The sequence below is a fragment of the Streptomyces sp. 378 genome (assembly GCF_030124145.1).
Lineage (GTDB): Bacteria > Actinomycetota > Actinomycetes > Streptomycetales > Streptomycetaceae > Streptomyces.
In genome coordinates this window covers 113,304-168,942 of the sequence record NZ_JASKMS010000019.1, presented here as the reverse complement: position 1 = coordinate 168,942, position 55,639 = coordinate 113,304, and the positions used below count along the sequence as shown (strand labels likewise).

The window sequence follows — 55,639 nt, the reverse complement described above, 5'->3', positions numbered from 1 at the left end:
GGTGCGCACGCCGATGCAGTGGACCCCGGACCGCAACGCCGGGTTCTCCTCCTGCGACCCGGGGCGGCTGTTCCTGCCCACGATCATGGATCCGGTCTACGGCTACCAGGTCACGAGCGTCGAGGCGTCCATGGCCTCGCCGTCGTCGCTGCTGCACTGGACCCGCCGCATGATCGAGATCCGCAAGCAGAACCCGGCTTTCGGACTCGGCTCGTACACCGAGCTGCCGTCGACGAACCCGGCGGTGCTGGCGTTCCTGCGGGAGTACGAGGACGACCTGGTGCTGTGCGTGAACAATTTCTCCCGTTTCGCACAGCCCACGGAGCTGGACCTGAGCGCCTTCGAGGGGCGGCACCCGGTGGAGCTGTTCGGCGGGGTCCGTTTCCCCGCGATCGGCGAGCTGCCGTACCTGCTGACGCTCGGGGGCCACGGGTTCTACTGGTTCAGGCTTCGCAAGGAAACCATGTGAAGCCTGAAAAGGGCTGTTGAGGCCTGATGTGCGGGGCGGGCGGCAAACCCCGGCGGCGGGGCGTTTCCTCCGCCCCGCCCGGGGCACGCATCAGTAACACCCCGCCCACCCGCGTGAGCCGGAGGGGCGCCGTCCGGGGCCGGCCGCAGGCGCCGGAGGCGCACCAAACATGGGTGAAAGGACGCGACGCCATGTCGGAAGCCGTCACACGCACCGTCACCACCCCGCCCGGCCTTCTTGCCTCCCTGGATCCGCTGCTGCGGGAATGGCTGCCGCGGCAGCGCTGGTTCGCGGGCAAGGGGCGACCGGTCACCGGGTTCACCCTGGTCGAGGCCACCGAACTCCTCCCGGCCGCGTCCAAGCTGGGCCTGTACCACCTGCTCGTCCGCGCCCACCAGCCCGTGGTGCCGTCCCACGGTGCGCCCGGTCACCCCGGTGACTGCTACCAGCTGCTGATAGGCGTGCGCGAGGCGCTGCCGCCTCGGCTGGCGCCCGCGCTGATCGGACATGTGCCGACGGGACCGCTGGCCGGCCGGACCGTCTACGACGCCCTGCACGACACCAGGCCGGCCGAGCTGCTCCTGGAGGCGCTGCGCACCCGGGCCCGTATCGGCAGGCTCCGCTTCGACCGGGACGCCGGGCAGGACATCCGCTCCGGGCTGGTGCCGCGGGTGGTGACCGCCGAGCAGTCCAACTCGTCGATCGTCTACGGAGATACGTTCATCCTGAAGCTGTTGCGCCGGATCGTGCCCGGGGTCAACCCCGATCTGGAGCTGCCGCTCGCGCTGGCCCGCGAGGGGTGCCCCCGCGTTCCCGCTCCGACGGCCTGGATGGTCGCGGACATTCCCCCCACGGCGGACCCGGTCGTCACGGCGGGCCCGGGCGACTCCGTCGGCCAGCCGTACGTCCTCGGGGTGCTCCAGCCGTTCCTGCAGGGCGCCTCCGACGGCTGGGAGCTGGCCCTGCGCGAGCTGGCCAAAGGCGAGGACTTCGGCGCCGAGGCGCGGGCCCTGGGGCGGGCGACCGCCGAGGTGCACACCGCGCTGGCCCGGGCGCTGCCGACCGTCACACTCGGTCACATGCAGCTGCAGACGATGGTCGACGGCATGATCGAGCGGCTGGACGCGGCCGTCCAGGCGGTGCCCGCGCTGCGGCCGTACGCCGGTGGGCTGCGGTCGGCCTTCACGGCGCTGGGCGATCTCGCCGCCGAGGGCCGCACCTGGACCGCGCAGCGGGTGCACGGCGATCTGCACCTCGGGCAGTGCCTGCGCTCGCCGTCCGGCGAGTGGTGGCTGATCGACTTCGAGGGAGAGCCGGCCCGGCCGCTCGCCGAGCGGCGCATGCCGCAGCCGGCGGTGCGGGACGTCGCCGGCATGCTGCGGTCCTTCGACTACGCGGCCCGCTCGGCCGACCCTCCCCAGCCGGACTGGGCCGAGACCTGCCGTTCCGCGTACTGCTCCGGTTACGCGGAGGCCTCCGGCCTCGACCCGCGCACCGACCCGGTGCTGCTGCGGGCCTACGAGACGGACAAGGCGATCTACGAGGTGGTGTACGAGGCCCGGCACCGCCCCGACTGGCTGCCGGTGCCCCTGGCCGCCATAGACCGGATCGCCTCGTCCGGCCACCTGACCTGACCGACCCCTCGTCCTGGAGGCTCCGCCCGTGACCCCCCGTCCTGAGTCCAGCGGTTCGCATCCCAAGGGCACCGCCGGGGAGAAGATCCCCGAGCAGCCCACGGCCGCGCAGAAGAAGAGCGCCACGAAGAAGACGGCGGTGCCGAAACAGGCAGCGGCGAAGAAGACGGCCGCCGCGAAGAAGGCCGCCGTCAAGAAGACGCCCGCCGCGCAGTCACCTGCGGTGAAGGCCACGGCCAAGAAGGCGGCGCCGACGAAGACGACGGCGAAGACGACGGCGAAGAAAGCGGTGGCCGGGAAGGCGGCTCCCGAGAAGGCGGCGCCGCCCGTGAAAGCGGCGGTGAAGAAGGCGACGCCGGCGAAGACGGCCGCGAAGAAGGCGTCGGCCGAGAAGACGGCGCCCGCCGAGACCGCCGCCAAGAAGGCCGTCACGAAGAAGGCCACCGCGACGAAGGCCACCGCGACGAAGGCCACGGCCACGAAGTCCCCTGCCGCGAAGGCACCGGCCGCCAAGGCGGCCACGCCGAAGGCGACGGCCAAGAAGGGGACCACCAAGAAGACGGCCGTCCAGAAGGCCACCACCGCCAAGGCCCCCGCGAAGAAGGCGCCCGCGGGCAAGGCTCCCATCGGGGCGGCCGCCGCGGAGAAGGCCGCCCCGGCCCAGGTGGTCCCCCCGGAGATGGAGGTCGCCGTCTCGCCCGCCGTCGACGCGGTGGACCGTCAGCGGCTGCTCGACGGTACGCACCACGACCCGCACTCCGTGCTCGGCGCGCACCCGGTGCCCGGCGGTATCGCCTTCCGGGCGTTCCGGCCCTACGCCCTGTCGGTGACCGTCGTCGCCGGGGAGCTCCGCGCCGAACTGCACCCCGACGGCGAGGGGTTCTTCTCCGGCCTGCTGCCGCTGCGCGAGGTCCCCGCGTACCGGCTGGTGGTGGAGTACGAGGGGACGGTGCTGGAGACCGAGGACGCCTACCGCTTCCTGCCCACGCTGGGCGACCTCGATCTGCACCTGATCGGTGAGGGCCGGCACGAGGAGCTGTGGACGGCGCTGGGCGCGCACCCGATGACCCACGAGGGTGTGACCGGCACCCGGTTCGCGGTGTGGGCGCCGAACGCGAGCGGTGTGCGCGTGGCCGGCACGTTCAACTTCTGGGACGGCACCGGCCACGTCATGCGCTCGCTGGGTTCGTCCGGAGTGTGGGAGCTGTTCCTGCCGGACGTCGGCGAGGGCGAGCTGTACAAGTTCGAGATCACCCGGCCCGACGGTTCGAGGACGATGCGCGCCGACCCGATGGCCCGCCACACGGAGGTGCCGCCCGCGACCTCGTCGGTCATCACGTCCTCGCAGTACGAGTGGGGCGACGCCGAGTGGCTGGCCCAGCGCGCCGAGGCCCCTGCGCACGAGGCACCGTTCTCGGTGTACGAGATCCATCTGCCCTCCTGGCGGCCCGGCCTGACGTATCGTCAGCTGGCCGAGCAGCTCCCCGGGTACGTGAAGAACCTGGGCTTCACGCATGTGGAACTGATGCCGGTCGCGGAGCATCCGTTCGGCGGCTCCTGGGGCTACCAGGTGACCGGCTTCTACGCGCCGACGGCCCGGCTGGGCACGCCGGACGACTTCCGGTTCCTGGTCGACAAGCTGCACCAGGCCGGCATCGGCGTCCTCATGGACTGGGTGCCGGCGCACTTCCCGAGGGACGACTGGGCGCTGGCCGAGTTCGACGGCCGACCGCTGTACGAGCACGCGGATCCGCTGCGGGCGGCGCACCCCGACTGGGGCACGCTGGAGTTCGACTTCGGGCGCAACGAGGTGCGCAACTTCCTCGTCGCGAACGCCGTCTACTGGTGCGAGGAGTTCCACATCGACGGCCTGCGGGTGGACGCGGTGGCCTCGATGCTCTACCTGGACTACTCGCGCGAGCCCGGCCAGTGGACGCCCAACGAGCACGGTGGCCGGGAGAACCTGGACGCGGTGGCGTTCCTGCAGGAGATGAACGCGACGGTGTACCGCAGGGTGCCCGGCGTGGTCACGATCGCCGAGGAGTCCACCGCCTGGGACGGCGTCACCCGGGCCACCCACCACCAGGGCCCCAGCGGCTTCGGCGGACTCGGGTTCGGGCTGAAGTGGAACATGGGCTGGATGCACGACTCGCTCCAGTACATGAGCCACGAGCCGGTGTACCGCAAGTACCACCACGGTGAGCTGACCTTCTCGATGGTCTACGCCTACAGCGAGAACTACGTCCTGCCGATCTCCCACGACGAGGTCGTGCACGGCAAGGGCTCCCTGGTGTCGAAGATGCCCGGTGACTGGTGGCAGCAGCGCGCCGGGGTGCGCTCCTACCTGGGCTTCATGTGGGCCCACCCGGGCAAGCAACTGCTGTTCATGGGGCAGGAGTTCGCGCAGGGTGCCGAGTGGTCCGAGGCGCACGGCCCCGACTGGTGGCTGCTGGATCCGGGCTACGGGGCCGAGCCCGACCACCGGGGCGTGCGGGACCTGGTGCGCGACCTGAACACCGTCTACCGGGCGACCCCGGCGCTGTGGCGCCTGGACACGGATCCGGCCGGTTTCGAGTGGATCGTCGGGGACGCCGCCGACGACAATGTCGTCGCGTTCCTGCGGCTGGACCAGGAGGGCGCCCCGGTGCTGGCGGTGTCCAACTTCGCGCCGGTCACCCGCCAGGACTACCGCCTGGGCGTCCCGGAGGACGTCCCCGCCTGGCACGAGGCCGTCAACACCGACGCGGCCCGCTACGGCGGCAGCGACGTCACCAACCCCGACCCGGTCAAACCGGAACCCCAGCCCTGGCACGGCCGCCCGGCCAGCATCCGTCTCACCCTGCCACCGCTGGCGACGGTGTGGCTCCGGCCGGCCTAGGTGGTCCGGGGCTCTTGTGACAGGGCTGTGACCGGAGGTATGGCCTCCGTCACAGCCTGTCCGGTCGGGTGCTGGTGTGGTGTCCGGATGCGTGCCGTCCCGTTCACCTCGCAGATCCCGCCGTGCTGATGGGCTTCGGTGTCTCCGCGGCCTGTGCCGTCGGCGCGCTCGTCGCCGCGGCGGGTGTCGTCGCGATGGCGTTGCCCGGGCGGCCCCAGCCGTGGCCGGTGCATCTGATGCGCCGTGCGGCGGGAGCGGCCGCGTGGGCGGCGGCGGCCGTGTACTCGCTGGGGGCCTCCACCGTGCTGATGTCGGAGCACGCCTTCGGTGACGGCGCGAACTCGATGCCCGCCCCGGCCTGCCGCGACGGCTTCGACCCGGCCACGATGGAGGGCCTGAGCCACCACCGGTCCTCGTTCCTGCCGCTGCGTTTCGACTGCGTCCGCGAGGACGGCTCCGTCTACTCCAGCGATCCGGACTACGTGTGGATGAACGGGGCGAGCGCGTCCCTCGCCCTGTCCGCCGCGCTGTTCGTCATCGGCGCGGGCTACGCGAGCGAGCTGCGGGCCCGCAAGGCGGCCGTGACGTCATGACGCTGCTGCCCCTCTTCGCCGGGCTGGTCGTCGGCTGGGTCGCCTTGCGGGGGCTGCTGACGCATCCGCTGCTGCCGCTGTGGGTGAGGACGTCGGTGTTCTGGGCGGTGCCGCTCACCGCGGTCACCTGGCTGTTCATCATGGCGGCGGACGACCCCTTCCTCTTCCCGGAGACCGCCCCCTGCCCCAGGGAGCCGTACCAGGAGGGGGTCATCGGGGACGGACAGGTATCGGGAGTCTCCACCCCGTTTCCGCCGCGGGCCTACTGCGAGTGGGAGGACGGCACCGTCTACGAGCTCACCCCCGGGGCCGAGTTCCTGTTCTGGGTGTTCTTCGCCCTGACCGTCGTACCGCTCGCCACCGGGCTGTGGCACGCCCTGCGTGATCCGAGGTCGCTGCTGCGGTAGACGGCCCCGCACCCGGCCGGAGGGGGCGGGTACGGGGCCGCTTCGCTACCCGAAGGCCTCCGCCAGGGCCTTCGGCAGTTCCCCGGTGTGCAGCACGCCCAGCCGCTGGGTGGCCCGGGTCAGGGCCACGTACAGATCGCTGGTGCCGTACCGGCCGGGCTCGGCCACGAGGACGGAGTCGAACTCCAGCCCCTTGGCCTGGCGCGGGTCGAGCAGGACGACGGTCCGGGTGAGGTCGGGTTCCGCGCCCGCCGTGACGCCGTCCAGCCGGGCCGCGACGGAGCGGTGCAGGTCGCGCGGCGCGATCACCGCCAGCCGCCCCTCGGCCGGGGTGAGCTCCTCGACCGCCTTGGCGACGGCGCCCGGAAGGTCGTCGGTGGCGCGGGCCCAGGGGCGTACGCCCGTGGAGCGGACGGAGCCGGGCGGTTCGAACCCGGGGTGCTCGGCGCGCACCACGGCCGCCGCGACGTCCATGATCTCGGCCGGGGTGCGGTAGTTGACGCCCAGGCGGGTGTGCTCCCAGCGGTCCTCCACGTACGGGGAGAGGATGTCCGACCAGGAGCCGACCCCGGCCGCCTCCGCGGTCTGCGCCGGGTCGCCGACCAGTGTCATCGAGCGGGTCGGGCTGCGCCGCATCAGCAGCCGCCAGGCCATCGGCGACAGTTCCTGCGCCTCGTCGACGATGATGTGCCCGAACGCCCAGGTGCGGTCGGCGGCGGCCCGCTCGGCGGCGCTGCGGTGGTCGTCCTCCTCGTGCCGTTCGGCGAACCGCTCGGCGTCGATGATGTCGTGCGCGGACAGCACCTCGGAGCTCTCGGGGTCGCCCTCCTCCTTGTCCTCGAACTCGTAGGTACGGGACGCGTACGACACCTCCAGCACGCCCTGCGCATAGGCGATCTGCTGCTCCCGCTCGCGCTGGGCGCGCTCGCGGGCGAGCCGGTCGTCGTCGCCGAGGAGCTCGGCGGCCTCGTCGAGCAGCGGCACGTCCGCCACCGTCCAGCGCCGGGTCACGGGGCGCCGTACCGCGTCGGCGTCCTCGGGGGGCAGGAACTCCTCCGGGGCGGCGAGGAAGTCGGCCACGAGCCGTTGCGGAGTGAGCACCGGCCACAACCGGTCGATGGCGGACCACACTTCGGGGTTCTCGGCGAGGTCGTCGCGGATCTGGGTGATGTCGCTGGGGTCGAGCAGGCTGGACCCGTCGAAGGGGTCGGTGCCGATCCGTTCGGCGTACAGGTCGGTGAGGGCGTTGAGGATGTGCCCCTCGAAGTGCTCCCGGGCGGCGTTGTGCGGCAGCTTCGCAGCGCGGGCGCGGTCGCGCGCGACGCCCACCAGGCCGTCGTCGAGCATGAGGACCTCGCGGTCGTGCTCGATGGCGATCACCGGGTCGGGCAGCGCCTGCCGGCTGCGGACGACCTCGGCGAGCACGTCGGCCATGTCGGCGCGGCCCTTCACGGCGGCCGCCTCGGGCGTGTCGGTGGCGGTCGCCTTCACGCCGGGGTACAGCTCGCCGACGGTCGCGAGGAGCACGCCGGTCTCGCCGAGGGAGGGCAGCACCTCGCCGATGTAGCCGAGGAACGCCGGGTTGGGCCCGACGATCAGCACCGCCCGCTTGGCGAGCAGTTCCCGGTGCTCGTAGAGCAGGTAGGCGGCACGGTGCAGGGCGACGGCCGTCTTGCCGGTGCCCGGGCCGCCCTCCACCACCAGGATGCCGCGATGCGGGGCGCGGATGATGCGGTCCTGGTCGGCCTGGATGGTCTGCACGATGTCGCTCATGCGGCCGGTGCGCGCGGAGTCGAGGGCGGCCAGCAGGACGGCGTCGCCCGTCGGGTCCTCGTGGCCGGTGCGGGTCCGGTCGCCGAGGTCGAGGAGTTCGTCGTGCAGCTGGGTGACCCTGCGGCCGTCGGTGGCGATGTGCCGCCGGCGCCTGAGGCCCATCGGGGTGTGGCCGGTGGCCAGGTAGAAGGGCCGGGCGACGTCGGCGCGCCAGTCGATCAGGACGGGGGTGCGCTCGGCGTCGTCGGTGCGCAGCCCGATCCGGCCGATGTGGTGGGTGACGCCCGAGGTGAGGTCGATCCGGCCGAAGCACAGGGAGCCGTCGACCGCGTTCAGCGCGGCGAGCAGCCCGGAGCGCTCGGCCACCAGGATGTCCCGCTCGAGTCTGGCCTGCATGGGGGTGTTGCCCTGCGCGAGGGCGTCCGTGACGGAGGTCTCGGCGTCGCCGCGCAGCGCGTCCACGCGCGCGTACAACCCGTCGATGAATTCCTGTTCCTGGCGCAATTCATCGTCCGGAAATTCGGTGTTTGACAATTCCACTCCCGCCCGGATATACTGTGCTCACTGAACTTCACCGTGCCTTCGATCAACTTGAAGGCACGAACAAACAAATATACGCAAGGAAATCCCCCGAGCGCAATTTGCTCGGGGGATTTCCTCATGTCGGGCGCATACGGGGCGGTCTTCACAGCACGTCGGCGAGCTCCTCCAGCAGCCGCCGCTTGGGCCGAGCGCCGACCATCGACTTCGCGGGCTCACCGCCGCGGAACACCATGAACGTCGGCATGGACAGCACCTTGTAGGCCTGGGTCGTCTCCGGGTTGGAGTCCACGTCCAGCTGCACGACCTTCAGCCGGTCGCCCTCCTCGCGGGCGAGGGCCTTGAGCACCGGGCCCATCTGCCGGCACGGCGGGCACCAGTCGGCGGTGAACTCCACCAGCACCGGCAGCTCCGCGCCGAGCACCTCCGCCTCGAAGTCCGCGTCCGTCACATCGGTCACCTGAGTCACCATGGGTCCCCTCCCAGCTCGCACACAGGTTCCGGACCGCCCGGAACCTCCGCCTCGGCGGCCAGCTCGGCCCGGGCCAACTGCCGCGCGACCGTCTCCCGCACAGAACTCAGCTGGCCGATGAGCGAGTCGAGCTCATCCAGCTTGCGCCGGTAGACCGCGAGCGACGCCGGACACGAGTCGCCCTCGGGGTGTCCGGCGCGCAGACACTCCACGAAGGGCCGCGTCTCCTCCAGGTCGAACCCGAAGTCCTGCAACGTCCTGATCTGCCGCAGCAGCCGCAGATCGCTCTCGTCGTAGACCCGGTATCCGTTGCCCGTGCGCCGCGCGGGCAGCAGCCCCCGTGACTCGTAGTACCGCAGCGTCCGCGTCGTGGTCCCGGCCCGTGCGGCCAGCTCGCCGATTCGCATGACCCTGAAAGTAATCCTTGACCCCGGCGTCAAGGCAACAGCGGTTTGCGCTCCACCGGGGACGTCAGCACGATCGACGTCGTGGTGCGGCCCAGCGCGGAGACGCCCTCCAGGATCTCCTCCAGGTGGACGGTGTCCCGGACGGCGACCTTGAGGATCCAGCAGTCCTCCCCCACCACGTGGTGCACCTCGGTGATCTCGGAACGCTCGATCAGCTCCAGCGTCCTGGGGTGCTTGAGGGTGTAGCCGCCGTGCGGGTCGACCCGGATGAACGCCTGGATGCCGTAGCCGAGCCGGGCCGGCACGACGTGGGCGCCGTAGCCGCTGATCACACCCGCCGCCTCCAGCCGCCGCACCCGCTCGGTGACGGCCGCGGGGCTGAGCCGGACCCGGCGGCCCAGCTCGCTGAGCTTGATGCGGCCGTCGGTCTGGAGCAGTTGGAGGATCTGCCGGTCCAGCGCGTCGAAGGCCACCGATGTTTCGTCGGCGGCACTGCGCGGATGCCGTGGTTCTTTCGGCGCGGCGGCCTGAACTCCCATGGTTCCCCCTTCAGGGCGTGGATGTACGCCGGGAGAATTATGGCCATGGAAAAGCCCCTGGATGTCCTGGTCATCGGCGGAAACCGTTACGTCGGAAAGCGTCTGATCGCACGACTGCGCGCCGCGGGCCACCGCGTCACCGTGCTGAACCGGGGGTCCTCCCCGTCGCCCGCCGGGGTGGAGCACCTGCTCGCCGACCGCGACGACGAGAAGTCGCTGACCGGCGCGCTCGGCTCCCGGGTCTTCGACGTCGTCGTCGACCAGGTCTGCTACACCCCGCGCCAGGCCGCGATCGCCCGCCGCGTCTTCACCGGCCGTACCCGCCGCTATGTGATGACGTCGACGGTCGAGGTGTACGAGTACGAGGACTCCCCCACCCTCGTGCGCGAGGAGGCCGTCGACCCGGCCAGCGTCGGCGTCGACGCGGACCTGCCCTGGGACGACCCCGCCTTCGCGGAGGCGCACTACGGGGAGGGCAAGCGGCAGGCCGAGGCGGTCCTCGCGGCCGGGCCGGGGTTCGAGTCCACGGTGGTGCGAGTGGCCCATGTGCTGGGCGGGGACGACGACTTCACGGGCAGGCTGGCCCACTACGCCGAGCGGATACGCACCGGCGAACCGATCGCCGTGCCGACGGTGAACCGGCCGGCCACCTATGTGCACGTCGAGGAGATCGCCCGCTTCCTGACCTGGGCGACGGGCGAGGACTTCACCGGGCCGGTGAACGCCGCCTCCTCCGGGACTCTGAGCACCGAGGAGCTGTGCGCGGCGGTGGCCGCTCATGTCCCGGGCGGCCGGGCCGAGTTCCGGCACGTCGAGGTCGGCGAGGTCTCGCCGTTCTCCTTCCGCCGCTCCTACGGCATGGACAACGCCCGGGCGGCCGGGCTGGGCTTCACCTTCACCGATGCCCGGCGGTGGCTGCCGCGTGCCGTCGCCGAGACGCTCGGAAAGGGCGCCTGACGTGCGCTACAGGACTCTCGGCGGGCTGCGGATGAGCGCGGTCGGGCTGGGCGCGATGCCGCTGTCCATCGAGGGACGGCCGGACGAGGAACGCGCCCTGGCCACCGTGCACGCGGCACTGGACGCGGGCGTGACCCTGCTGGACACGGCCGACTCGTACCATCTGCCGGGCGCGGAGCCCGGCCACAACGAACGTCTGGTGGCCCGCGCGCTGGCCGCCTGGGGCGGTGACACCTCCGACGTCCTGGTGGCGACGAAGGGCGGCCGCGGACGCCCGGCGGGCGGCGACTGGACGGTGAACGGCCATCCCCGGCACCTCAAGGCCGCCGCCGAGGCGTCGCGCAAGCGGCTGGGCGTGGAGGCGATCGGCCTCTACCAGCTGCACAAGCCCGACCCTGCCGTGCCCTTCGAGGAGTCGGTCGGTGCGCTGCGCGACCTGCTCGACGCGGGCACGATCCGGCTGGCCGGGGTGTCCAACGCGGACGCGGACCAGATCCGCCGGGCCCGCGCGATCCTGGGCGACCGGCTGGTGTCGGTGCAGAACCGGTACTCGCCCGCCGTCCGGGACAGCGAGCCGGAGCTGCGGCTGTGCGCGGAGCTGGGGCTGGCGTTCCTGCCGTGGAGCCCGCTGGGCGGGCTGGCCCGCAGCTCCCTGGATGGGCCGTCGCGCACGGAGGGGGCCGAGCGCTTCGGCGCGTTCCACGCGGTGGCGGCGGAGCGCGAGGTCAGTCCCCAACAGGTCGCCCTGGCCTGGCTGCTGGCCCGGTCCCCGGCGGTCGTCCCGATCCCGGGGGCGAGCCGGCCGCGGACGATCAGGGACTCGGCGGCCGCCGCGGACCTGCTGCTCACCGAGGAGGAGAGGGCCCGCCTGGACGAGGTGACAGGACCGGGCCGCCCCTAGGGGCCCCCACCGTCACGCCGCCCACCCGAACACCGCCGACCCCGGCCGCGTCCGTTGCCCGCATCCGGCACGCCGGACACCACGGAAGAGCGCCCCGGCACCACCCGACCTTCGCGGAAGAGTCCCCGAACCGCACCGCCACCCAACAGCACACCCAGCCCCCGCCTCAGCACCGCCCGACGCCGCAGAAGAGCACCCCACCACCGCACCGCCCACCCCGCCCCGCGCCCGCCTCCGGCGCCGCCGGACGTCGCCGGATGTCGCCGGGCAGGCGGGACGACGCAGTCGCCCCGGGCCGGGGACGAACGGGACGCCTGGCAGCCCGTCGGCGGTGGCGCCGCACTCGCGACCGGTCCGGGGGGATGGTCGAAGGGTCAAGGGTCCTGTCGGGCCGGTGTCGCCCGGCGTGCTCCCCGCGTCCTAGCGGGCCCCGGCCGACTCCAGTTCCTTGTCCTCCCCGGCGGGTTCGTCCACCGGCTTCGCCCTGCCGGGCAGCAGCAGCGCCACCACCACCGTGCCGGCGCCCAGGATCACCGCCCCGATCAGGCTGGTGTGCGCGACCGCGTCGGAGAACGCGGACCCGACCGCGTCGGCCATCTGCCGCGCGCCCCCGCCCAGTTGGTCGGCCTGCGACCGGAGCCGCTCCGCCTGCTGGGGGTCGCTGGTGTGCGCGGCCCGCTCGGCGAGCTGCCGGGCCTTGTCGCCGATGCCGTGGGCGACGGCGTACCCGGCCCCGACGGAGTCCTGGGCCGTGGCCAGGGAGGAGGCGGGGAGCTTGCTGCCGGCCGTCGCGTCGGAGAGGTGCCCGGAGTACGACGTCGCCAGCAGCGAGCCCAGGATGGCGATGCCCAGCGAACCACCGAGCTCCAGCGACGTGTCGTTCACGGCGCCGCCGACGCCCAGCTCGGACTCCGGGAACGCCCCCATGATCGCGTCCGTGCAGGGCGAGAGCGCGAGCCCGATGGAGAGGCCGAGGACGACGAGGGGCGCGACGAAGTCGCCGTACGACGAACCGGCGTCGACCCGGGTGAGCAGCGCCAGGGCGGCCGTGCCGCCGACCATGCCGGCCGTGACGGTCCACTTCATGCCGACCCGGGGCGTGAGGAAGCCGGTGAGGGCCGCCCCGAGGAACACGGCGCCCGCCAGCGGCAGCATGCGCAGCCCCGTGTCCAGGGCGTCGTAGCCGAGGACGAACTGGAGGTGCTGCGTCAGGTAGTAGAAGGCCCCGAAGACCGCGAGGAAGAACAGGGCGACGGCGAGGTTGGAGCCGGCGAAGCCGCGGTCCGTGAAGCGGCGGACGTCGAGGAGCGGGCGGGGGTGGCGCAGTTCCCACAGGACGAAGGCGACGAGCCCGGCGCCGGCGACGACCGCCGCCGTGACGGCCTTGACGCCCCAGCCGAAGTGCGGACCCTCGATGATCATGTAGACCAGCGCGGCGATCCACACCACCGACAGCAGTCCGCCGCCGTAGTCGATGCGCCCGCGGTCGGCGGCCTGGGACGGCGGTACGAGGACGAGGGCGCCGACGAGGGCCAGAACCGCGACGGGGACGTTGATGAGGAACGTCGAGGACCATCCGTGGTCCTCCAGCAGCGCCCCGGCGACCAGCGGCCCGGCGGCGATGGCGAGCCCGGCCGTGGCGGTCCACAGGGTGATGGCCTTGGCCCGTTCGGCGCGCGGGAAGGTCGCGGCGAGCAGGGACAGCGTGGCGGGCATGATCATCGCGGCGCCGACGCCCATCACGGCCCGTGCGGCGATGACCGTTGTGGAGCTGTCGGCGAGGAAGCCGAAGACGGAGCCGCCCGCGAACACGACCAGCCCGAGCACGAGCGCGCCCCGGCGGCTGTACTTGTCGCCTATCGCGCCGAGCAGCAGCATCAGCGCGGCGTAGGGGACGGTGTAGCCGTCGATCACCCACTGCAGGTCGGCGCTGGACAGCCCGAGGTCCTCGGTCATGGCGGGCGCGGCGACGGTGAGGGCGGTGTTCGCCATCACGATGATCAGCAGGCTGAGGCAGAGCACGAGGAGCGCCCACCAGCGGCGTGCGTAGGGGCGGTCCATCCTCTCGGCCGGTTCGTTCATGACGAGTCGCATGGCAGGGGTTGCCTTCCTCGCTGAATTGCACATGGATGTGCATTTACACAACGCTGTGCAATCTACGCTGTTGCACACCACTGTGCAAATCGATGCGGGAGGGGGCACAATGACGTCCATGACCACGGGTACCAGCCGCGCCGACGCCAACCGCCGCCGTCTTCTCGACGTCGCCCTCGCCGAGCTGCTGCGAGACCCCGACGCGTCCATGGACCAGATCGCACGGGCCGCGGGCGTCGTACGGCGAACGGTGTACGGGCACTTCCCGACCCGCGAGGCGCTCATCAGCACACTCGTCGACGAGGCCGTGGAGGCCCTGTCGGCCGCGCACGCGGCGGGCCGCGCGGACGTGCGGGATCCGGCGGAGGCGGTGGCGCGCTCGGTGCTGGCGGTGTGGGCGATCGCCGACCGCTACCGGCTGCTGGTCGCGCTCGCCCAGCGCACGGTCACCATGCAGGGCATCCGGGAGCGGCTCGCACCGGTCCGGCGGGAGAGCATCAGGCTGCTGCAGCACGGGCTGGACGAGGGTGTCTTCAGCTCACCGCTGCCGGCCCCGGCCCTGGCCTACGTGCACGAGCAGATGCTGTTCGCGGTGATGGAGGCGGTGAACGACGGTCTGCTGGCAGCACAAGAGGCGGGCCGCTGCGCCGCGGTCACTGTGCTGACCGCGGCGGGCGTGCCCGCCTCGAAGGCCACCGGGCTGGTGGCGAAGCTGAACGCTTGATCGTGCTGAAGGATCGTGCTGAAGGACGGACCGGGCGGCTGAGCGACGGGGGGACACCCAGCCGCCCGGAGTCTCGCGGGGGCGGCGCGGCCCTCAGGCCTTCGCCAGCTCCTTCTCGCCGCCCCGGTCGGGCACCTCGGCCTCGACGTGGTCCTCGGCCGGGCCGCCGTGACCGTCGTCCAGCAGCGTCTTCTCGTCGAAGGGCAGTCGACCGGCGAGGACCTGGTTCACGCGGTCCTTGTCGATCTCCTTCGTCCAGGTGCCGATCAGCACGGTGGCCACGGCGTTGCCGGCGAAGTTGGTCAGGGCGCGGGCCTCGCTCATGAAGCGGTCGATGCCGACGATGAGGCCGATGCCGTCCACCAGGGCCGGCTTGTGCGACTGCAGACCGCCGGCCAGCGTCGCGAGGCCGGCGCCGGTGACACCGGCGGCGCCCTTGGAGGCGACCAGCAGGAAGAGCAGCAGCGGGATCTGCTCGCCGATCGACATCGGCGTGCCCATGGCGTCGGCGATGAACAGCGAGGCCATGGTCATGTAGATCATGGTGCCGTCGAGGTTGAAGGAGTAGCCGGTCGGGACGGTGATGCCGACCACCGGCTTGCTGATGCCCAGGTGCTCCATCTTGGCGATGAGCCGCGGCAGCGCGGACTCGGAGGAGGACGTGGACAGGATCAGCAGGAACTCGCGGCCCAGGTACTTGAACAGGGAGAAGATGTTCAGGCCGGAGACGGCCCGCAGCAGGGCGCCGAGCACGATGAAGACGAACAGGAAACAGGTGACGTAGAAGCCGAGCATCAGCACGGCGAGGCTCTTGAGCGCGTCCACGCCGGCGGAGCCGGTGACGGCGGCGATGGCGCCGAAGGCACCGATCGGGGCCGCCCACATCACCATGGCGAGGATGCGGAAGACGAGTCGCTGGATGTGCTCGATGCCGCGCAGGATCGGCTGCCCGGCCGCGCCCATGCTCTGCAGCGCGAAGCCCGCGAGCAGGGCGATCAGCAGGGTCTGCAGGACCGACTCGTTGGTGAAGGCCGACACGATCGTGGTCGGGATGATCCCGAGCAGGAACTCCGTGGTGCCCTTCGCCTCGGTGTCGACCTGCGCGTGACCGACGTCCTTGACCGCGTCGGTCACCGCGAGGCCGGTGCCCGGCTCCACGATGTTGCCGACGACCAGGCCGATGCCCAGCGCGACCAGCGACATCACCATGAAGTAGCTCAGGGCGATACCGCCGACGGCGCCGACCTTGGCGGCCTTCCGCACCGAGCCGATGCCCAGGACGATCGTGCAGAAGATGATCGGCGAGATCATCATCTTGATCAGGGCCACGAACCCCGTACCGATGGGCTTCAGCTCCTGCGCGAAGTCCGGTGCGGCCAGACCCACCGCGATACCGGCGGCGACCGCGATGATCACCGCGATGTAGAGATAGTGCGTACGGTCCCGCTTGGCTTTGGGTGCGGCAGGTGCCGTATCGGCTGCGCTGGTCACGGTGGCCCTCCTTGACGACGTCGTCGGCATCACCGGCGTGCGGCTCACGTCCGGGGGAAAGGGAGCGGGGCTCCCGGGGGATGCGTTATGGGGAATGCCCGTGACTATGTCCTGCTCTGTGAGCGCGGTCACCCTTCCGTTCATTTAGTTCACAATCAGCCACGGTGCAGACTGACGGCATGCGCCTCACCGTCCCCGGTCCCCGCAGTCTGGCGGGCCAGCTCTTCGCCATGCAGGCCGTGCTGATAGCGGTCGTCGTGGCCGGATACGCGCTGTTCACCTATGTCAGCGACCGCAACCAGGCCGAGGAGGCGGCGGCGCGCCAGGCCAGGGCGGTGGCGCGGTCCGTCGCGGACTCCCCGTCCGTGCTGGCGGCGACCCGCACCAGCGATCCGACGGCCGAGCTCCAGCCGTACGCGCTGAAGGTGATGCGGGACACCGAGGTCGACTTCATCACGATCATGGACCCTCGGGCCATCCGCTGGACGCACCCCGACCCCCGGCAGATCGGCCAGACCTTCCAGGGCCACACCGAGCGGGCGCTGAAGGGCCAGACCTTCACCGAGACCTACACCGGCACACTCGGCCCGTCGGTGCGGGCGGTCACCCCGATCTGGGACGGCCGGACGGTGGTCGGCCTGGTCAGTGCGGGGATCCGGGTCGACCAGATCACACAGCGGGTCCAGGACCAGCTGACGGCCCTGCTCGGCGTCGCGGCGGGCGCGCTGGCGCTGGGCGCGGTCGGCACCTACGTCATCAACGCCCGGCTGCGCCGCCACACCCACGGCATGAACGCGACCGAGCTCAGCCGGATGCACGACTACCATCAGGCCGCCCTGCACGCCGTACGCGAGGGCCTGCTGATGCTGGACGGGCAGTACCGTGTGGCGCTGATCAACGACGGAGGCCGGGAGTTGCTCGGCGTGGCCGGGGACGTGGTGGGCAGGTCGGTGGCGGAGCTGGGGCTGCCGGCCCCGCTGACGGGCGCCCTGCTGGCGTCGGAGCCACGGGTGGACGAGGTGCATCTGACGGCGTCCCGGGTCCTGGTCGTCAACACCTCACCGGTGTCGGGCGGCGAGCGGCGCGGTACGGTCGTCACGCTGCGCGATGTCACCGAACTCCAGTCACTGATGGGCGAGTTGGACTCCGAGCGGGGCTTCACACAGGCACTGCGCTCCCAGGCCCACGAGGCCGCGAACCGGCTGCACACGGTCGTCTCGCTGATCGAGCTGGGCCGGGCGGAGGAGGCGGTGGAGTTCGCGACGGCCGAGCTGGAGCTGGCACAGGCACTGACCGACCAGGTCGTGGCGGCGGTGAGCGAGCCGGTGCTCGCGGCGCTGCTGCTGGGCAAGACGGCCCAGGCGAACGAGCGGGGCGTGGAGCTGATGGTGTCGGAGGACAGCAGCCTGGACGACGGCCTGCTGCCGGCGACCCTGCCCGCGCGGGACCTGGTGACCATCCTCGGCAACCTGATCGACAACGCCGTGGACGCGGCGCAGGGCAGCGCGCGGGCCCGGGTGACGGTGGCGGCCTACACCCGCAACGCCGGGGACACCCCGGAGCTGGTGCTGCGGGTCTCCGACACGGGCCCGGGCGTGGATCCCGAGCACGCCGAGGCGGTCTTCCAGCGCGGCTTCACGACGAAGCCGGCGGGCCCGGGCGGCCGAGGCCTCGGGCTGGCGCTCGTACGGCAGGCGGCGCAGCGGCACGAGGGCTCCCTGACGGTGACGGGGGCCGACGGGGGCGGGGCGGAGTTCGAGGTCCGGCTGCCGCTGCGGGAGCCCGGGCCGACGGGCGCGGGCGTGACATCCGGGACCACGGCGGCCAGAGGCGCTGGAGGCGACGCATGACGAACACCGAGCGGGCCATCCGGGTGCTGGTGGTCGAGGACGACCCGGTCGCCGCCGACGCGCACGTGATGTACGTCGGCCGGGTGCCCGGGTTCGTGGCCGTGGGCAAGGCGCACTCGGGTGCGGAGGCCCGCCGGGTCCTGGAGCGCACCCCGGTGGACCTCCTCCTGCTCGATCTGCACCTGCCGGACGTGCACGGGCTGCAACTGGCCCGGTCCCTCAGGACGGCAGGCCACCACGCGGACGTCATAGCGGTGACCTCGGCGCGCGACCTGGCCGTCGTGCGCGAGGGCGTCTCGCTCGGGGTCGTGCAGTACGTGCTGAAGCCGTTCACCTTCGCGACCCTGCGCGACCGCCTGGTGCGCTACGCCGACTTCCACGCGGCGGTCGGCGAGGCCAGCGGTCAGGACGAGGTGGACCGGGCGCTCGCGGCCCTGCGCACGCCGGGCCCGGCCGCCCTGCCCAAGGGGCTGAGCGCCCCGACCCTGGAGCGGGTGACGGGGGCCCTGCGCGACTGCGCGGAGGGCCTCACGGCCGCGGGAGTCGCGGAGACCGTGGGCATCTCCCGGATCACGGCCCGCCGTTACCTGGAGCATCTCGTCGACGCGGGCCGCGCGGCCCGCCGCCCGCAGTACGGCACGGTGGGCAGACCGGAGTTGCGGTACCGCTGGGTCACGGGGCAGTGACGGCCCATCAGCCGCCCATCGAACCGCCGCGCACGACGCATCGACCCGACCGGACCACTCGACTCGGGTTCACGACCCACCCGTCCCGGCCACTTCACCCGCCCCGTCGAGGTGTCGGCCATGACGCACTCCCCTTCGATGTCCGTCCACCTGGGCGACACCTGAGGCGCCCCGCCCCGCCCTCACGGTCGTGAGGTGCCAGAAGTCCGACGCGAGAAGAAGCTCGCGCATATGCCCCTTGAGCTTGCCTTTTACGTGGGTCACCGCCTTCGGGACCGCGATCACCGGGCCCCGGCGCCCTCCTCGCCCCGCTTTCGCCCCGGCCGACCGACGATCTTCGGCCCCGGTCGAACCCGCCGGTAGCCGTAGCTTCCTACAATCCGTGATCCTGGCCGAACAGACCGTAGTCAGGCCCCTCCCGCCGCCCTAGCTTGTGGGCCGTGCGCCGACCTTCAGCCCGACCGAGCCAGCCCCCGCCCCTTCCCCCGCCGCGGACCGCCCCGACGCCCCCGCCCTTCAACGCCCCCGCCGCCCGCCGGCTGCGCGCGGCCCTCGGCATGGCACCCGAGCACGTCGCCCACGGCATGCGCGTGTCGTACGGGCATCCCCACGTCACCCCGGACCACGTGATGGCCTGGGAACGCGGGGCCGCCGCCCCGACCGACGCCGAGCTCACCGCGCTGGCGGGCGTGCTGTGGTGCTCGCCCGCCGAGCTCATCGGCAGACCGCGCACCCTGCGCGAACACCGCATCGCCCGCTGCCTCGCCCCGGAGGACGTGGCCCGGGCCGTGGGGCACGACGTGCACGCGTATCTGCGCATGGAGGAGACCGACACCTGGCGCGGCAGCGACCGCCAGTCCGCCGCCCTGGCCGATCTGCTCGGGCTGGGACTGCCCGCCTTCGTCACCGTCACCGGCAAGGACGCCAAGCTCGGCGACCTGCTGCGCAGCGCCGCCACCACCCGTTGGCAGGCCTATGTCCGCCCGGTGGCCAAAGTCGTGCCCCTGCACCGGCGGTTCCTGGAGGACGCCCTGCGGGCCCTGCACGAGGACTACCAGGGGCACATGGCCGCCACCCTGAGCTGGGGCGGCGGCAGCGGTGACGCGGGCGGCGCCGGACAGGACTTCCTGGACCGGATCGTGGAGCACTTCTGGACGAAGCTCCAGGACGACACCGGTCTGGAGGCCGGCCGGGGGAACGGCGTCTAGAAGACCGACTCGGCCTCGTCCATCCGGTCCTTCGGCACCGTCTTCAGCTCGGTCACGGCCTCCGCGAGCGGGACCATCACGATGTCCGTCCCGCGCAGAGCGGTCATCCGGCCGAACCTCCCCTGGTGCGCCGCCTCCACCGCGTGCCAGCCGAACCGCGTGGCGAGCACCCGGTCGTAGGCGGTCGGCACACCACCGCGCTGGATGTGGCCGAGGATGACCGGCTTGGCCTCCTTGCCGAGGCGCCGCTCCAGCTCGTGCGCGAGGGCGGTGCCGATGCCCTGGAAGCGCTCGTGGCCGAACTTGTCTATGGCGCCCTTGCCGTAGTCCATGGTGCCGTCGGCCGGGTGGGCTCCCTCGGCGACGCAGACCACGGCGAACTTCTTGCCGCGGGCGAAGCGCTCCTCGACCATCTTCACGAGGTCGGCCGGGTCGAACGGGCGCTCCGGCAGGCAGATGCCGTGCGCGCCGGCGGCCATGCCGGACTCCAGCGCGATCCAGCCGGCGTGCCGGCCCATGACCTCCACCACCATCACCCGCTGGTGGGACTCGGCGGTGGTCTTCAGGCGGTCCATCGCCTCGGTGGCGACGCCGACCGCGGTGTCGAAGCCGAAGGTGCGGTCGGTGGAGGAGATGTCGTTGTCGATCGTCTTCGGGACGCCCACGACGGGCAGGCCCGCGTCGCTCAGCATGCGCGCGGCCGTCAGCGTGCCCTCGCCGCCGATCGGGATCAGGGCGTCGATGCCGAACTCGTGGATCATGTCGGAGGCGTTCTCGCACGCCTCGCGGAGGCGGTCGCGCTCCAGCCGGGACGACCCCAGGATCGTGCCGCCACGGGCCAGGATGCCGCTGACCGCGTTCAGGTCGAGCGTGCGGTAGCGGCCGTCCAGCAGGCCCGAGTAACCGTCCTCGAAGCCGATGACCTCGTCGCCGTAGTTGTCGACCGCCCGGTGCACGACCGACCGGATCACGGCGTTCAGGCCGGGGCAGTCGCCGCCTGCGGTGAGAACTCCGATACGCATCGCGCTGTGTCTCCTGCTCGCTGTTGACACCGGTGAGCCAGTGCCGATTGTTTCACGCCCCACAGCCCGGTGCGGCACCCCCGGCCTGCCGGGCGCCTTATCTAGCTGCAGAGGTATTGTCAAGAGGGTTCTGCTCACCTCGGTGGGCGATTTTTGTGCCCCTGGCTGGACAGCAGTGGCGTGAGGCCTCCCCCCACTCGAGACGAAACGGAGAGCGCGCGTGACCCGCAGCGTGTACGTGACCGGCATCGACCGCGGCGACGGACGCCAGGTCGTCGAACTGGGGGTCATGGAGCTCCTCACCCGGCAGGTCGACCGGGTGGGTGTGTTCCGCCCCCTGGTCCACGACGGGCCCGACCGCCTCTTCGAGCTGCTGCGCGCCCGCTACCGGCTCACCCAGGACCCGGCGACGGTCTACGGCATGGACTACCACGAGGCGTCCGCCCTCCAGGCCGAGGCCGGCACCGACGAGCTGGTGTCCACCCTGGTCGACCGCTTCCACCTGGTCGCCCGGGACTACGACGTCGTGCTCGTCCTCGGCACCGACTACGCCGGCACCCAGCTCCCGGACGAGCTGTCGCTCAACGCCCGGCTGGCGAACGAGTTCGGCGCGTCCGTGATCCCGGTCGTCGGCGGCCGCAAGCAGCCTGTGGAGTCGGTGCTCGCCGAGACGCGCAACGCCTACCGCGCCTACGCCACCCTCGGCTGCGACGTCCTGGCCATGGTCGCCAACCGGGTGGCCCGCGAGGACCGTGACGAGATCGCCGGCCAGCTCGACTCCCGGCTGCCCGTGCCCTGCTACGTCCTGCCCGACGAGCCCGCGCTGTCCGCGCCGACCGTCTCGCAGATCGGCCACACCCTCGGCGCCAAGGTGGTGCTCGGCGACGACTCCGGGCTCGCCCGTGACGTGCTCGGTTTCGTCTTCGGCGGCGCGATGCTGCCGACCTTCCTGGGCGCCCTGACCCCGGGCTGCCTCGTCATCACCCCGGGCGACCGGGCCGACCTGGTCGTCGGCGCGCTCGCCGCGCACAGCGCCGGCACCCCGCCGATAGCGGGCGTGCTGCTCACCCTGGACGAGGTGCCCGGTGACCACATCCTCACCCTCGTCGACCGCCTCGCGCCCGGCACCCCGGTGCTGTCGGTGGCCGGCACCAGCTTCCCCACCGCCGAGCAGCTCTTCTCCCTGGAGGGCAAGCTCAACGCCGCCACCCCGCGCAAGGCGGAGCGGGCCCTCGGCCTGTTCGAGCGGTACGCCGACACCGGCGACCTCGCGCGCCGCGTCTCCGCGCCGAGCAGTGACCGCGTCACGCCGATGATGTTCGAGCACAAGCTGCTGGAGCAGGCCCGCTCCGACCTGCGCCGGGTCGTCCTGCCCGAGGGCACCGAGGAGCGGGTGCTGCACGCGGCCGAGGTGCTGCTGCGCCGCGGCGTGTGCGAGCTGACCCTGCTCGGCCCGGTCGACCGGATCCGCAAGAAGGCCGCCGATCTCGGCATCGACCTCGGCGAGTCCCAGCTGATCGACCCGGCCGCCTCCGACCTGCGCGACGCCTTCGCCGAGAAGTACGCGGCCCTGCGCGCGCACCGGGGCGTCACCGTGGAGCTGGCCCACGACGTGGTGTCCGACGTGAACTACTTCGGCACCCTGATGGTCCAGGAGGGCCTCGCCGACGGCATGGTGTCGGGCTCGGTGCACTCCACGGCCGCGACGATCCGGCCGGCCTTCGAGATCATCAAGACGAAGCCGGACGCCGACATCGTCTCGTCGGTGTTCTTCATGTGCCTGGCCGACAAGGTCCTCGTCTACGGCGACTGCGCGGTCAACCCGGACCCGAACGCCGAGCAGCTGGCCGACATCGCCATCCAGTCGGCCACCACGGCCGAGCAGTTCGGCGTGGAGCCGCGGATCGCGATGCTGTCGTACTCCACCGGCACCTCCGGCTCCGGCGCCGACGTCGACAAGGTGCGCGAGGCCACCGAACTCGTCCGCGCGCGCCGGCCCGACCTGAAGATCGAGGGCCCGATCCAGTACGACGCCGCCGTGGAGCCGTCGGTCGCGGCGACCAAGCTGCCCGGCTCCGAGGTCGCCGGGCAGGCGAGCGTGCTGATCTTCCCCGACCTGAACACCGGCAACAACACCTACAAGGCCGTGCAGCGCTCGGCCGGCGCGATCGCCGTCGGCCCGGTGCTGCAGGGTCTGCGCAAGCCGGTCAACGACCTGTCCCGGGGCGCCCTCGTCCAGGACATCGTCAACACCGTCGCCATCACGGCGATCCAGGCCCAGACCCCCGCCCCGTCCCCGAGCGAGAAGGCGACCGCCCCGTGAGCCCCACCCGTGTCCTCGTCCTGAACTCCGGTTCCTCGTCGGTGAAGTACCAGCTGCTCGACATGCGCGACAGCAGCCGGCTGGCGGTGGGTCTGGTCGAGCGCATCGGCGAGCGGTCCTCCCGGCTGAAGCACACCCCGGCCGGCGGTGAGAGCCGGGAGCGCGGCGGTGCGATCGCCGACCACGACGCCGCTCTGAAGGCCGTCGCCGAGGAGCTCGCCAAGGACGGTCTCGGCCTGGACTCGCCCGAACTGGCCGCGATCGGCCACCGGGTGGTGCACGGGGGCAAGACCTTCACCGAGCCGACCGTCGTCGACGACGCGGTGCTCGCCGAGATCGAGCGGCTCATCCCGGTGGCCCCGCTGCACAACCCGGCCAACCTCACCGGCATCCGCACGGCCCGGGCGCTGCGCCCCGACCTGCCGCAGGTCGCCGTCTTCGACACCGCGTTCCACACGACCATGCCGGAGTCGGCCGCCCGCTACGCGATCGACGTGAGGACCGCCGACGAGCACCGCATCCGCCGCTACGGCTTCCACGGCACCTCGCACGCCTACGTCTCGCGGGCCACCGCCGAGCTGCTCGGCAAGGACCCGTCCGAGACGAACGTGATCGTGCTGCACCTGGGCAACGGGGCGTCGGCCTCGGCCGTGCGGGGCGGCCGGTGCGTGGACACCTCCATGGGCCTGACGCCTTTGGAGGGGCTCGTGATGGGTACGCGCTCCGGAGACATGGACCCGGCCGTCATCTTCCATTTGATGCGTGTTGGCGGAATGTCCGCCGACGAGATCGACACTCTTCTCAACAAGAAGAGCGGTCTGATCGGTCTGTGCGGTGACAACGACATGAGGGAGATCCGCCGCCGCGTCGACGCGGGCGACGAGCAGGCGGAGCTGGCGTTCGACATCTACATTCACCGGCTGAAGAAGTACATCGGCGCCTATTACGCCGTGCTCGGGCGGGTGGACGCGGTCGCCTTCACCGCCGGTGTCGGCGAGAACGCGGCTCCCGTACGGGCGGCCGCCCTGGCGGGCCTCGAGGGGCTGGGCCTGGCGGTGGACGGCGAGCGCAACGCCGTGCGCGGTGACGAGGCCCGGCTGATCTCGCCCGAGGGCGCCCGGGTCGCCGTGGCGGTGGTGCCCACCGACGAGGAATTGGAGATCGCGACACAGACCTACGCGCTGGTAATTGGTTCAGGGAATCACACCTGAGCGGCATCCCGCCCTTTTGTATTTTCCGCCAGACGGAATATTCCGTTGCGAAACAAACCGATAGGATCGCCCCCATGCGCCGTTCGAAAATCGTCTGTACTCTCGGCCCCGCGGTCGACTCCCACGATCAGCTTGTCGCGTTGATCGAAGCCGGCATGAACGTGGCCCGCTTCAACTTCAGCCACGGCTCGCACGCCGAGCACCAGGGCCGGTACGACCGGGTCCGTGCCGCCGCCAAGGAGACCGGCCGGGCCATCGGTGTCCTCGCCGACCTCCAGGGCCCGAAGATCCGTCTGGAGACCTTCGCCGAGGGTCCCGTCGAGCTGGTGCGCGGTGACGAGTTCACCATCACCACCGAGGACGTCCCCGGCGACAAGACGATCTGCGGGACGACCTACAAGGGCCTGCCCGGCGATGTCACCAAGGGCGACCAGGTGCTCATCAACGACGGCAACGTCGAGCTGAAGGTCACCGAGGTCGAGGGTCACCGGGTGAAGACGATCGTCATCGAGGGCGGCGTCATCTCCGACCACAAGGGCATCAACCTGCCCGGCGCGGCCGTCAACGTGCCCGCGCTGTCCGAGAAGGACATCGACGACCTCCGCTTCGCGCTGCGCATGGGCTGCGACCTGGTCGCGCTGTCCTTCGTCCGCGACGCCAAGGACGTCCAGGACGTGCACCGCGTCATGGACGAGGAGGGCCACCGCGTCCCGGTCATCGCCAAGGTGGAGAAGCCGCAGGCGGTGCAGAACATGGAGGACGTCGTGATGGCGTTCGACGGTGTGATGGTCGCCCGCGGTGACCTGGCCGTCGAGTACCCGCTCGAGAAGGTCCCCATGGTGCAGAAGCGCCTGATCGAGCTGTGCCGGCGCAACGCCAAGCCGGTGATCGTGGCGACCCAGATGATGGAGTCGATGATCACCAACTCCCGTCCGACCCGCGCCGAGGCCTCCGACGTGGCCAACGCGATCCTGGACGGCGCCGACGCGGTCATGCTGTCCGCCGAGTCGAGTGTGGGCGCGTACCCGATCGAGACCGTCAAGACGATGTCGAAGATCGTCGCCGCGGCCGAGCAGGAGCTGATGTCCAAGGGCCTGCAGCCGCTGGTGCCGGGCAAGAAGCCCCGCACGCAGGGCGGCTCGGTGGCCCGGGCCGCGTGCGAGATCGCCGACTTCCTCGGCGGCCGGGGCCTGGTGGCCTTCACCCAGTCCGGCGACACCGCCCGCCGGCTCTCGCGCTACCGCGCGGTCCAGCCGATCATCGCCTTCACCACCGACGAGGCCACCCGCAACCAGATGGCGCTGAGCTGGGGCGTGGAGCCGCACGTGGTGCCGTTCGTGAACAGCACCGACGAGATGGTCGCCCTGGTCGAGCAGGAGCTGGTCAAGCTCAACCGCTTCAACGACGGCGACATCGTGGTCATCACCGCCGGTTCGCCCCCCGGCGTCCCCGGCACCACCAACATGGTGCGGGTCCACCACCTGGGCGAGGCCAAGGGCTGATCCGCGAAGGGCCGTGAGGCCGCGGCAGGCCACTGAGGCGCCCCCTGGGATGGCGGTTCCTAGGAGTCGTCGCTACACCTGGTCGTGCTGATCAGGCCGCGAGTAGTTGCGCAGGCGCTCGGCTGGGGCTTCCCAGCCGAGCGTTTTGCGTGGGCGGCCGTTCAGTTCGGCGGCGACGGCGTCGAGGTGCTCGCAGGGTGCCGATGGCCGACTTCCCGTCCTTGCCGATGTCGCCCTCCCAGTGGCCGGGCACGGCCGGCTCCTCCGCCTCGGCGGGCCGTTCACTGCTCATGACCATGGGGGGCGAACCGGGACTGGCGCTGCTGGGCCTGGCGGCGGGGCTTGCGCGGGCGGTACTGGCCGTTCGCCGGCTGGCGCTTGCGACGGATCTCCCGGCTGATGGTGGACGGGCTGCGGCCCAGCACGGCGGCGATCGCGCGCGGACGGGGCCTTCTCTCGGAGCCGGTCGGCGATGTGGATGCGGTCTTCCTCGCGCAGGTACCGGGACGGCCCGCAAGGCGCTGCCACCGCGTTGATCGGTGCCAGCGCCTTCCGGTTCCCGTTGCATGACGCCCGTTGCGCCATTTCTGGCCGGTCCGCTTGGCGATCCCGACGATCCGGCACGCTTCGCGGTTGCTCACACCCTGCTGCATGAGCCGGGAGTATGCCTCCTGCTCCCTGGTGAGCTTCCTCCTGCCCTGAGGCTTCGTCCGGTCCTTACGGATCTCGAAGTCCATCGCACCCCGTGAACTGGGGTGTTCCAACGACCCCAAGCTCGCAGGGGGCACCCTTGTCCTTTTGCGCACTCATAGGCTTGCGCCGGGAGTCACGCCTCGGCCGCTGCCCGGACGACGGCATACGCCAGGGCGTCGAAATTCTCCCGGTAAAAGCCAAGCCGGATGTGGAACGGCTCCTCCGGGAAGGCCCCACCGCGTTCGAGGAACATGGTGGGCGCGGCGGTCAGCGCGCTGTGCACCATGTGGATTTCCTCAAGGGTGAGGCGGAAATCACGTGACTCTGTGTGCCGTCCGGCCAGGCGTTCCACGAGAGCGTCGACTGCCTCGCGGCCCGCGCCGACCAGCAGTATCAGCTCCGTGTCACCGTAGTCATGCTCGCGCAGAAAGCTCAGCGCCTCGTACATCGCCGACGCCTGGCGGGGCGTGAGCCGGGCGACGAACGCGTCGCCGTCACGGGTCAACTGCAATTGGGTCCTCAACAGCCACTCTTTCGGTCTTGTCTCACTCGGGTTCCACTAGCTCCCCCACCGCGTCGGTGACCTGGCTTCCGTGGTGGCCGAGTCGTTCACCCAGCGCCCGGTACCGGCCGTACAAGGCTTCCGTGACGGGGATCTCGTACGCCTCTACGGTGTGCACGAGGAGCCGGAACCCGAGGTCGGGGTCGACGGCGGTCACGATGCGCTCCAGCGTCACGGCCGTGCCGTCGCTCCCCGTCGCACGGTTCAGCTCCTGGGCAAGGTACCGGACCTCCCGTGAGACCGGGCCCGTCAGGTCGGTGCGGGGTGGTGACACGAAGGAGGTGTGGCCGGGTCGGCGGCGGTCAGTCGCTCCGTGCACACGTCGGCGATCTCCCGCAGCCACGTCCTTCCGTCGGCGTCGAACGCGTCCACGGCACGCTGCCGCCGTGCCGCGGTGCGCCACAGGGCCGTGACGCGGTCGTCGGACAGCGCGGAGTCCAGCAGCCGTGTCACGTCCTCCAGCAGTACGGCCGCCTGCGCCCCGGGGGTCATACCGCTGTCGGCGTGGGCGAGCCGCGCGACATGTTCATGTCCCGCTCCGGGACGGCGCGTGACAGCGCGGATGACGCCGTCCTGATCTCGGCCAGGAAGGACTCGCGCAACTCCGCCTCCGGCACGACGGGTTGCTCCCCCGTCGAGAAGCCCGGGCGCCTCGGTGCGCGCTCCGTGCACACCTCGGCGATCTCGTGCAGCCAGGTGCGCATGTCGATGCCGTGGCCGGTGGGGTCGAAGTGCTCTCCTACGGCGGCCAGCCACACCGTGTGGATCAGCTTGTCCGGCAGCGGTGACTCCAGCAGGAGCCGTACGTCCCTGCCCAACTGGTCGTCCTCGTCGTCCGCGCCGTCCGGGCGGCGAGGGCCAGTACTGTCGGCGCGTCGAGGCGCGGTCCGGTCACGGAGCTCAGTGCCCCGGCCAGCCCGGTGAGGCCGAAGTCGCCCTCGTGGTCGACGTAGTACACCTCTCGGTGCCTGGTCACTTCATCCTCCTGCGGCATGGGCGAGGGCACGGGCGCCCCGTGCACGGCTGTGGCCCGGCCCTCGAGCGAGGAGGACCGGGCCACAGTCGTGTGCGGCTCCCGAACAGGCTCTGAGGGGCTCTCAGTCGGTGACGAAGTTGTGCAGCCCCGGCACGTGCAGGGTCCCGCCGAACTGGCCGGCCTGCTGGACCTTCACGTTGGTGAAGTAGATCAGGGGGATGTTCAGCGGCGGCGGGTGCTCCGGGTCGAACGTGATCGGGATCAGCCCGAGCAGGTTGCCGGAGATGCTCTCCGTGTACATCACGGTGTCGCCACCGGTGATCGTGGATGTCGAGCCCTTGGCGGCCTGCACGTGGTAGGTCTTGCCGGACTGCTTGTCCTTGACCGTCTGATGCAGGTCACCGATGTCGGTGCCGCCGGAGATGACGTACTTCAGCACCTTCTTGACGGTGCCGTTGGCGGTCCGCACCTCGACGATGCCCTGGTAGTCGGCGCCCTTCAGCGTCAGCGAGCTGGCGTTGAGGAACCACGGGTCGTCGGGCAGCGGCACCTTGTTGTCGACGCCGCCCTCGGCGTCGGTGGCGGCCGGGCAGTCGTCGGGGTCCGTGGTGGCGCTCGGGGAGGGGCTGGGCGAGGCGGTCGCCTCCGCGGCCTTCTCCGCCGCTTCCTCGGCCGCCTTCTCGACGGCCTTGGTGCTGTCCTCCACCGTCTTGCCGGTGTCCTTCACCGTGTCGGACGCCTTGCCGGTGGTGTCCTTGACGGTGTCCTCGACCGTACCGGTGGCCTTCTCGGCCGTGTCCTCGCCGGCGCCGGAGGTGTCCTCGGCCGGCTTCTCGGTGCTCTGCGACGCCGAGGCGGACGGGGTCGGGACGGGGCTCGCCTCGCCCTTGTCGCCGCCGTCGAAGATGCCGCCGATCGCGTCGCCGATGCCCTCCAGCAGGTTGCCGCCGCTCTCGGACGGCGAGGGGGACGGAGTGGCCTCCGCGTCGTCGCCCCCCGTGGCGGGCGCGCTCGTGGACGGGCTCGGCTTCGGCTCGGCCTTGTCGTCGGAACCTGAATCCGACGAAGAGGAACCGCCGTTGTTCGCGTCCGTGCCACCCGAGGGAGACGGCACCGGAGCCGTGTCGGCCTGGTCGTCCTTCTCGTCCGTCGCGCCGTCGCTCGCCGAGGGAGACGGCGTGGGCGAGGCGGACTCCTTGTCGGTGTCCTTGTCGGATTCCTTGCCGGAGTCCTCCAGGGCCGCCACACAGTCCTTGTACTCGTCGGCCGTCAGGCTCTTCGACGTCGGTGCCGCCGGAGTGTCGCTGTCGGCTATGGCGAGCGTCGACGTGAAGCCCATGCCCATGAGCACCGCCGTCGGCATCGCCGCCATGGCTATCGCCTTGCCGGTCGGCTTGCTGAACCTGGTGAACAGCGGCTTCTTGGGTGCCGCGTGGCGCGGCCCGGTTCTCACACGGGACGCCCCCACATCAACCCCGTGGGTCACCTCGTCAGCCGGCACTGTGCCTCCCGTTCGCCCCGTTGGCCGGGTTCGTTCCTGACAGATCGTTCGGCCCGTCCACCCCGTCCACGGGGTGCGGCGCCGTCGTGTCGTGGTCCTTGGCGCCGGGGACCTCGCCCGTACCCGTGCTGGCCATGGCGGCGGGATGCCCCGCGGGCCGCGCGCCCGGCGCCCAGGCCACGGCCATCGCCCCGCCCACGAGGGCGAGGAGGAAGCCGATGAGGAAGCCGCCGAGATTCGACACGGGGATGGACACCAGCGCCAGCAGGATCGCCGCGACTCCCGCGAAGACGCGGACATGCTTCTGGAACCAGAGGCTCACGCCCAGTACGACGAGCAGCACGCCGATGATCAGGGACCCGGCACCCGCGGTGGTCGCCATCGCCAGCGTCAGGTGACCGATCCGGAGGTTCGCGTACGGGAAGTAGGCGATGGGCAGTCCACTGAGGAGGATCAACAGCCCGGCCCAGAACGGCCGCTCACCCCGCCAGGCGCGGAACTGCTGCCTTCGGACGGTGAACTGGCCGGTGGCGGCAGGAGTCTCGGCGCTCATGGAAAAACAGCTCCCTGGTACAGCGTTGCTGTGGTGGTGATGTGGGCCCCGCGTGAAGGCGTGGCCGGAAGGTGGACGGGCGGGGGCGCCACCGGCTCCCCCGCCCGTCATCGAGTGCTTAGTAGCACTCCTTGACACCCGTCGACAGCTTCATCGTCAGGCCGCTGAGCTTGAAGGTTCCGGCGGTGGTGGCCCACGCCGTCTGCTCCACGTCGGTCAGGGTCGCCTTGTCGGCCTGCTGGGCGAAGCCGTACGGGTTCGCCGTCTCGCCCTTCCGCATGGCCGGACCCTTGTTGGCGTCCTTGGCGGCCACACCGATGTCGATGTTCTCGAACGTCGCATCGGCGCGGAGGTCGGCCACGTCGATGTAGAGGTTCTTCGCCTCCACCGGCGTGGCGCCCTGACCCGCACGCAGGATCAGGCTGACGTTCCCGAGCACCGGAATGTTCGGGGTGACGACCGACTGGCACAGGTTCTTGATCGTCGCCGACCTGAACGACGAGACCGCGACCGGGTGGACGGCCTTCTTGCCGTCCATCGTGTATCCCTCGTCGAGGGCGCCGTACTGCGAGAAGCCCGTACCGACGAGCTCGTCGGTCGTGACCTTGAACGACTGCCCGGAGACACTGAACGACGCGGCGAGAGCGCCCTGCGCGAGGGCGACACCTATCGCAGCCGTGGCGGCGACGCTGGGCACCATGACCACAGCGAACCGCTTCCATCTGGTCCCGCCACGCACCTGGGACTCCATATTTCCTCCTTCTCGGACGTACATCTCCTGTCCTGACCAGCCTCGATTCGAGGCTCAGCCGGGCAGGGATGGGAGAAGTGCTACGTCCTCGGGAAGGAGAGCGCCTGCACTCGGCGGCGCAACTGCGCCCGAATCACCGGCGATCACCCCCGAGCGACAACCACTGGTCGCGCCTGACACGCATCACGCACAACCCTGCTGGACAGGCTTCACCGGAAGGGCGAAGACCCCCCTGTCCAAGAGCCGGCGCCACTGCCGCCGGCTCTGCTCGGTGGGGACCCAGGATGTCCCGCGACCCAACCGGCTGCCGGGGTACGGGATTGGACCGAGCGTGGCCGATCGTGGTGCATTCTCGCCGCCCGCACAAGGGGGTTCGTTACTCGCTAGTAACGGCCGGATAACCGAACAACGACCCATCGGTCTCGACCGGCGACACAGGGTGCTGCCGAACGGCCGTACAAAGCTGTTGATCGATGGACAGAATCTGACAGATCAACGCCCATGACTTACTCGCAGTAACAGCGGCCGCGATTGCCAAGATTTGGCAAAGCGCGGCCGCAGTCACCCCTTGTGGGCACAGTTTTCACGCGGGCATCACATGCCCGCGCGTTTAACGACTGGTCAGAACAGGGCGCGGGCCAGCGCCCTGCGCGCCGCGATCACACGGGGGTCGTCGGGCCCCACGACCTCGAACAGCTCCAGCAGCCGCATCCTTACGGTGTCCCGGTCGTCACCCACCGTGCGCTGCACGGTCTCGATGAGCCGGCCGAACGCGTCCTCCACATGGCCGCCCACCAGATCCAGGTCGGCGGCGGCGATCTGCGCCTGCACATCGGCCGGTTTGTCGGCCGCGTCCCGGCGCACCCGCTGCGGGTCGACGCCCTGCACCCGCTGGAGCAACTCCGCCTGTGCGAGGCCCAGTGTGGCTTCCTCGTTGCCCGGGTCCTCGGTCAGCACGTTCTTGTACGCCTGGACGGCACCGGACAGGTCGCCCGAGTCGAGCGCCTGCACGGCGGCCTCGAGGAGCCCGTCGTGCGGACCGGCCGGACGCTCGGGGGCCGACGGGGCACCGCCCGGCTCGGCCTCGGGGTCGACGCTGAGACCGGTCAGGCCGAAGCGCTGCTCACCGACCTGCACCAGCTGGTCGAGGGTCTGGCGGATCTGCGCCTCGCCCGCCGCTCCCTGGAAGAGCGGCAGCGCCTGACCCGCGACGACCGCGAACACCGCGGGGATTCCCTGGATGCCGAACTGCTGCATCAGCATCTGGTTGGCGTCGACGTCGATCTTGGCGAGCAGAATGCGGCCGTTGTACTCGACGGCCAGCCGCTCCAGCACCGGGCTGAGCTGCTTGCAGGGCTCACACCACTCGGCCCAGAAGTCGATGACGACCGGCACCTCGGCGGACCGCTGCAGGACCTCCCGCTCGAACCCCGCCTCATCGACGTCGATGACGAGGTCGGCCGGGGAGATCGCCCCCGTACCGCCCTCCCGGGCTGCTTGTGCGCGCGCCTGCTCCGCCTTCGCCTTGGCCTCCTGGGCCGCCTTCACCGCGGCGAGGTCGACGACTCCGCTCATGGACATGTTCCGTGGCTGCATGCGCCTATCCTCCCCCGTACTGCGCGCGCGTGTGAAAAACGGTGTGAACGCAAGGCCGGTCCGGTGCCTTTCGGCGCCGGGTCCCCACCCCACGCCGGGTGTGCCAAGGCCCGTGTACGTCCCTCACGGGCTTTCGCTACGAGTCGTAGCGTAATGCCCCTCCGCCCGCGCGGGACACCACCCCCCGGTGATCTCCCTCACGGCCGCGCGGGAACCGCCGGTTTATGGTCGGCAGATGCAGAGCCGCAGCCCAGCCAGCCGCACGGGGCGTCCGCGCAGCGCCACGGCGGACGCCGCGATCCTGGCCGCGACCCGCGAGGCTCTCGTGGAACTGGGCTGGTCCAAGCTCACCCTGGGAGACGTGGCGACGCGCGCCGGGGTTGCGAAGACCACGCTCTACCGTCGCTGGGCGGGCAAGAACGAACTGGTCGTCGACGCGGTGGCGGAACTCTTCGACGAGCTGCGACTCCCCGACCGCGGCTCCCTGGCCGCCGACATCGAGGGCGTGGTCCTCCAGTTCGCCGCGATCCTGGCGCTCCCGGAGGCGAGGAGCGGCCTGATGGCGGTGGTGGCGGAGGCCACCCGCGACGAGGCCCTGCGCGAACGCATCCGGGCCTCGGTCGTCGACCGCCAGAAACGCCTGGTCCTGGAGGGCCGCGCGCGGGCCCAGGAACGGGGCGAGCTCCCGCCGGAACCGGACCCCGCGTCGGCCGCCCGCACGGTGGACCTGATCTTCGACATCGTGGCGGGAGCGGTGGTCCACCGCACCCTGGTGAGCGCGGAACCGGCGGACGAGGAATGGGTCCGCGGCTTCACCAGGGTGCTGGTGCGAGGGCTGGGAAACTAGTGCCGCGGCCCGTCGTTCATCCCGGCGTCGCGACGCTCGGGTCGCCCCGTGGGAGGCGAGCCTCACAGCCGGCCCGATCCGGACGACAGGCCCCGGGTCAGAACCCGGCGGGCTCGGTGTAGACCCCCCACTCGTCCCGCAGCACTCCGCAGATCTCCCCGAGCGTGGCTTCCGCGCGCACCGCGTCCAGCATCGGCTCGATCATGTTGGCGCCGCCGCGGGCGGCGGCCAGCATGGCCTCCAGGGCGGTGCGCACCGCGGCCTCGTCACGGGCCGCCTTCCGCCCGCCCAGCGCCCGGACCTGCTCACGCTCCACCTCGTGGCTGACCCGCAGGATCTCCAGATCCCCGGTCACCGACCCGGTGTGGCAGTTGACGCCGACGACCCTCTTGTCGCCCTTCTCCAGCGCCTGCTGGTACCGGAACGCCGATTCGGCGATCTCCCCGGTGAACCAGCCGTCCTCGATCCCGCGCAGGATGCCGGAGGTGATCGGTCCGATGGGGTGCTTCCCGTCGGGGTGCGCCCGCAGTCCGCGCTCCTTGATCTGCTCGAAGATCTTCTCCGCGTCCGCCTCGATGCGGTCGGTCAATTGCTCGACGTACCAGGAGCCGCCCAGCGGGTCGGCCACGTTGGCCACGCCGGTCTCCTCCATCAGCACTTGCTGCGTGCGCAGCGCGATCTCCGCCGCCTGCTCGCTCGGCAGGGCGAGGGTCTCGTCGAGCGCGTTGGTGTGCAGCGAGTTCGTCCCGCCGAGCACGGCCGCCAGCGCCTCCACCGCCGTCCGTACGACGTTGTTGTACGGCTGCTGCGCGGTGAGGGAGACGCCCGCGGTCTGGGTGTGGAAGCGGAGCCACTGCGCCTTCTCGGACTTCGCGCCGTAGACGTCGCGCATCCAGCGGGCCCAGATGCGGCGGGCCGCGCGGAACTTGGCGATCTCCTCGAAGAAGTCGACGTGGGCGTCGAAGAAGAAGGACAGGCCGGGGGCGAAGACGTCCACGTCCAGTCCGCGCGAGAGGCCCAGCTCGACGTACCCGAAGCCGTCCGCCAGCGTGTACGCCAGCTCCTGTGCGGCCGTCGACCCGGCCTCGCGGATGTGGTAGCCGGAGACGGACAGCGGCTTGTAGTCGGGGATGCCGGCCGCGCAGTGCTCCATCAGGTCGCCGATGAGCCGCAGGTGCGGCTCGGGCTGGAACAGCCACTCCTTCTGGGCGATGTACTCCTTGAAGATGTCCGTCTGGAGCGTGCCGTTGAGCACGGACGGGTCGACGCCCTGCCGTTCGGCGGCGACCAGGTACATGCAGAAGACGGGGACGGCCGGGCCGCTGATGGTCATCGACGTCGTGACGTCGCCCAGCGGGATGTCCTTGAACAGGACCTCCATGTCGGCCGCCGAGTCGATGGCGACACCGCAGTGCCCGACCTCGCCCAGCGAGCGCGGGTCGTCGGAGTCGCAGCCCATGAGGGTCGGCATGTCGAAGGCGACCGAGAGCCCGCCTCCGCCGTTGCGCAGGATCATCTTGTAGCGCTCGTTGGTCTGCTCGGCGTTGCCGAACCCGGCGAACTGCCGGATGGTCCACGTCCGCCCTCGGTAGCCGGTCGCGTACAGGCCGCGGGTGAAGGGGTACTCCCCCGGCCAGCCGATCCGGTCGAACCCGTCGTAGGTGTCACCGGGCCGCGGCCCGTACACCGGCTCCACGGCGTCGCCGGAGAGCGTGGTGAAGTCGGCCTCGCGCTTACGCGCGGCGTCGTACCGGGCCTGCCAGCGGCGGCGGCCCTCCTCGATGGCGTCAGCGTCCATACTCCCGAATTTACTTGGACGTCCTAGTAAATGTCGATGGCTGACGGTCGTGACCCGGCGAACGGGTGAGACCGACCGCCACACGCGCGCGTACGGCGGTCGCTGCGCCCGCGCGCGGTTACGCCTCGGCGGGCGCGGGCGCGTCCTCGGTGATCCGGGACTCCAGCTCGTGGCTGATCCGGCGCTCCACGAAGAACGCGGCCGTCGGGATGGTTCCGGCGAGCAGCACCCACAGCTGCTTGCCCACCGGCCACTTCGCCTTGGAACCGAGGTCGAAGGCGAAGATCAGGTACACGACGTACAGCCAGCCGTGCGCGATGCTGACGACGCGCGTGAAATCGGCCGCGCCGTTCAGGTCGAGCACATACTTGCCGATCATGCCGAGGGTCAGCAGGACCAGCAGTACGCCGGTGACGTAGGCCATCACGCGATAGCGGGTCAGCACGCTCTTCTTCATGCCGTCGAGCGTAACGACCCGTTCCGGGAGATCCTGCCCCGGGTCACTCCTCCTCGAAGTCGCCCGCCGCCACGCGCAGCGGTCGCAGCATCGCGAAGATCTCCGCGCACTCCTCGGCGTCGTACACGCCGAGCCCGAAGTCCATCGCCATCAGGTCCCGGGTGGCCGCCTCGACGACCTCGCGGCCCTTGTCGGTGATGCTGGCGAGGGTGCCGCGGCCGTCGTTCGGATTGGGCCGCTTGGCGACCAGACCCGACCTGACCAGTCGGTCCACGGTGTTCGTCACGGACGTGGGATGCACCATGAGCCGCTCACCGATCTTGGACATCGGCAGCTCGCCGGACTTGGAGAAGGTGAGCAGCACCAGCGCCTCGTAGCGCGCGAACGTCAGCCCGTACGGCCTGACCACGGCGTCGACCTCGGCGAGGAGGATCTGCTGGGCACGCATGATCGAGGTGATCGCGGCCATCGAGGGCACGTTTCCCCACCGCTGCTTCCAGCGTTCGTCGGCGCGCGCGATCGGATCGAAGGAGAGACTGAGCGGCTTCGGCACGAACCCGACCCTACCGGCCGGTCACATGGTGGTCAGCCCTGTCTCGCCCTTCGGGCGTGCGGCGGTCCGCGTCGTCGACACCGCTCTCGGGGGCCTATTCGGCGAGGTGCCGCTCCACCGTCTCCACCTTGGACGTGAGGCCGTCCGTCACACCGGGGCGGATGTCCGCCTTGAGGACCAGGGAGACCCGAGGGGCACGCCGCTCGACCGCGGCGACCGCGCGGCGGACGACGTCCATGACCTCGTCCCACTCTCCTTCCACGGAGGTGAACATCGCGTCGGTCCGGTTCGGCAGCCCCGACTCGCGCACCACCCGCACGGCGTCGGCGACGTACTCCCCCACGTCCTCGCCGACCCCGAGCGGCGTCACGGAGAAGGCGACGATCACGCCTTCACCACGCCTTCCTCGCGGGCACGGGACGCGATGACCGCGTCGTCGGCCTCACGCCGCAGCCTGCGCTCGGCGAAGAACCCGCCGGCGGGCAGCACCGAGAGGACGAAGTACAGCGCGGCGGTCTTCAGCGACCACTTCGCGCGGTTCCACGCGTCGGCCCAGAAGATCACGTACAGGATGAACAGCACCCCGTGCACCATGCCCATCACCGGCACGGCGTTGAAGTCCGTGGTCCGCTTCAGGACCGAGCAGACCAGCAGGAGGAGGAACGAGATCGCCTCCGGGGCCGAGACCAGGCGGAGGCGGCGGATGGCGGTGGCGGTCTTGAGGTCCACGGGTCACCTTCGGTGGGAGAGAAACGGGTTTGTGAACGCACGCACAAGCGTCCCGCCCATTGTGGCAAACCCCTAGGGGTCCCGGACCCCTAGGGGTGCGCTCAGGGACGTTCTCCGCCCACGGGCCCTGTCCGCGGGGCCCGGCCTGCGGATACCGTCCCCTCGTGGCGATGTTCCGACTTCAGAGCAGCAAGGTGCTCGCCGTCGACATGACCGGGGATGCCGTGAAGGCGAAGAACGGCTCGATGGTCGCGTACGACGGGGAGATGGCTTTCAAGAAGCTCAGCGGCGGCGGCGAGGGCATCCGGGGCATGGTGACCCGGCGGCTGACCGGTGAGCAGATGACGTTGATGGAGGTGAAGGGGCACGGGACCTGCTGGTTCGCGGACCGCGCCTCCGAGATCAACCTGGTCGGCGTCCGGGGCGACAAGCTCTACGTCGAGTCGAGCAACCTGCTCGCGACCGACGGCGGGCTGCGCACGGGCACGGAGTTCACCGGTCTGCGCGGCGCCTCGCAGGGCAACGGGCTGTTCACGACGACCGTCGAGGGCCACGGCCAGGCGGCGATCATGTCGGACGGCCCGGCGGTGGTGCTGCGGGTGAGCGCGCAGTACCCGCTGACCGTCGACCCGGGGGCGTACGTGGCGCACCAGGGGAATCTGCGGCAGTCCTTCCAGTCCGGCGTGACGTTCCGCACACTGCTCGGCGAGGGCGGCGGCGAGGCCTTCCAGATGCGGTTCGAGGGGGACGGTCTGGTGTACGTGCAGCCGAGCGAGCGGAACACGATCGCGGGAGACGTGTGATGGCCTTCCGGGAGATCAACGGCAGGATGATCGAGGCGACGGTCACACCGGGGCAACGGCTGTTCAGTCAGCGCGGCGCGATGCTCGCATACAAGGGCGAGGTGTCCTTCACGCCCAACACGGCGGGCGGCCAGGGCGGGATCATGTCGATGATCGGCCGCCGCGTCGCCGACGAGGACACCCCCCTGATGACCGTCGAGGGCAGTGGCACGGTCCTCTTCGGGCACGGCGGGCACCACGTGCAGGTGATCCGGCTCACCGGCGACACGCTCTACGTCGAGGCGGACCGCCTCCTGGCCTTCGAGGGTTCGCTCCAGCAGGGCACGATGTTCCTGGGCTCACAGGGCGGCGTCATGGGCATGGTGCGCGGCCAGGTCAGCGGCCAGGGGCTCTTCACGACGACGCTGAAGGGGCACGGGGCCGTCGCGGTGATGGCCCACGGCGGCGTCATCGAGATCCCGATCAGCCCGCAGCGGCCGGTCCATGTGGACCCGCAGGCCTACGTCGCCCACCACGGCGACGTCCGCAACAGGCTGTCCACGGCCCTGGGCTGGCGGGACATGGTGGGCCGCGGCTCGGGCGAGGCGTTCCAGCTGGAGCTCAGCGGCAGCGGTGCGGTGTACGTCCAGGCGTCGGAGGAGAAGCTGTGAGCACGTACGGAAGCCCCGGCGCCGGCCCCGTGGTCTTCGACCCGGCGACGCTGCCGCCCGACGACAACGTCAACGCGTACACCTTCTGCGTGGAGCTCAAGGGGAGCCAGTGGTTCCTGCAGAAGGGGAAGATGATCGCCTACTACGGCTCGATCGACTTCAACGGTGTCGGACACGGCCGTCTGGACCGTCTCGTCCGCACGTCCTTCCATTCGCCACTGCACGCGAGCGACTGGGTCGTGGCGGAGGGCTCGGGCAAGATGCTCCTCGCCGACCGGGCCTTCGACGTCAATTCGTACGACCTCGAAGAGGGCAACCTGACCATTCGCTCGGGCAACCTCCTCGCTTTTCAGCCAACTCTGTCACTGAAGCAATCAATCGTGCCGGGTTTTCTGACCCTCATCGGAACCGGAAAGTTCGTGGCCGCTTCGAACGGCCCGGTGGTGTTCATGGAGCCCCCGATCCGGGTCGACCCTCAGGCCCTGGTCGGCTGGGCCGACTGCCCCTCCCCGTGCCACCACTACGACCACGGATACATGACCGGCGTCATGGGCGGTCTACGTGCACTGACGGGCCTCGGCGGGGCATCCGGCGAGGAGCACCAGTTCGAGTTCGTCGGCGCCGGGACGGTGCTGCTCCAGTCGTCGGAGACCCTGATGGCCGAGCACGCCACCGGGGCCGTTCCGCACCAGGCGGGCGTGCCCGGCGGCGGGGCGCACAGCCCTCAGGCCGGGCAGTCCGGGGTACCGCGTCTTCCCGGACAGCTCGGGGACCTCCAGCGTCGCTTCGGGCTGTGAGCGGTAGTCTGCGGAGTGTGACATCGAACGCCTGCGCACTACTGTTCGCCCAGGTGTACGCGGTCACACGCCACCCCTCACTAGTTCGCCTTTCAACCTTTTAGGTAGACTTCATTCATGGAGACCGAGACGGCCACCCGCTGGCTGACCGATGCGGAGCAGTGCGCCTGGCGCACCCACCTGGAGGTCAACAGGCTGTTGACGTACCAGCTCGAGAAGGACCTGCAGCCGTTCGGCCTGACAATGAACGACTACGAGATCCTGGTGAATCTCTCCGAGTCCGAGGACCACAGGATGCGGATGAGCGACCTCGCCTCCGCCACCCTCCAGTCCAAGAGCCGCCTTTCACACCAGATCACGCGTATGGAGAACGCGAACCTGGTCCGGCGGGAGAACTGCGAGTCGGACCGCCGGGGGCTCTACGCGGTCCTGACCGACCACGGCATGGCGACGATGCAGAAGGTCGCGCCCCAGCATGTGGCGTCCGTGCGCAGGCACTTCATCGACCTGCTGTCCCCCGAGGCCCTGACCGAACTCGACAAGTCCCTCAAGCCCATCGCGGAGCACCTGCGCGGGCAGCGCGGGCGCCCGTGACCGCGGCGCCCGGCTAGGCGAGCGGCAGGCGGAGTTCGAACAGGGCTCCGCCTGCCGGCCCCCGTCCGGCGGTGAGCGTGCCGCCGTGCCGCACGGCGACGTCCCGGGCGATGGCGAGCCCCAGCCCAGCCCCGCCGTCGTCGCGGCTGCGGGCGTCGTCCAGGCGCACGAACCGCTCGAAGATCCTCTCCCGGTCGCCCTCGGGCACCCCGTCGCCGTCGTCCGCCACCCCGACCACGGCCCGGTCCCCCGCGCGCCGCACGCTCACGGTGACGGCCGACCGGGCATGCCGCTCGGCGTTGTCGAGCAGATTGGCGAGCACCCGCCCCAACTGCCCGCGTGACCCGGACACCTCCACCGGCTCCGCGTCCACGGTGACACCCGGCCGCCCCTCGGCCGCCTCCCGGGCGAGCCCGGCGAGGTCCACCTTCGTGTCGCCCCGCCGCTCCCCCGCGTCCAGCCGGGCGAGCAGCAGCAGGTCGGCCGCCAGCCGCTGGAGCCGGACGGTGTCCTCCACGGCCCCGTCGAGGTCCAGCAGCTCGGGGTGCGCGGCGGCCACCTCCAGTTGCGTCCGCAGCGAGGCGATCGGGCTGCGCAGCTCGTGGGAGGCGTCGGCGACGAAGCGCCGCTGCCGCTCCACGGACGTCTCCAGTGCCGCGAGCGTCTCGTTGGTCGTGCTGGCGAGCCGGGCGATCTCGTCGTGCGTGTCCGGCTCGGGAACGCGCCGCGCGAGGTCCTCGGACCGGGTGATCGCGGCCATCTCACGCCGGATCCCCTCCACGGGCCGCAGGGCCCGCCGGGTGACCAGCCAGGTCACGCCCGCGACGACACCGAGGAGCAGGGGGAATCCGATCAGCATCACCGTCAGCGCGGTCCGCACGGCCCCGTGCTCGGCGGCCAGCGGGGAACCGGCGTAGACCGTGAGCTGCCCCCGGTCGTGGGTCTCCACCTCGACGGCGGCGAACCGGTAGTCCTGCGCCTCCCCGTCGATCGTCGCGGACCCGTTGCTGAAGACGGTCTCCCCGGAGATCTCACCCGGTTCGAGGGCCTCGCCGACGTCCTCCGCGTCGTCATCGTCGTCGTCCCCGGAAGGCTTCGCCGCCGGCTGCGGCTTCACCCGGCCGGTGTCCGTCCCGCTGATCCGCTGCAGATCCTCACTGGCCGCGACCAGCCGCCGGTGCTCGTCCAGGACCTGCACCGGCCCGTCGTCGCCGTCCAGGCCCGAGAGCTTGTCGTACGGCGTCCCGGCGGCGAGCTCGGAGGCGACCGCCCGGGCGGAGCGCTCCGCCTGTGTACCGGCCTCGCCGATCAGGTTCGAGCGCAGGGACAGCAGCACGGCGGCCCCGGCCGCGACGAGCGCCACCGCGACCACGAGCGTCGCCCCCAGCGTGGCCCGCGCCCGCACGGACCCGAACAGCCGCCTCACGGCGACGTCTCCAGCCGGTACCCGGCCCCGCGCACGGTCCGGATCAGCCCCGCGCGCAGCTTCCGCCGCAGCGTGCTGACGTACACCTCGACGATGTTCGGATCACCCTCGAACGCGAAGTCCCAGACGTGCTCCAGGATCTCGGACTTGGACACGACCTCGCCGGCCCGCAGCACGAGCTGCTCCAGCACGGAGAACTCCTTGGCGGTGAGGGCGATCTCGTCCTCGCCCAGAAACACCCGCCGGGCCGCGGTGTCCACCTTCAGGTCGCCGTGCACATGCACCGGGGAGGCCCCCGCGCCCTGTCCGCGCCGCCGCAGCAGCGCCTTGATCCGGGCGACGAGCACGACGTACGAGAACGGCTTGGTCAGATAGTCGTCCGCGCCGGTGTCCAGCCCTTCGGCCTCGTCGTACTCGCCGTCCTTGGCCGTCAGCATCAGGATCGGCACGTCGTGCCCGGCGGCGCGCAGGGCGGCGCAGACCCGGTAGCCGTTGAGGCCGGGCAGCATGATGTCGAGGACGACCAGGTCGTACGCCCCCTCAGAGGCCCGGTGCAGGCCCTCCCGTCCGTCGTGGACGACGTCCACGGCGTACCCCTCGGCCGTCAGGCCCCTGGCCAGCGACAGGGCCAGCCGCTTCTCGTCCTCCACGATCAACAGGCGCATGCGTAAAGAGTGGCAAAAGCAACCTGAAGATCCCTTCAGGGGGCTTCAGCTTCCTCTCAGCCTCGATCCGCCAGAGTCGAAGACATCGAAAACCAAACGACTCGGGAGGAACCCGCATGAAGCGCAACATCGTGATCGCCGCTGTGACCGCCGCCGCGCTGATCGGAGGCGGTACGGCCACGGCTCTCGCGACCAGCGGTGACGACGGAGGGTCGGCGCGGCAGGCGGCCGACACCCGGCCGCAGAACGACGACGTGCGGGACGACGGCGACGACGCCCGGGCGGCTTCTTCGAAGGTCACCGCGTCCGAGGCGATCGCCTCCGCGCTGAAGCACACCGCGGGCACGGCCGTCTCCGCCGAGCTGGACGACGAGGACGACAGCGACAAGGTGGTCTGGCAGATCGACGTCCTGTCGGGCGACAGCACCTGGCACAGCGTGAGCGTCGACCCGGCCGACGGCAGGGTCCTCGGCGCGCACGCCGACGACGAGGACGACACGGCGCAGGTGCGTGCGGCCCTGAAGGGCTCCTCCGTGACGGCGGAAGAGGCCGCGAAGGCCGCCGCCGGCAAGGGCGTGGTGACGTCCGTCGACCTCGACGAGGACGGCAAGGGCAAGTCCTGGGAGGCCGAGACGCACAAGTCCGGCGGCGCCGAGCAGGACTGGAAGGTCGACCTCAAGACGGGCAAGGTCACGGCGGACCGCGCGGACGACCAGGACGACGACCAGGACTGACCGTTGATTCCGACCGCCCGGCGTCCGAGCTGACGCCGGGCGTCAAGCAGCCCGGCGGAGCGGGGTGCCGCCGAGACATCGAGCAGCCACGAGCCTTCGTGAGGCACAGGCCCGCCCCCCGGACGTGCACCCGCGTACGGCGAGAAGGGGCCGTGGTCGGGGGGTGTCCGCCCGCAGCGGTTGGCGCGTCAACGCCAGTCGGTCGGCGTGAGACCCCATCGCTCCGTTCCGAGGACGGACACCCCCCGGCGCGGCCCCGACCCACCGCCCGGCGTCAGGCGAAGACGCGCACCCCCACCGAAGCAGCCACAAGCCGCCGCAGGCACCGCCGCACCCCGCCGCACCCCCGCTCAGCCCTCCGTCAACCCCGTCACCAGCTCATCAGCCGCCCGGTACGGATCCAGTTCCCCGGACACGATCCGTTCGGCGAGCGCCCCGAGGCGGCGGTCTCCGTGCAGGTCGCCGATCCGCTCGCGCAACGCCGTCACCGCGATCGTCTCGACCTCCCGGGACGCCCGGGACAGACGCCGCTCCGCGAGGACGCCCCGCTCCTCCATCCAGGCACGGTGCTTCTCCAGCGCCTCGACGACCTCGTCGGTGCCCTCACCCCGCGCGGCCACCGTCTTCACGATCGGCGGACGCCAGTCGCCCGGCCCCCGGGCCTCTCCCAGCCCCAGCATGTGGTTCAGCTCGCGGGCCGTCGCGTCCGCCCCGTCCCGGTCGGCCTTGTTCACGACGTACACGTCGCCGATCTCCAGGATCCCGGCCTTGGCCGCCTGGATCCCGTCGCCCATCCCCGGCGCGAGCAGCACGACCGAGGTGTCCGCCTGCGAGGCGATCTCCACCTCCGACTGCCCCACACCCACCGTCTCGACGAGGATCACGTCGCAGCCGGCCGCGTCCAGGACCCGGATCGCCTGGGGGGCGGACCAGGCCAGCCCGCCCAGATGCCCGCGCGTGGCCATCGAGCGGATGTACACGCCCGGGTCGGACGCGTGCTCCGACATCCGCACCCGGTCCCCGAGCAGCGCACCGCCCGAGAACGGGGACGACGGGTCGACGGCGAGCACGCCGACCCGCTTGTCCTGCTTGCGGTAGGCGCTGACCAGCGCCGAGGTCGACGTCGACTTGCCGACGCCCGGCGACCCGGTCAGCCCCACCACGTACGCGCCGCCGGTCAGGGGCGCGAGCGCCTCCATGACCTCCCGCAGCTGCGGGGACGCCCCCTCCACCAGGGAGATCAGCCGGGCCACGGCCCGGGGCCGCCCTTCCCTGGCCTGGGCCACCAGCGTGGAGACGTCCTGCATCACAGCTCCGTTCAGATCAGGGACGTACCGGAAATCAGGCCTTGGGCACGCGCACGATGAGCGCGTCGCCCTGCCCGCCGCCACCGCACAGCGCGGCCGCGCCCACGCCGCCGCCGCGCCGCTTCAGCTCCAGCGCGAGATGCAGCACGAGACGCGCGCCGGACATCCCGATCGGGTGACCCAGGGCAATGGCACCACCGTTGACATTCACCTTTTCGGTGGACACGCCGAGGTCCTTCATGGACTGCACGGCGACGGCCGCGAACGCCTCGTTGATCTCGATGAGGTCGAGGTCCGAGACCTCCAGGCCCTCCTTCTTCAGCGCGTGCAGGATCGCGTTGGACGGCTGCGACTGGAGCGAGTTGTCCGGCCCGGCCACGTTGCCGTGCGCCCCGATCTCGGCGATCCACTCCAGGCCGAGCTCCTGGGCCTTGGCCTTGCTCATCACCACGACGGCGGCGGCGCCGTCGGAGATCTGCGAGGCGGAACCGGCGGTGATCGTGCCGTCCTTGGCGAAGGCCGGACGCAGCTTGCCCAGGGACTCGGCGGTGGTGTCGCCGCGGATGCCCTCGTCCTTGCTGAAGAGCACCGGGTCGCCCTTGCGCTGCGGGATCTCCACGGGCGTGATCTCGGCCTCGAACAGGCCGTTCTTCTGCGCGGCGGCGGCCCGCTGGTGCGACAGGGCGGCGATCTCGTCCTGCTCGGGCCGCGCGATGCCGAGGCGGGTGTTGTGCTTCTCGGTCGACTCGCCCATGGCGACGCCGTCGAAGGAGTCGGTCAGACCGTCGAGGGCCATGGCGTCGAGCATCTGGACGGCGCCGTACTTGTAACCCTCACGGGACTTCGGCAGCAGGTGCGGGGCGTTGGTCATGGACTCCTGACCACCGGCGACGACCACGTCGAACTCACCCGCACGGATGAGCTGGTCCGCGAGCGCGATGGCGTCGAGGCCCGACAGGCACACCTTGTTGATGGTCAGCGCCGGCACGTTCATCGGGATGCCGGCCTTGACGGCGGCCTGGCGGGCCGGGATCTGACCCGCTCCGGCCTGGAGCACCTGGCCCATGATCACGTACTGCACCTGGTCGCCGCCGATCCCCGCACGGTCGAGGGCGGCCTTGATCGCGAAGCCGCCGAGGTCGGCTCCGGAGAAGGACTTCAGCGATCCGAGCAACCGCCCCATGGGCGTACGCGCCCCCGAGACGATCACCGAACTGGTCGTGGCAGAAGACATGAGCTGCGATCCCCTTACCGGCTGCACAGCCGAGGAGTGAACGAGGGTTTACTTCGAATGTACTGACCGGTACTCCACCCCGTCATCGGGCTGTCGGTGTGATCGCGCGCACGTTGCGTAACCACCGTCGGAGCGCTGCACTGAATCCATGCTGACGCGAATCGACCACATCGGAATCGCCTGTTTCGACCTCGACAAGACCGTCGAGTTCTACCGTGCCACCTACGGCTTCGAGGTGTATCACTCCGAGGTCAACGAGGAGCAGGGCGTGCGGGAGGCCATGCTCAAGATCAACGAGACGTCCGACGGCGGCGCCACCTACCTGCAGCTCCTGGAGCCCACCCGAGAGGACTCCACCGTCGCGAAGTGGCTCGCCAAGAACGGCGAGGGCGTCCACCACATCGCTTTCGGTACGGCGGACGTCGACGGGGACGCCGATGAGATCAAGGGCAAGGGCGTACGCGTGCTGTACGAAGAGCCGCGACGCGGTTCCATGGGGTCACGGATCACCTTCCTGCACCCCAAGGACTGTCATGGCGTACTGACAGAACTGGTCACTTCGGCGCCTGTTGAGTCACCTGAGCACTGACCCTCGTACAAAGGGGCCGGTAGGGTTGGGGGCGGTCGCCGCTCAACCAGGGTGACCGCGGTCCCGCCGTGCGACGGCAGGACCACCGGGGTCCGGGTTTCGGGGGACGAGCGTCGGGGCAGCAGCCTGCGCTCCGCCGATGATCTGACACCATTCCCCGGGGGCCCCGTCCGGCGGATGGACGGAGCTCGTTCGGAAAGAGTTGCGACCAGGGGACGGATGGGACCGCGCAGTGCGGGGCTACGAGAGCCAGGAGCGAGAGCCGGCGGCTGACGTCGACCACCTCTCTCGGTTCGAAGCCGAGATGAAGCGGCTGAAGACCGAGCGGGAAAAGGCGATCCAGCACGCCGAGGACCTCGGCTACCAGGTCGAGGTGCTGCGCGCCAAGCTGCACGAGGCGCGGCGCACCATCATGTCCCGGCCCTCCTTCGAGGGGGGCGACATCGGCTGGCAGGCCGAGCAGTTGCTGCGCAACGCGCAGATGCAGGCCGAGCAGATCCGCGCGGACGCCGACCGCGAGCTGAGCGAGGCCCGGGCGCAGACGCAGCGGATCCTCCAGGAGCACGCCGAGCAGGCGGCCCGGCTCCAGGCCGAGCTGCACCAGGAGGCGGTGACCCGCCGCCAGCAGCTGGACCAGGAGCTGGCCGAACGCCGCCAGACGGTCGAGTCGCACGTCAACGAGAACGTGGCGTGGGCCGAGCAGCTGCGGGCCCGCACCGAGCAGCAGGCCCGCCGGCTGCTGGAGGAGTCCCGGGCCGAGGCCGAGCAGGCCCTGGCCACCGCCCGCGCGGAGGCCGAGCGGCTGGCGACCGAGGCGCGGCAGCGGCTGACGAACGCGGCCGAGGAGGCCCGAGCCGAGGCCGAGCAGATCCTGCGCCGCGCCCGTACGGACGCCGAGCGCCTGCTCAACGCCGCCTCCACGCAGGCGCAGGAGGCCACCGACCACGCGGAGCAGCTGCGTACGTCCACCGTCTCGGAGTCGGAGTCGGCGCGCCGCGAGGCCCAGGAGCTGAGCCGGGCCGCCGAGCAGCGGATGGCCGAGGCCGAGGAGGCGCTGCGCAAGGCGCAGACCGAGTCGGAGAAGCTGCTCTCCGAGGCCAAGGAAGCCGCCGCCAAGGCGCTGTCGAGCGCCGAGTCCGCGAACGAGACCCGTACGCGCACCGCCAAGGAGCAGGTCGCCCGGCTGGTCGAGGAGGCCACCAAGGAGGCCGAGAACACCAAGTCCGAGGCCGAGCAGCTGGTCGCCGACGCCCGCGCCGAGGCCGAGGAGATCGTCGCGGAGGCCTCCGAGAAGGCCCGCACGCTCACCGCCGAGGAGACCGCGACCCAGCTGTCGAAGGCGGCCAGGACCGCCGAGGAGGTCCTCAACAAGGCGTCGGAGGACGCCAAGAAGACCACGAAGGCCGCGGCCGAGGAGGCCGAGCGGATCCGCTCGGAGGCCGAGGCGGAGGCGGACCGGCTGCGGGCCGAGGCGCACGACATCGCCGAGCAGCTCAAGGGCGCGGCGAAGGACGACACCAAGGAGTACCGCGCCAAGACGGTCGAGCTGCAGGAGGAGGCCCGCCGGCTGCGCGGCGAGGCCGAGCAGCTGCGGGCGGACGCGGTCGACGAGGGCGAGAAGATCCGCGCCGAGGCCCGCAAGGAGGCCGTGGCGCAGATCGAGGAGGCGGCGAAGTCCGCCGAGGAGCTGCTCGCCAAAGCCAAGGCGGACGCGGACGAGCTGCGGACGACGGCCCAGGCGGACAGCGAGAAGGTCCGCACCGAGGCCATCGAGCGGGCGACGACGCTGCGCCGGCAGGCCGAGGAGACGCTCCAGCGCACCCGGCAGGAGGCCGAGCGGCACCGCGAGGAGGTCGTCGAGCAGGCCGAGGCGCTCAAGCAGGACGCCGAGCGCGCGGCGCGGGAGCTGCACGAGGAGACCGAGCGGGCCCTGGAGGCCCGTCGCACCGAGGCCGCCGAGGAGCTGACGCGGCTCCAGACGGAGGCCGAGGAGCGGCTGACGGCCGCCGAGCAGGCGCTGTCGGACGCCCGTGAGGAGGCCACGCGGATCCGCCGCGAGGCCGCCGAGGAGAACGAGCGGCTGCGGGCCGAGGCCGCCGAGCGGATCCGTACGCTCCGGCAGCAGGCCGAGACGGAGGCCGAACGGCTGCGCGACGAGGCCGCGTCGGACGCGTCCGCGGCGCGGGCCGAGGGCGAGGCCGTCGCCGTACGGCTGCGCTCGGAGGCGGCGAACGAGGCCGAGCGGCTGAAGTCGGAGGCGCAGGAGAGCGCCGACCGCATGCGCGCGGAGGCGCAGGCCGCCGCCGAGCGGCTCGCCGCGGAGGCGTCCGAGACGCTGGCCGCCGCCCAGGAGGAGGCCAACCGGCGCCGCCGCGAGGCCGAGGAACTCCTCGGCAGCGCCCGCCAGGAGGCCGACCAGGAGCGTGAGCGGGCCCGCGAGCAGAGCGAGGAGCTGCTGGCCTCGGCGCGCAAGCGCGTGGAGGACGCACAGACCGAGGCCGTACGGCTGGTCGAGGAGGCCGACCGTCGCGCCACGGAGATGGTGTCGGCGGCCGAGCAGCACGCCCAGCAGGTCCGGGACTCCGTCGCGGGGCTGCACGAGCAGGCCCAGGAGGAGATCACCGGTCTGCGTTCCGCCGCCGAGCACGCGGCGGACCGTACGCGCCGCGAGGCCCAGGAGGAGGCGGACCGGGTCCGCTCCGACGCCTACGCCGAGCGGGAGCGGGCGAGCGAGGACGCGGGCCGGCTGCGGCGCGAGGCGCACGAGGAGTCCGAGGCCGCCAAGGCGCTCGCCGAGCGGACGATGTCCGAGGCGATGGCGGAGGCGGAGCGGATCCGCACGGACGTCGCCGAGCACGCCCAGCGGGTGCGCACGGAGGCGTCGGACGCGATCGCCGAGGCCGAGCAGAGCGCCTCGCGCACCAGGGCGGACGCCCGGGAGGACGCCAACCGCATCCGGTCGGACGCGGCGACGCAGGCGGACACCCTCATCACCGAGGCGCGCAACGAGGCGGAGCGGCTCACGACGGAGACGATCCAGGAGACGGACCGGCTCCGGATGGACACGGTCGCCGAGGCCGAGCGGGTCCGTACGGAGGCGATCTCCGAGGCCGAGCGCGTCCGCTCCGAGGCGGCCACCGAGGCCGAGCGGGTGCGGGCGGAGTCGGTCGCCCAGGCCGAGCAGCTGGTCGGGGAGGCCACCGGCGAGGCGGAGCGGCTGCGGGCCGAGGCCGCCGAGACGGTCGGTTCGGCGCAGCAACACGCGGAGCGGATCCGCAACGAGGCCCAGCGCGTCAAGTCGGAGGCGGAGGCCGAGGCGGAGCGGCTGGTCAGCACGGCGCGCGAGGAGGCCGACCGCACACTGGACGAGGCCCGCAAGGACGCCAACAAGCGGCGTTCCGAGGCGGCCGAGCAGGTCGACACGCTCATCACGGAGACCACGGCCGAGGCGGACAAGCTGCTGACCGAGGCGCAGCAGCAGGCGCACAAGACCACGGCGGAGGCCGAGTCGCAGGCCGACACGATGGTGGGCGCGGCCCGCACCGAGGCCGACCGGCTGGTGTCCGAGGCGACGGTCGAGGGCAACCTGCTGGTGGAGAAGGCCCGTACGGACGCGGACGAGTTGCTGGTCGGCGCGCGCCGGGACGCCACGCAGATAAGGGAGCGCGCCGAGGAGCTGCGCGACCGCATCACCTCGGAGATCGAGGAGCTGCACGAGCGGGCCCGTCGCGAGTCGGCCGAGACGATGAAGTCGGCGGGCGACCGGTGCGACGCGCTCGTCAAGGCGGCCGAGGAGCAGCTGGCGAAGGCGCAGGCCAAGGCCAAGGAGATCGTCTCGGAGGCGAACTCCGAGGCGGGCAAGGTCCGTATCGCCGCGGTGAAGAAGGCGGAGGGGCTGCTCAAGGAGGCCGAGCAGAAGAAGTCCACGCTGGTCCGGGAGGCCGAGGAGCTCAAGGCCGAGGCGATCCGCGAGGCCAAGCGCACGGTCGAGGAGGGCAAGCGCGAGCTGGAGGTCCTGGTCCGCCGCCGTGAGGACATCAACGCCGAGATCTCCCGTGTCCAGGACGTCCTGGAGGCGTTGGAATCCTTCGAGGCCCCCTCCTCGGGCAAGGACGGCGGAGTCAAGGCCGGCGCGACGGTCGGCGCACCCCGTTCGGGTGGCAAGTCTTCGGATAGCTAGCCAAACGGGGCGAATCCGGTGTGTGCTGGGGCCTTTGACCAAGTCTTTGGCAAGCAGTCCGGGGGTTAGCCACCCAAAAGGGGTGTCATTTTCCAGATCAAACGCGCATCCGCTCGATGACACACCGTTTCGGCCCCTAGGATTCCACCTATCACCTCACCGGTCTCATTCGACAGGAACCCCATGAGCGACACTTCCCCCTACGGCTTCGAGCTTGTGCGGCGTGGGTACGACCGCGCTCAGGTGGACGAACGTATCTCCAAGCTCGTCTCCGACCGTGACAGCGCTCTCGCCCGCATCACCGCTCTGGAAAAGCGCATCGAGGAGCTCCACCTCGAAACGCAGAACGCCCAGGCCCAGATCACCGACGCCGAGCCGTCGTACGCGGGTCTCGGTGCGCGCGTGGAGAAGATCCTCCGCCTCGCCGAGGAGGAGGCGAAGGACCTGCGCGAGGAGGCCCGGCGCGCCGCCGAGCAGCACCGCGAACTCGCCGAGTCGGCGGCCCAGCAGGTGCGCAACGACGCCGAGTCGTACTCCGCGGAGCGCAAGGCGAAGGCCGAGGACGAGGGCCTGCGGATCGTCGAGAAGGCCAAGAGCGACGCCTCCCAGCTGCGTTCCGAGGCGCAGAAGGACGCGCAGTCCAAGCGTGAGGAGGCGGACGCCCTCTTCGAGGAGACCCGCGCGAAGGCCGCTCAGGCCGCCGCCGACTTCGAGACGAACCTCGCCAAGCGCCGCGAGCAGTCCGAGCGCGACCTGGCCTCCCGTCAGGCCAAGGCCGAGAAGCGCCTCGCCGAGATCGAGCACCGCGCCGAGCAGCTGCGTCTGGAGGCCGAGAAGCTGCGCACGGACGCCGAGCGCCGCGCCCGTCAGACGGTGGAGACGGCTCAGCGCCAGGCCGAGGACATCGTGGCCGACGCCAACGCCAAGGCCGACCGTATCCGTTCGGAATCCGAGCGCGAGCTGGCCGCCCTCACCAACCGCCGCGACAGCATCAACGCCCAGCTGACGAACGTCCGCGAGATGCTCGCGACGCTCACGGGCGCCGCGGTGGCCGCCGCCGGTACGCCGGCCGAGGACGAGCCGATCTCCCGTGGGGTTCCGGCGCAGCAGTCCCGGTAACAGCCCGGCATACGGAGTCTGAACCTCCGCAAAGCCCTCTGCCGCTCGGGTGGCAGAGGGCTTTGTGACGCTCTAGCGTGGCGGCATGATTGAGTTGGAGGGGCTGACCAAGCGGTACGGCGAGAAGGTGGCGGTCAACAACCTGTCCTTCACCGTGAGACCGGGGATCGTCACCGGCTTCCTCGGGCCCAACGGGGCGGGCAAGTCGACGACCATGCGGATGGTCCTCGGTCTCGACCACCCGACCGCCGGCGACGTCCGTATCGACGGCAAGCACTACCACCAGCTCAAGGACCCCCTCACCTACATCGGCGCCCTGCTGGAGGCCAAGGCCTGGCACGGCGGGCGCACCGCCTACAACCATCTGCTGTGCCTCGCGCAGAGCAACGGCATTCCGAGCAGTCGGGTGCGGGACGTGCTGGAGACCGTCGGGCTGACGTCGGTCGCCAAGAAGAAGACCAAGGGCTTCTCGATGGGCATGGGGCAGCGGCTCGGCATCGCGGCCGCGCTCCTCGGCGATCCGCGGATCCTGATGTTCGACGAGCCGGTCAACGGCCTGGACCCCGAGGGCATCCACTGGGTCCGCACCCTGATGAAGTCGCTCGCCGCACAGGGCCGGACCGTGTTCGTCTCCTCCCACCTGATGAGTGAGATGGCACTGACGGCCGATCACCTCGTCGTCATCGGTCAGGGCCGGCTGCTCGCGGACACCTCCATGGCGGACTTCATCGACCGCAACTCGCGGTCGTACGTCCGAGTCCGCAGTCCGCAGCGGGAGCGGCTGCTCGATGTGCTGCACCAGGCGGGAATCGTGGCCGTGGAGAGCGGCGAGGGAGTGCTGGAGGTGGACGGCGGCAAGGCGGAGCAGATCGGTGAGGTGGCGGCGCAGCATCGGATCACGCTGCACGAACTGAGCCCGCAACAGGCGTCCCTGGAGGAGGCGTTCATGCGGCTGACGGCGGAGTCGGTGGAGTATCACGCGCACAGCGAAACCGGCGGGGCGAGCCCCGAGCCACCGCGGCAGCAGTGGGGCGACGGCTGGAAGAGGGGCTGAACATGGCGACGGCACAGGTCGTACGGTCGGAGTGGACCAAGATCCGGTCGGTGGCGTCCACGGTGTGGACGCTCTCGCTGGTGGTGGTCGTGACGATCGCCCTCGGCATGCTGATCTCGGCACTGTCGAAGAACGAGTTCGACTCGATGAACGCGCGGGACCGGGCGGAGTTCGACCCGACGTTCATCAGTTTCGCGGGGATGAGTCTCGGCCAGCTTGCGATGATCGTCTTCGGTGTGCTGGTCGTGTCGAACGAGTACAGCACCGGAATGATCCGCACCTCGCTGGCCGCGGTGCCGCGACGCGGCTCCTTCCTGTTCAGCAAGATCGCGGTCGCGTCGGCGCTCGCCCTGCTGGTCGGCCTCGTCACCAGCTTCGCCGCCTTCTTTCTGGGCCAGGCGATGCTGGGCTCGCACCGGGCGGAGATCGGCGACCCGGGGGTGCTGCGGGCGGTGATCGGTGGCGGCCTCTACATGGCGCTGATCGCCATGTTCTCCATGGGTGTCGCCGCGATGCTGCGCTCGCCGATGCTGTCGCTGGGCATCCTGATGCCGTTCTTCTTCCTGATCTCCAGCATCCTGGGCAACGTCGACGCGACGAAGAAGGTCGGCCAATTCCTTCCGGACCAGGCCGGCAGCAAGATCATGCAGGTGGTCACGCCGATCGACGACGACACCCCGTACGGGCCCTGGGGAGGCCTCGGGATCATGGGTCTGTGGGTGCTCGCGGCACTCATCGGCGGCTACGTGCTGCTGAGGAAGCGCGACGCCTAGGCCTGGGACGTGTTCTCGCGCGGGTCCCGTCCTCCGCCCGGAGGGCGGGACCCGCGGCGTCACGGGGGTGTTCCGGAGCTTGGGGAGACCGTGCCGGGTGTCGAGGGCAGGCGGAAATTGTCCGGACATGACCCGGGCGGACAGGCTTGGCCCGGTCTTTTACCTCCTCTTGGGCGGAACCGTCAGCGCCTCGATATCCTCCTAACCCTTACGGGGGCGTGTGCCCCGCTGTCCTGAACCTTGCGATGGGTGCGGAGCATGATCGAAGCAGTCGGCCTGACGAAGCGCTACGGCGACAAGACCGCTGTGTACAACCTTTCCTTCCAGGTGCGGCCCGGAGCCGTCACCGGCTTCCTCGGGCCGAACGGCTCGGGCAAGTCGACGACGATGCGGATGATCCTCGGCCTGGACAACCCGACGGCCGGGCATGTGACGATCGGCGGCTACCCGTACCGCAGGCTGCCCAACGCCGCCCGCCAGGTCGGCGCGCTGCTGGACGCCAAGGCGGTGCACGGAGGCAGGTCCGCCCGTAACCATCTGCTGTCCCTGGCCCAGCTGTCGGGCATCCCGGCCCGGCGGGTGGACGAGGTGCTCGGGGTCGTCGGTCTGCAGGACGTGGCCAGGAAGCGGTCCAAGGGTTTCTCCCTCGGCATGGGGCAGCGGCTCGGCATCGCCGCGGCACTGCTCGGCGACCCCCAGGTGCTGCTGTTCGACGAGCCGGTCAACGGCCTCGACCCCGAGGGCATCCTCTGGGTCCGCAATCTGATGAAGGCCCTGGCGGCGGAGGGCCGCACGGTCTTCGTCTCCTCCCACCTGATGAGCGAGATGGCGCTGACCGCCGACCACCTCATCGTCATCGGGCGCGGTCAGTTGCTCGCGGACATGAGTGTGACCGCCTTCATCTCGGCGAACTCCGCGGACTTCGCGCGGGTGCGGACGCCCGACACCGAGCCGCAGCAGCGCGAGAAGCTGTCGGCCGCGCTGACCGAGTCGGGCGGGCACGTGATGCCCGAGCAGGACGGCGCTCTGCGCGTGACGGGACTGGCCCTGCCGCGCATCAGCGACATCGCGCACGACCACGACGTACGGCTGTGGGAGCTGTCGCCGCACCAGGCTTCCCTGGAAGAGGCGTACATGCGGATGACGCAGGGCGCCGTCGACTACCGCTCGACGATCGACCAGAAGGAAGGGCTCCAGCAGCCGCTGCCGCCCGGCGCGCAGCCGCCGATGCCGGTGCCCGGACAGGGCCAGGCGGGTTGGTACGCCCCGCCGCCGCCCCAGCAGGGCGGCCGGCCGTTCGCGCCGCCGCAGGGTGCACCGGGCCAGGCCCCGACGGGCCCGTACGGCGCCCCGGGGATGCCCCAGGTCCCGAGCGCCCCCGGCGCCGCTCCGAGCGCCCCCGGCGCGGGAACACCCAACCCGTACGCCCAGCCCGCGCCTGAGGCGCCTCAGGCACCGCAGAGCGCCCCGCAGGCCGCCGCGAGCCAGGCGGCCACCGCCGGGTCCCCGTCCACGCCGCAGGGCTCGGCCCCGTCCGCGCCGCAGGTGCCCGCCGCCCCGCCGGCCACCTCGGCACCCGCGCGGCCCGCCGCCGCCCCGACCTCCGACCTGACCAAGCCCGAGGACGCCCGATGAGCAGCCCCCAGTCCCAGATGCCGCAGGCCGCGCCCGCCTGGCAGCCGGCGCCCGGTTCCGCCCCCCACCCCGGCCAGGGCTACACCTCGCCCATCCCGGTCGTGCGCACCCACCTGGGGAACGCCATCGCCTCCGAGTGGACGAAGATCAGGTCGGTGCGCTCCACGATGTGGACGCTCGGCGTGTTCGTCCTGCTCGTCGTCGGCATCGGTCTGCTGACCGGCGCGGTGGTGGCGAACTCCGACCCGGCTCTGGACGGCCAGAGCCCGCTCGGACTGGGCTTCTTCGGACTCCTGCTCGGCAGTATGTGCATCATCACGCTGGGTGTGCTGACCACGGCCTCGGAGTACGGCACCGGCATGATCCGCACCACGATGGTCGCCTGCCCGAGCCGCGGCCGGGTGCTGGCGGCGAAGGCAGTGGTGTTCTTCCTGGTCGCTTTCGTGGTGACACTCGTGTCCGCGTCGCTCGTGGCCTTCCTGCACGTGGCCATGCTGGATGGCGAAGGAGCCAAGTCCCCCTCCGGCGGTGAGTGGATGAAGGGCACGGTCGGCATCGCGCTCTACATCGCGCTGCTGGGCCTGCTCTCGCTGCTCATCGGCTCGATCATCCGGCACTCGGCGGGCGCCATCACCATCATGATCGGTGCCGTGCTGGCCCCGCTGGTGATCGCGCTGTTCATGTTCTCGGAATCACTGCAGAAGGTGCGCGACGCCCTGTTCGAGTACTCGATCCCGAACCAGCTGAGCGTCTTCTACGCCAACTCCCTGAGCGAGTCGGGCCCTTCCGGCTGGGACCCGCTGTGGATCATCCTCGGCGTCACGGCCGTGGCGTTCGCGGGCGCCTTCGCCCTGCTGGAGAAGCGGGACGTCTGAGTTCCGTCAGAACCTCGGCGCGTTACGGGACCGCCGCACCCCGGGGGTGCGGCGGTCCCGCGCGTTCCAGCAGGCCTTGTGCCAGTGCCGTCTGTCGTCGACGCCCGTGTGCTCCGACCAGGCCACCACGTGCGGCACCCCGTCCGGGATCATCTGGTCGCAGCCGGGACAGCGGTACGTCTTGCCCTGCGCGCTCGCGCCGGCCACGTGCCGCACACTCCAGTTCTCGCCCTGCCAGTTCTCCGAGGACTGCCAGCCGCCGTAGCGGCCCGGACGGTCGTCCTCGGCGCTCCGGCCGAACGAAGCGGCGTCCTTGGGTCGGTTGCGACGCGGGGACACGGGACACCTCTCGGGGCTATACAGGAAACAGGGGCCGCGCCCAGCCTACGCGGAGCGCACGAGGGTACCCGTACGGCACCAATACGCCACAAGTCCCTCGCGGACGGGGCGGGCCGCCCCTCCGGCTGCCCTCCCCCGGACTCCCGGCGGAACGCCCCATTCTGCAGA

53 protein-coding genes and 1 pseudogene are annotated in these 55,639 nt (G+C 71.1%); 27 read left to right on the top strand and 27 right to left on the bottom strand.

The genetic code is table 11. The annotated features are described in order from the left end of the window. The 5 genes from QNO09_RS24955 to QNO09_RS24935 form a co-directional block, all read left to right on the top strand. A partial coding sequence (locus QNO09_RS24955) for an alpha-glucosidase C-terminal domain-containing protein (protein WP_283972471.1) occupies nucleotides 1-469 on the top strand: 469 nt, incomplete at its 5' end. A 191-nt stretch (nucleotides 470-660) separates the two neighbouring features. Continuing rightward, entirely contained in the window at nucleotides 661-2,103 is a 1,443-nt protein-coding gene (locus tag QNO09_RS24950) for a maltokinase N-terminal cap-like domain-containing protein (RefSeq protein WP_283972470.1), read from the top strand. A 28-nt stretch (nucleotides 2,104-2,131) separates the two neighbouring features. Continuing rightward, on the top strand, nucleotides 2,132-4,981 hold the full coding sequence (gene glgB / locus QNO09_RS24945; RefSeq protein WP_283972469.1) for a 1,4-alpha-glucan branching enzyme: 2,850 nt from the start codon (nucleotides 2,132-2,134) through the stop codon (nucleotides 4,979-4,981). A gap of 128 nt (nucleotides 4,982-5,109) precedes the next feature. Continuing rightward, a complete protein-coding gene (locus QNO09_RS24940) occupies nucleotides 5,110-5,574 on the top strand; it encodes a hypothetical protein (protein ID WP_283972477.1) in 465 nt (154 codons plus the stop codon). Beyond that, nucleotides 5,571-5,981 carry a hypothetical protein gene (locus tag QNO09_RS24935; RefSeq protein ID WP_283972468.1) on the top strand — a complete coding sequence of 137 codons (411 nt, stop codon included), beginning with the start codon at nucleotides 5,571-5,573 and terminating at the stop codon, nucleotides 5,979-5,981. Before QNO09_RS24940 ends, QNO09_RS24935 begins: the two co-directional genes overlap by 4 nt. A gap of 45 nt (nucleotides 5,982-6,026) precedes the next feature. On the opposite strand, the gene QNO09_RS24930 is transcribed toward QNO09_RS24935, so the two are convergent. The 4 genes from QNO09_RS24930 to QNO09_RS24915 form a co-directional block, all read right to left on the bottom strand. Next, the gene (locus tag QNO09_RS24930) at nucleotides 6,027-8,288 is read right to left on the bottom strand and encodes a HelD family protein (protein WP_283972467.1); all 2,262 of its coding nucleotides are present in this window, start codon (nucleotides 8,286-8,288) and stop codon (nucleotides 6,027-6,029) included. A 151-nt stretch (nucleotides 8,289-8,439) separates the two neighbouring features. Next, nucleotides 8,440-8,766 carry a thioredoxin family protein gene (locus QNO09_RS24925; RefSeq protein WP_283972466.1) on the bottom strand — a complete coding sequence of 109 codons (327 nt, stop codon included), beginning with the start codon at nucleotides 8,764-8,766 and terminating at the stop codon, nucleotides 8,440-8,442. After that, nucleotides 8,760-9,173 (bottom strand): MerR family transcriptional regulator, encoded by a 414-nt coding sequence (locus QNO09_RS24920; protein WP_283972465.1) that lies wholly within the window; start codon nucleotides 9,171-9,173, stop codon nucleotides 8,760-8,762. Before QNO09_RS24920 ends, QNO09_RS24925 begins: the two co-directional genes overlap by 7 nt. 29 nt (nucleotides 9,174-9,202) lie before the next feature. Next, nucleotides 9,203-9,712 carry an Lrp/AsnC family transcriptional regulator gene (locus QNO09_RS24915; protein WP_283972464.1) on the bottom strand — a complete coding sequence of 170 codons (510 nt, stop codon included), beginning with the start codon at nucleotides 9,710-9,712 and terminating at the stop codon, nucleotides 9,203-9,205. 45 nt (nucleotides 9,713-9,757) lie between these two features. Between QNO09_RS24915 and QNO09_RS24910 the strand changes: the two genes are divergently transcribed. Both QNO09_RS24910 and QNO09_RS24905 read left to right on the top strand, forming a co-directional pair. After that, complete coding sequence (locus QNO09_RS24910; RefSeq protein WP_283972463.1) at nucleotides 9,758-10,669, top strand: NAD-dependent epimerase/dehydratase family protein; 912 nt, start codon at nucleotides 9,758-9,760, stop codon at nucleotides 10,667-10,669. A gap of 1 nt (nucleotide 10,670) precedes the next feature. Continuing rightward, on the top strand, nucleotides 10,671-11,570 hold the full coding sequence (locus QNO09_RS24905; RefSeq protein ID WP_283972462.1) for an aldo/keto reductase: 900 nt from the start codon (nucleotides 10,671-10,673) through the stop codon (nucleotides 11,568-11,570). A 420-nt stretch (nucleotides 11,571-11,990) separates the two neighbouring features. On the opposite strand, the gene QNO09_RS24900 is transcribed toward QNO09_RS24905, so the two are convergent. Next, entirely contained in the window at nucleotides 11,991-13,664 is a 1,674-nt protein-coding gene (locus tag QNO09_RS24900; RefSeq protein ID WP_283972461.1) for a DHA2 family efflux MFS transporter permease subunit, read from the bottom strand. Between the two features lie 109 nt (nucleotides 13,665-13,773). Here QNO09_RS24900 and QNO09_RS24895 point away from each other — a divergent pair, with 109 nt between their 5' ends. Continuing rightward, nucleotides 13,774-14,388: a TetR/AcrR family transcriptional regulator gene (locus tag QNO09_RS24895; protein ID WP_283972460.1), complete on the top strand. Its 615-nt coding sequence runs from the start codon at nucleotides 13,774-13,776 to the stop codon at nucleotides 14,386-14,388. 93 nt (nucleotides 14,389-14,481) lie between these two features. Here QNO09_RS24895 and QNO09_RS24890 read toward each other — a convergent pair whose 3' ends face one another. After that, complete coding sequence (locus QNO09_RS24890; RefSeq protein ID WP_283972459.1) at nucleotides 14,482-15,879, bottom strand: cation:dicarboxylate symporter family transporter; 1,398 nt, start codon at nucleotides 15,877-15,879, stop codon at nucleotides 14,482-14,484. A 179-nt stretch (nucleotides 15,880-16,058) separates the two neighbouring features. Between QNO09_RS24890 and QNO09_RS24885 the strand changes: the two genes are divergently transcribed. From QNO09_RS24885 to QNO09_RS24870, 3 genes are all read left to right on the top strand, one after another. Beyond that, entirely contained in the window at nucleotides 16,059-17,729 is a 1,671-nt protein-coding gene (locus QNO09_RS24885; protein ID WP_283972458.1) for a sensor histidine kinase, read from the top strand. Then, complete coding sequence (locus QNO09_RS24880; RefSeq protein WP_283972457.1) at nucleotides 17,726-18,415, top strand: response regulator; 690 nt, start codon at nucleotides 17,726-17,728, stop codon at nucleotides 18,413-18,415. The genes QNO09_RS24885 and QNO09_RS24880 overlap by 4 nt, the downstream gene beginning before the upstream one ends. A 440-nt stretch (nucleotides 18,416-18,855) precedes the next feature. Beyond that, entirely contained in the window at nucleotides 18,856-19,623 is a 768-nt protein-coding gene (locus tag QNO09_RS24870) for a helix-turn-helix domain-containing protein (RefSeq protein WP_283972456.1), read from the top strand. Here QNO09_RS24870 and QNO09_RS24865 read toward each other — a convergent pair. Continuing rightward, nucleotides 19,620-20,645 carry an ATP-dependent 6-phosphofructokinase gene (locus tag QNO09_RS24865; RefSeq protein ID WP_283972455.1) on the bottom strand — a complete coding sequence of 342 codons (1,026 nt, stop codon included), beginning with the start codon at nucleotides 20,643-20,645 and terminating at the stop codon, nucleotides 19,620-19,622. The two genes, QNO09_RS24870 and QNO09_RS24865, sit on opposite strands and share 4 nt — an antisense overlap. A 220-nt stretch (nucleotides 20,646-20,865) precedes the next feature. Between QNO09_RS24865 and pta the strand changes: the two genes are divergently transcribed. The 3 genes from pta (at nucleotide 20,866) to pyk (ending at nucleotide 25,681) form a co-directional block, all read left to right on the top strand. Continuing rightward, nucleotides 20,866-22,968: a phosphate acetyltransferase gene (pta, locus tag QNO09_RS24860; protein ID WP_283972454.1), complete on the top strand. Its 2,103-nt coding sequence runs from the start codon at nucleotides 20,866-20,868 to the stop codon at nucleotides 22,966-22,968. Further along, nucleotides 22,965-24,179 carry an acetate kinase gene (locus tag QNO09_RS24855; protein WP_283972453.1) on the top strand — a complete coding sequence of 405 codons (1,215 nt, stop codon included), beginning with the start codon at nucleotides 22,965-22,967 and terminating at the stop codon, nucleotides 24,177-24,179. The genes pta and QNO09_RS24855 overlap by 4 nt, the downstream gene beginning before the upstream one ends. 74 nt (nucleotides 24,180-24,253) lie before the next feature. Further along, the gene (pyk, locus tag QNO09_RS24850) at nucleotides 24,254-25,681 is read left to right on the top strand and encodes a pyruvate kinase (protein ID WP_283972452.1); all 1,428 of its coding nucleotides are present in this window, start codon (nucleotides 24,254-24,256) and stop codon (nucleotides 25,679-25,681) included. A 299-nt stretch (nucleotides 25,682-25,980) separates the two neighbouring features. Here the strand turns inward: pyk and QNO09_RS24845 are convergent. The 10 genes and pseudogenes from QNO09_RS24845 to QNO09_RS24800 all read right to left on the bottom strand — a co-directional run. Beyond that, nucleotides 25,981-26,418: pseudogene (locus QNO09_RS24845) on the bottom strand (helix-turn-helix domain-containing protein); the annotation flags it as partial. An 89-nt stretch (nucleotides 26,419-26,507) separates the two neighbouring features. Further along, a complete protein-coding gene (locus QNO09_RS24840) occupies nucleotides 26,508-26,879 on the bottom strand; it encodes a hypothetical protein (protein WP_283972451.1) in 372 nt (123 codons plus the stop codon). Nucleotides 26,880-26,919: 40 nt separating this feature from the next. After that, on the bottom strand, nucleotides 26,920-27,210 hold the full coding sequence (locus QNO09_RS24835) for a hypothetical protein (protein WP_283972450.1): 291 nt from the start codon (nucleotides 27,208-27,210) through the stop codon (nucleotides 26,920-26,922). Then, the gene (locus QNO09_RS24830; protein WP_283972449.1) at nucleotides 27,186-27,428 is read right to left on the bottom strand and encodes a hypothetical protein; all 243 of its coding nucleotides are present in this window, start codon (nucleotides 27,426-27,428) and stop codon (nucleotides 27,186-27,188) included. Before QNO09_RS24830 ends, QNO09_RS24835 begins: the two co-directional genes overlap by 25 nt. Further along, complete coding sequence (locus QNO09_RS24825; protein WP_283972448.1) at nucleotides 27,425-27,754, bottom strand: hypothetical protein; 330 nt, start codon at nucleotides 27,752-27,754, stop codon at nucleotides 27,425-27,427. Before QNO09_RS24825 ends, QNO09_RS24830 begins: the two co-directional genes overlap by 4 nt. After that, nucleotides 27,703-27,912: a hypothetical protein gene (locus QNO09_RS24820; RefSeq protein ID WP_283972447.1), complete on the bottom strand. Its 210-nt coding sequence runs from the start codon at nucleotides 27,910-27,912 to the stop codon at nucleotides 27,703-27,705. The genes QNO09_RS24825 and QNO09_RS24820 overlap by 52 nt, the downstream gene beginning before the upstream one ends. A 121-nt stretch (nucleotides 27,913-28,033) precedes the next feature. After that, nucleotides 28,034-29,413: a hypothetical protein gene (locus tag QNO09_RS24815; protein WP_283972446.1), complete on the bottom strand. Its 1,380-nt coding sequence runs from the start codon at nucleotides 29,411-29,413 to the stop codon at nucleotides 28,034-28,036. Then, on the bottom strand, nucleotides 29,403-29,966 hold the full coding sequence (locus tag QNO09_RS24810) for a DUF6114 domain-containing protein (protein ID WP_283972445.1): 564 nt from the start codon (nucleotides 29,964-29,966) through the stop codon (nucleotides 29,403-29,405). Before QNO09_RS24810 ends, QNO09_RS24815 begins: the two co-directional genes overlap by 11 nt. 118 nt (nucleotides 29,967-30,084) lie before the next feature. Continuing rightward, entirely contained in the window at nucleotides 30,085-30,717 is a 633-nt protein-coding gene (locus tag QNO09_RS24805; RefSeq protein WP_283972444.1) for a DUF6230 family protein, read from the bottom strand. Between the two features lie 621 nt (nucleotides 30,718-31,338). Beyond that, the gene (locus tag QNO09_RS24800; RefSeq protein ID WP_283972443.1) at nucleotides 31,339-32,313 is read right to left on the bottom strand and encodes a tetratricopeptide repeat protein; all 975 of its coding nucleotides are present in this window, start codon (nucleotides 32,311-32,313) and stop codon (nucleotides 31,339-31,341) included. Between the two features lie 235 nt (nucleotides 32,314-32,548). Between QNO09_RS24800 and QNO09_RS24795 the strand changes: the two genes are divergently transcribed. After that, entirely contained in the window at nucleotides 32,549-33,160 is a 612-nt protein-coding gene (locus QNO09_RS24795) for a TetR/AcrR family transcriptional regulator (RefSeq protein WP_283972442.1), read from the top strand. Between the two features lie 97 nt (nucleotides 33,161-33,257). Here the strand turns inward: QNO09_RS24795 and icmA are convergent, their stop codons facing one another. From icmA to QNO09_RS24770, 5 genes are all read right to left on the bottom strand, one after another. Further along, entirely contained in the window at nucleotides 33,258-34,958 is a 1,701-nt protein-coding gene (icmA, locus tag QNO09_RS24790) for a coenzyme B12-dependent isobutyryl-CoA mutase large subunit (RefSeq protein WP_283972441.1), read from the bottom strand. A 118-nt stretch (nucleotides 34,959-35,076) separates the two neighbouring features. Then, nucleotides 35,077-35,415, bottom strand: coding sequence for a DUF3817 domain-containing protein (locus QNO09_RS24785; protein ID WP_283972440.1), 339 nt, complete (start codon nucleotides 35,413-35,415; stop codon nucleotides 35,077-35,079). 43 nt (nucleotides 35,416-35,458) lie between these two features. Beyond that, a complete protein-coding gene (locus QNO09_RS24780; protein ID WP_283972439.1) occupies nucleotides 35,459-35,968 on the bottom strand; it encodes a MarR family winged helix-turn-helix transcriptional regulator in 510 nt (169 codons plus the stop codon). A 94-nt stretch (nucleotides 35,969-36,062) separates the two neighbouring features. Beyond that, nucleotides 36,063-36,356: an MTH1187 family thiamine-binding protein gene (locus tag QNO09_RS24775; RefSeq protein WP_030854324.1), complete on the bottom strand. Its 294-nt coding sequence runs from the start codon at nucleotides 36,354-36,356 to the stop codon at nucleotides 36,063-36,065. After that, nucleotides 36,353-36,697: a DUF3817 domain-containing protein gene (locus tag QNO09_RS24770; protein WP_283972438.1), complete on the bottom strand. Its 345-nt coding sequence runs from the start codon at nucleotides 36,695-36,697 to the stop codon at nucleotides 36,353-36,355. The genes QNO09_RS24775 and QNO09_RS24770 overlap by 4 nt, the downstream gene beginning before the upstream one ends. 170 nt (nucleotides 36,698-36,867) lie before the next feature. Between QNO09_RS24770 and QNO09_RS24765 the strand changes: the two genes are divergently transcribed. The 4 genes from QNO09_RS24765 to QNO09_RS24750 all read left to right on the top strand — a co-directional run bounded on the left by QNO09_RS24765 (nucleotide 36,868) and on the right by QNO09_RS24750 (nucleotide 39,541). Continuing rightward, nucleotides 36,868-37,500, top strand: a complete 633-nt coding sequence (locus tag QNO09_RS24765) for an AIM24 family protein (protein ID WP_283972475.1) — start codon at nucleotides 36,868-36,870, stop codon at nucleotides 37,498-37,500. Beyond that, entirely contained in the window at nucleotides 37,500-38,150 is a 651-nt protein-coding gene (locus QNO09_RS24760) for an AIM24 family protein (RefSeq protein WP_283972437.1), read from the top strand. The genes QNO09_RS24765 and QNO09_RS24760 overlap by 1 nt, the downstream gene beginning before the upstream one ends. Further along, entirely contained in the window at nucleotides 38,147-38,947 is an 801-nt protein-coding gene (locus tag QNO09_RS24755) for an AIM24 family protein (RefSeq protein WP_283972436.1), read from the top strand. The genes QNO09_RS24760 and QNO09_RS24755 overlap by 4 nt, the downstream gene beginning before the upstream one ends. A 117-nt stretch (nucleotides 38,948-39,064) precedes the next feature. Then, complete coding sequence (locus QNO09_RS24750; protein WP_283972435.1) at nucleotides 39,065-39,541, top strand: MarR family winged helix-turn-helix transcriptional regulator; 477 nt, start codon at nucleotides 39,065-39,067, stop codon at nucleotides 39,539-39,541. 13 nt (nucleotides 39,542-39,554) lie between these two features. Here the strand turns inward: QNO09_RS24750 and QNO09_RS24745 are convergent, their stop codons facing one another. Then, nucleotides 39,555-40,967 carry a sensor histidine kinase gene (locus QNO09_RS24745; protein WP_283972434.1) on the bottom strand — a complete coding sequence of 471 codons (1,413 nt, stop codon included), beginning with the start codon at nucleotides 40,965-40,967 and terminating at the stop codon, nucleotides 39,555-39,557. Then, a complete protein-coding gene (locus QNO09_RS24740) occupies nucleotides 40,964-41,632 on the bottom strand; it encodes a response regulator transcription factor (protein ID WP_283972433.1) in 669 nt (222 codons plus the stop codon). The genes QNO09_RS24745 and QNO09_RS24740 overlap by 4 nt, the downstream gene beginning before the upstream one ends. Nucleotides 41,633-41,748: 116 nt before the next feature. Here QNO09_RS24740 and QNO09_RS24735 point away from each other — a divergent pair, with 116 nt between their 5' ends. Further along, nucleotides 41,749-42,366, top strand: a complete 618-nt coding sequence (locus QNO09_RS24735) for a PepSY domain-containing protein (protein ID WP_283972432.1) — start codon at nucleotides 41,749-41,751, stop codon at nucleotides 42,364-42,366. Between the two features lie 350 nt (nucleotides 42,367-42,716). Here QNO09_RS24735 and meaB read toward each other — a convergent pair whose 3' ends face one another. Then, nucleotides 42,717-43,673, bottom strand: a complete 957-nt coding sequence (meaB, locus tag QNO09_RS24730; RefSeq protein ID WP_283972431.1) for a methylmalonyl Co-A mutase-associated GTPase MeaB — start codon at nucleotides 43,671-43,673, stop codon at nucleotides 42,717-42,719. A gap of 34 nt (nucleotides 43,674-43,707) precedes the next feature. Further along, on the bottom strand, nucleotides 43,708-44,907 hold the full coding sequence (locus QNO09_RS24725) for an acetyl-CoA C-acetyltransferase (protein ID WP_283972430.1): 1,200 nt from the start codon (nucleotides 44,905-44,907) through the stop codon (nucleotides 43,708-43,710). Between the two features lie 148 nt (nucleotides 44,908-45,055). On the opposite strand from QNO09_RS24725, the gene mce reads away from it, so the two are divergent. The 7 genes from mce (at nucleotide 45,056) to QNO09_RS24690 (ending at nucleotide 55,132) form a co-directional block, all read left to right on the top strand. Next, on the top strand, nucleotides 45,056-45,496 hold the full coding sequence (mce, locus tag QNO09_RS24720) for a methylmalonyl-CoA epimerase (RefSeq protein ID WP_283972429.1): 441 nt from the start codon (nucleotides 45,056-45,058) through the stop codon (nucleotides 45,494-45,496). Nucleotides 45,497-45,728: 232 nt separating this feature from the next. Then, a complete protein-coding gene (gene scy, locus QNO09_RS24715) occupies nucleotides 45,729-49,676 on the top strand; it encodes a polarized growth protein Scy (protein ID WP_283972428.1) in 3,948 nt (1,315 codons plus the stop codon). Nucleotides 49,677-49,859: 183 nt separating this feature from the next. Then, the gene (locus QNO09_RS24710; RefSeq protein ID WP_031140747.1) at nucleotides 49,860-50,795 is read left to right on the top strand and encodes a coiled-coil domain-containing protein; all 936 of its coding nucleotides are present in this window, start codon (nucleotides 49,860-49,862) and stop codon (nucleotides 50,793-50,795) included. An 85-nt stretch (nucleotides 50,796-50,880) separates the two neighbouring features. After that, nucleotides 50,881-51,849 carry an ABC transporter ATP-binding protein gene (locus QNO09_RS24705; protein ID WP_283972427.1) on the top strand — a complete coding sequence of 323 codons (969 nt, stop codon included), beginning with the start codon at nucleotides 50,881-50,883 and terminating at the stop codon, nucleotides 51,847-51,849. A gap of 2 nt (nucleotides 51,850-51,851) precedes the next feature. Beyond that, complete coding sequence (locus QNO09_RS24700; protein WP_283972426.1) at nucleotides 51,852-52,622, top strand: ABC transporter permease; 771 nt, start codon at nucleotides 51,852-51,854, stop codon at nucleotides 52,620-52,622. A 258-nt stretch (nucleotides 52,623-52,880) separates the two neighbouring features. Beyond that, nucleotides 52,881-54,257, top strand: coding sequence for an ABC transporter ATP-binding protein (locus tag QNO09_RS24695; RefSeq protein ID WP_283972425.1), 1,377 nt, complete (start codon nucleotides 52,881-52,883; stop codon nucleotides 54,255-54,257). Beyond that, complete coding sequence (locus QNO09_RS24690) at nucleotides 54,254-55,132, top strand: ABC transporter permease subunit (protein ID WP_283972424.1); 879 nt, start codon at nucleotides 54,254-54,256, stop codon at nucleotides 55,130-55,132. The genes QNO09_RS24695 and QNO09_RS24690 overlap by 4 nt, the downstream gene beginning before the upstream one ends. Nucleotides 55,133-55,138: 6 nt before the next feature. On the opposite strand, the gene QNO09_RS24685 is transcribed toward QNO09_RS24690, so the two are convergent. Next, nucleotides 55,139-55,471, bottom strand: a complete 333-nt coding sequence (locus tag QNO09_RS24685; protein WP_283972423.1) for an Rv1322 family protein — start codon at nucleotides 55,469-55,471, stop codon at nucleotides 55,139-55,141. Nucleotides 55,472-55,639 lie beyond the last annotated feature (168 nt).

Coding starts and splice junctions, on each gene's coding strand:
- QNO09_RS24950 (WP_283972470.1), top strand. CDS start 661: ATGTCGGAAGCCGTCACACGCACCGTCACCACCCCGCCCGGCCTTCTT.
- QNO09_RS24940 (WP_283972477.1), top strand. CDS start 5,110: ATGGGCTTCGGTGTCTCCGCGGCCTGTGCCGTCGGCGCGCTCGTCGCC.
- QNO09_RS24935 (WP_283972468.1), top strand. CDS start 5,571: ATGACGCTGCTGCCCCTCTTCGCCGGGCTGGTCGTCGGCTGGGTCGCC.
- QNO09_RS24925 (WP_283972466.1), bottom strand. CDS start 8,766: ATGGTGACTCAGGTGACCGATGTGACGGACGCGGACTTCGAGGCGGAG.
- QNO09_RS24920 (WP_283972465.1), bottom strand. CDS start 9,173: ATGCGAATCGGCGAGCTGGCCGCACGGGCCGGGACCACGACGCGGACG.
- QNO09_RS24915 (WP_283972464.1), bottom strand. CDS start 9,712: ATGGGAGTTCAGGCCGCCGCGCCGAAAGAACCACGGCATCCGCGCAGT.
- QNO09_RS24910 (WP_283972463.1), top strand. CDS start 9,758: ATGGAAAAGCCCCTGGATGTCCTGGTCATCGGCGGAAACCGTTACGTC.
- QNO09_RS24900 (WP_283972461.1), bottom strand. CDS start 13,664: ATGCGACTCGTCATGAACGAACCGGCCGAGAGGATGGACCGCCCCTAC.
- QNO09_RS24895 (WP_283972460.1), top strand. CDS start 13,774: ATGACGTCCATGACCACGGGTACCAGCCGCGCCGACGCCAACCGCCGC.
- QNO09_RS24885 (WP_283972458.1), top strand. CDS start 16,059: ATGCGCCTCACCGTCCCCGGTCCCCGCAGTCTGGCGGGCCAGCTCTTC.
- QNO09_RS24880 (WP_283972457.1), top strand. CDS start 17,726: ATGACGAACACCGAGCGGGCCATCCGGGTGCTGGTGGTCGAGGACGAC.
- QNO09_RS24865 (WP_283972455.1), bottom strand. CDS start 20,645: ATGCGTATCGGAGTTCTCACCGCAGGCGGCGACTGCCCCGGCCTGAAC.
- pyk (WP_283972452.1), top strand. CDS start 24,254: ATGCGCCGTTCGAAAATCGTCTGTACTCTCGGCCCCGCGGTCGACTCC.
- QNO09_RS24830 (WP_283972449.1), bottom strand. CDS start 27,428: ATGACCCCCGGGGCGCAGGCGGCCGTACTGCTGGAGGACGTGACACGG.
- QNO09_RS24810 (WP_283972445.1), bottom strand. CDS start 29,966: ATGAGCGCCGAGACTCCTGCCGCCACCGGCCAGTTCACCGTCCGAAGG.
- QNO09_RS24805 (WP_283972444.1), bottom strand. CDS start 30,717: ATGGAGTCCCAGGTGCGTGGCGGGACCAGATGGAAGCGGTTCGCTGTG.
- QNO09_RS24800 (WP_283972443.1), bottom strand. CDS start 32,313: ATGCAGCCACGGAACATGTCCATGAGCGGAGTCGTCGACCTCGCCGCG.
- QNO09_RS24795 (WP_283972442.1), top strand. CDS start 32,549: ATGCAGAGCCGCAGCCCAGCCAGCCGCACGGGGCGTCCGCGCAGCGCC.
- icmA (WP_283972441.1), bottom strand. CDS start 34,958: ATGGACGCTGACGCCATCGAGGAGGGCCGCCGCCGCTGGCAGGCCCGG.
- QNO09_RS24785 (WP_283972440.1), bottom strand. CDS start 35,415: ATGAAGAAGAGCGTGCTGACCCGCTATCGCGTGATGGCCTACGTCACC.
- QNO09_RS24765 (WP_283972475.1), top strand. CDS start 36,868: ATGTTCCGACTTCAGAGCAGCAAGGTGCTCGCCGTCGACATGACCGGG.
- QNO09_RS24760 (WP_283972437.1), top strand. CDS start 37,500: ATGGCCTTCCGGGAGATCAACGGCAGGATGATCGAGGCGACGGTCACA.
- QNO09_RS24750 (WP_283972435.1), top strand. CDS start 39,065: ATGGAGACCGAGACGGCCACCCGCTGGCTGACCGATGCGGAGCAGTGC.
- QNO09_RS24740 (WP_283972433.1), bottom strand. CDS start 41,632: ATGCGCCTGTTGATCGTGGAGGACGAGAAGCGGCTGGCCCTGTCGCTG.
- QNO09_RS24735 (WP_283972432.1), top strand. CDS start 41,749: ATGAAGCGCAACATCGTGATCGCCGCTGTGACCGCCGCCGCGCTGATC.
- meaB (WP_283972431.1), bottom strand. CDS start 43,673: ATGCAGGACGTCTCCACGCTGGTGGCCCAGGCCAGGGAAGGGCGGCCC.
- QNO09_RS24725 (WP_283972430.1), bottom strand. CDS start 44,907: ATGTCTTCTGCCACGACCAGTTCGGTGATCGTCTCGGGGGCGCGTACG.
- mce (WP_283972429.1), top strand. CDS start 45,056: ATGCTGACGCGAATCGACCACATCGGAATCGCCTGTTTCGACCTCGAC.
- QNO09_RS24710 (WP_031140747.1), top strand. CDS start 49,860: ATGAGCGACACTTCCCCCTACGGCTTCGAGCTTGTGCGGCGTGGGTAC.
- QNO09_RS24705 (WP_283972427.1), top strand. CDS start 50,881: ATGATTGAGTTGGAGGGGCTGACCAAGCGGTACGGCGAGAAGGTGGCG.
- QNO09_RS24700 (WP_283972426.1), top strand. CDS start 51,852: ATGGCGACGGCACAGGTCGTACGGTCGGAGTGGACCAAGATCCGGTCG.
- QNO09_RS24695 (WP_283972425.1), top strand. CDS start 52,881: ATGATCGAAGCAGTCGGCCTGACGAAGCGCTACGGCGACAAGACCGCT.
- QNO09_RS24690 (WP_283972424.1), top strand. CDS start 54,254: ATGAGCAGCCCCCAGTCCCAGATGCCGCAGGCCGCGCCCGCCTGGCAG.